The following is a 57,671-nucleotide window of genomic DNA, read 5'->3' on the forward strand; positions in this document are numbered from 1 at the left end:
ATCCCACTGGTTAACGCTGAACGAACACCGTAGCCATCACGGGTATGAAAAGCTTTGGTTTCTTCACCACTGTTATTCAAATAAATGCGGCCATCAGAAAATACCCCGTCAACATCACATATGAGCAGTTTGATTTTTTTGGCGCGCTGCCAAATATCATCACTAATTGGGCCGTAAAAACCTTGGTGGCTTGGCGTTTGAGTTGTCATACTTATATTACCCCTGCTTTAACCATATCGAGCATATTTAACGCCCCAATCGGTTGATGTTGTTCATTTACGACAATCAAACCATTGATGTTTTTTTCATCCATAATTTGCAGTGCTTGTGCAGCCAAGATGTTCGCAGGGCTTGTAACACAGTGTTTGGTCATAACATGTGAAATCGGTGTGGTACGTAGGTTTACTTCAGCGTCAATCACACGACGTAAATCACCATCGGTAAAAATACCGACTAGTACATTGTTATCGTCGACGACGGCTGTCATGCCCAAGCCTTTATTGGATATTTCATAAAGTGCTTCAGTAATGCAGATATTCTGTTTAACCAAGGGTAAGTCACCGCCTTGATGCATTACGTCATTCACTTTCAACAACAGTTTTCGACCTAAAGATCCACCAGGATGAGATAACGCAAAATCATCGCGGGTAAAACCTTTAGCTTGTAATAAGGCAACGGCTAGAGCGTCCCCCATGACTAACGTTGCAGTGGTACTTGATGTCGGGGCTAGCCCTAACGGACACGCTTCCTCTGGTACTTCAATACACAAATGTAATTTGGCTAATTTTGCCATGTTAGAATCTGGTTTTCCGGTCACTGCAATCACAGGCACTCCCATGCGTTGTATTACTGGCATCAGTGTGAGTATTTCGCTTGATTCACCGGAATTAGAAATGGCCAGAATAATGTCATTTTTGGCCAAGGCACCTAAATCACCATGACTGGCTTCACCTGGATGAACAAAAAATGCTGGTGTGCCAGTGCTGGCAAAGGTTGCCGATATCTTATTGCCAATATGACCTGATTTACCCATGCCCATGACAATGACTTTTCCTTTGCACTGCAGGATTAATTCACATGCTTGGCCAAATGCCTCTGAATCAACAAATTGATAAAGATGTTCCAATGCTGCTTTTTCAATATCAATGACCTTGCGGCCCCATTGACGAAATTGAGTTTGGTTTGCCATGTTTGTCTCTCTTGGTAAAGTCCTTTACGCCCCTTTAATGAGCGGTGAATACAACGTACTGGTACGCAATAAAGGTCAATAATAATAAAATGCCATGCCAACGAGTGAGTTGTTGCTTTGCGCCACTGGACAACACTAATACAGCCAATGCGATACTGGTGGCCAGTACCATATAAAAATCTCTGTCGATTGCTGACGCATCAACCGTACCAGGTGAGATTAGCCCCGGAATAGCAAGTACTGCAAGAATATTAAATAAATTTGAGCCAACTATGTTACCAATAGCTAAATCGTCTTCTTTCTTTAACACCCCGGCGATACATGCGGCGAGTTCAGGTAAACTGGTGCCAACAGCAATAATGGTTAATCCGATCACTAAATCCGATAACCCATAAATTTTTGCAATACCAACCGCGCCGTCTACCATCCAACCTGCTGATAACGGTAGTAAAACCATACCGATTACGATCCACATGATAGCACGAGTTGTGGGGACATCCTTAGGGATCTCTGCATCCATTTCTTCACCCATGATATCGGCTTCTTTATTGTTCATAGCTTGATAAATGAACCAACCCATGACGGATAAAAAGGCCATTAATAAAATAACGCCTTCATAGCGAGCCAATATGCCATCATGGATCAGATAACCAGCAAGCACAGTAGCTGCGAGCATTAATGGAATTTCCCGCTTCAGTGTTTTAGAGCTCACACTAATTGCCCCCAGCAAAGCGGTGAGGCCAAGAATAAGGGTAATATTTGCTATGTTAGAACCCAATACATTGCCGATAGCGGTATCATTCATACCGTCCATTGATGCCGTTGCCGCAACAAACATCTCAGGTGCAGAACTACCCATAGCTACAATGGTTAAACCAATCAGCATGGGGGGTAAACCTAGGTTTCTGGCAAAGGCTGATGCCCCATAAACAAATTTATCGGCACTAAAAACCAGTACAGCTAGCCCAGCACACAGCAACAAAATATTAACTAACATGTTATCCCTTTAATTATCTAAACCCGTGTATTTTCGCTGTAAATGAGTCAAATTGAAAGCCACAAAAGGATGGAAGTGACCTAATCATTATCAAGTTAATCATTTATTAAGATTAAATTCATTTTAGATTAGGGGTTTTTACTGCGAGTAGGTTGTTAGGTGAGCAACATTCACGTAAAATTTAGTTTACCTTTTCATGCCAGGATGGCAGCTATCTCTTCGAATATCATGTCAGATACATCAACTGTATTACAAAATCCGCTTGTTGAAGTTAACAATCTCGCGTTTAGTCGAGGCGAAAAAGTCATATATGATGACATTTCATTAACTATCCCCAAAGGTAAAGTTACTGCCATTATGGGGCCTAGCGGCATAGGTAAAACCACATTACTTAAGTTAATTGGCGCTCAGTTAACGCCTGACAAAGGTGAAGTTCTATTTGACGGCCAGAATATGCATACATTATCACGAACTGAGCTATATCAAGTTCGTAAACGTATGAGCATGTTGTTTCAAAGTGGGGCGTTATTTACCGACATGAACGTGTTCGACAATGTGGCATTTGCGTTACGTGAACACTCAGGTTTACCTGAAACGATTATCCGATCCATCGTGTTAATGAAATTACAAGCCGTTGGACTGCGGGGCGCGGCTTTTATGATGCCCAGTGAGTTATCTGGTGGCATGCAACGCCGAGCTGCATTAGCAAGAGCCATCGCACTAGAGCCCGAAATGGTGTTGTATGATGAGCCGTTTGCAGGACAAGACCCAATATCTATGGGGATGTTGGTTAAATTGATCCGTGAATTATCTGATTCGCTAAAGCTCACTTCCGTCGTTGTGTCTCACGATGTAAAAGAAGTGCTTGGCATTGCTGATTATGTTTATGTGATAGCGGATAAAAAAGTGATTGCGAAAGGGACGCCAGAACAATTGCGCGCATCCGATAACCCGCAATTACTTCAGTTTATTCAAGGTGCTCCCGATGGTCCTGTGCCTTTTCATTATCCCGCCGCTGATTATCAACAGGAGTTGTTGAGTGAATCCAATTAATTTAATTACTGCTATTGGCCGTTATGCCATTGAGTTAGTCGGTAGTTATGGTAAAGCCGGGCTAATGTTATGGCGTGCTATTGCCCACATTCCTAGACCTAAAAAAGGTTTACCTCTTGTCATTAAGCAAATGTACGTACTTGGCGTGCGTTCAATGGTGATTATTTTAGTATCGGGCTTGTTTATTGGCATGGTTCTGGCCCTACAAGGCTATAATATTTTAGTCGACTTTGGCACCGAAGACAGCCTTGGGCCTATGGTTGCGTTAAGCTTGCTGCGTGAGTTAGGACCCGTTGTCACCGCACTGTTATTTGCCGGGCGTGCTGGTTCTGCATTAACTGCAGAAATCGGTTTAATGAAATCAACCGAGCAGCTATCAAGTTTAGAGATGATGGCTATTGACCCTCTTAGGCAAATTATTGCGCCGCGTTTTTGGGCTGGAGTGATCAGTATGCCGTTACTGGCAATGATGTTCAGCTTAGTGGGTATTTTTGGTGGCCATCTTGTTGGTGTTGAATGGAAAGGGATAGATACCGGTGCTTTTTGGTCGATATTACAAGCGTCGATTGAATGGCGTGAGGATATCGTCAATTGCCTGATTAAAAGTACCGTTTTTGGTGTGGTCGTGACCTGGATAGCCTTATATCGAGGCTATGAAGTCCAACCTAATCCAGAAGGTATAAGTCGTGCAACGACATCGACGGTAGTGCAAGCCAGTTTAGCAGTGCTCGCTTTGGACTTTTTGCTAACCGCATTAATGTTCGGAAATTAAGATAAATTCATTAACTATTTAAGTGGTTTTAAGCGTATGTTGACACGGAAGATTGAGTTATTAGTAGGTCTGTTTTTGTTGTCAGGTGTATTGGCATTTTGTGTATTGGTTTTTAATGTTGCCAATGTAAAAGTGGATACCAAAGATAACAACTACACCTTAGTAGCCGAGTTTAATAATATCGGTGGATTGAAGGTGCGTGCCCCAGTCAAAGTGGGTGGTGTAGTCGTAGGACGAGTGGCCGATATCACCTTAGATGATCGCAAACTTGTGCCTATCGTAACCTTAACAATGGATAAACGGTACGACCATTTTCCTGAAACTAGCAGTCTTTCAATTTTAACTTCTGGTTTATTGGGAGAGCAGTTTATCGGTTTAACCCCAGGCTTTGTTGATGATGACATTGAAATGCTGGGTAACGGTGATCGAGTTGAAGATACCCGTGGTGCGCTAATTTTAGAAGACCTTATTGGTCAATTGTTATACAGCATGTCTTCAAAAGATAAATAGGAGCGGTTCTATGCAAGCATTTTTAGTTCGTATCGTTAGCGCTGTTATATTGCTGACCAGTGCACAAGTTTGGGCTGATGAAATTAATACCAAAGACCCTTATGAGTTAATTAAACAAGTTTCTAACCAAACGTTTGATCGCTTTAAACGCGATAAAGCCATAATTGATCAAGACTTAAGCCATTTAAAAGTGATCGTGGCTGAAGAGCTTATCCCTTATGTTGACTATAAATATGCTGCTTATAAAGTAATGGGGCAGTATCTGCGCGAAACCACTGACGATCAACGTGCACGTTTTGTTGAAGCATTCAAAGGTTATTTAATTGGGACTTATGCCCAAGCATTAACAGAATATACTGACCAAGCTGTAGAGTTTGATCCTGGACAAGATTTTAGCCAAGAAAAAATGGTGGATGTCAGTGTACAAATTATCGAGCAAGGTCGCCCACCGATTAAAATTCAATTTAAAGCTCGTCGCCTTAAAGATGATTCTTGGAAGGCCTTTGATTTAGTCGCTGAAGGCGTGAGTTTGTTAGCCTCGAAACAATCGGAAATATCAAACCTTATTCGCCAACAAGGTATTGAATCGGTTATTACTATGTTGAACGACAAAACCAAACAAAAAATTGATCGCAAGGTTGAGCAAGAGGCAAAAGCAGCGTGATTGAATTCGAACAACAGGGCGACATTTGTTTGATCAAAGGGCGGTTAACCCAAGATGAAGTTATTCAATTGTGGCCAAATCGACATCAACTGTTTACTGAATCCACCCAAGTGGTAGACTTGTCCGCTTTGACTTATGTCGATAGTGCTGGTGTCGCTATGTTACTTGCACTGAAAGGGTTGAATCTGTCTAAAAAGGATACTGCCTCAGAGGTGTATTCACGTACTTTAATTCACCCAGCGGCTCAATTACAAAAAATGATTGAGCTTTACGATTTAGACACTTTTTTTGCTGAGAATTGTCGTTAATTCTCTGTGCATTTTGTTTACTCTTCACGATATCCTTTTAGCTGTAGGGTATTGAAATAAAGGTATATATTCATGGATTGCAAGGTTATTGAGCAAATTCTATCTGACGCGTTAGCACTGACTGAAGTGCATGCAACATCGGATGGCAGTCACTACAAGGTAGTGGCAGTAGGCGAATGTTTTGAAGGAATGAGCCGAGTCAAACAACAACAAGCTATTTATGGTCCGTTAGCCGAAAATATTGCCAGTGGTGAGTTGCACGCCTTAACTATCAAGACATTCACGCCAACTCAGTGGAAGCGTGAAAAACTTTTCAATATGTAATTAGAGAGCCAAGTGGATAAATTAACCATAAAAGCGAGCCAGCCATTGTCTGGCAGCGTAGTTATTTCAGGTGCTAAAAATGCCGCCTTGCCTATTTTGATGGCTGGTGTATTGGCAGAAACCGATTTTGTGCTTTCTAATGTGCCTAATTTACGTGATGTCAGTACTAGCTGTAAGTTATTACGTTGTTTGGGTGCCGATGTTGAGGAACTGGGTCAGGGTAAAGTGCGAATATCTACCACTAACCTAAATGAGTTTTGTGCGCCATATGATTTGGTCAAAACCATGCGTGCATCCATATTGATTTTAGGCCCATTACTTGCTCGTTACGGAACCGCTGATGTGTCACTGCCTGGTGGTTGTGCTATTGGTGCGCGTCCTGTGAATCTTCACCTTCATGGCCTTGAGCTAATGGGTGCGAAGATTGAAGTGAAAGAAGGTTATATCAAGGCGCGTGTTGACGGTCGTTTAAAAGGTGCGCATATCTTTATGGATATGGTCAGCGTGGGTGCGACAGAAAACTTGCTTATGGCTGCGGCACTCGCAGACGGCACAACAGTTATCGAAAATGCGGCACGCGAACCTGAAGTCTCAGATCTTGCCCATTGTTTAGTGGCAATGGGGGCTAAAATTAGCGGTATTGGTTCAGCAACATTGACTATTGAAGGGGTTGAACGCCTACAAGGTTGTGAATATCGCGTTATGCCTGACCGTATTGAAACGGGGTCATTTTTAGTGGCAGCCGCGGTTACACGTGGCCATATTCGATGCGAATCAGCCGATCCCGCTTCTCTTGAGGCTGTACTGTTAAAGTTAGAAGATGCTGGCGCAACAGTGACAACCGGTCAAGATTGGATTGAACTTGATATGCAAGGTAAACGTCCTAAAGCTGTGAATATCAAAACGGCTCCATACCCTGCTTTTCCTACGGATATGCAAGCGCAATTCTGTGTGCTCAATGCACTTGCAGAAGGGACAGGACGTGTAACTGAAACCATTTTTGAAAATCGTTTTATGCATGTACCTGAGCTTATTCGTATGGGGGCAAATATGGCCCTTGAAGGTAATACCTGTATTATTGAAGGTATTGAATCGTTAAACGGTGCGCAAGTTATGGCAACCGATTTACGAGCTTCTGCCAGCTTAGTGATTGCAGGTTTAATGGCTGAGGGAACGACAACAGTAGACCGTATTTATCATCTAGATCGTGGTTACGAGCATATTGAAGCTAAGTTTAAAGGATTGGGCGGCGAAGTTATCCGTGTGTCTTAATCTATAGCCTAAGTCGTTCTAGTCGTAGATTGACTATTAGAAATAATCAGTCGCGATTAAAACTAAAAAAGCCATCAAGGTTAAATTGATGGCTTTTTTGTATCAGTCGATGGCTAATGGTTTATTGTTCGAAAGAATTTTTTTCAACCACGAATACAGGTATTTGTTGCTTTTGACCCTGACGAATAACCGTTAACAGTATTTTGGTTCCCGGTGGGGTTTCAGCTATTTTATCCATTAGCGTTTCAACACCAGGTATTTCGTCATCACCATAGGCAATAATCACATCTCTGGCTTGGATTTCTGCATTCGCGGCCGGCCCATCGGGGTCAATACCTGTTACAAACACACCTTTTAAATCAGGTAAATTGAGAATTTGTGCAGCAACCGGGGTTAATGGTTCTCCCGAAATCCCAATCGCGCCACGAATAACACGACCATCACTGATCAATTTATCCATAATGCTATGAGCCAATTTGATCGGAATAGCAAAACTGATGCCATTGCCACCATTATCGCCACCCACTTTAAATGCCGCGGTATTGATACCAATTAACTCTCCAAAAGTATCAATTAACGCACCGCCTGAGTTGCCTGCGTTGATGGCAGCATCGGTTTGTAAAAAGTCGAGATAACCAGAGCTTAAACCACTGCGACCAGTTGCACTGATAATCCCTTGGGTGATGGTTTGCCCTAGGTTATAAGGATTACCAATGGCCAATACCACATCACCCACCAAAGCTGGGTTAGTTAAATTAATGGGCACAACAGGTAAGTTATCACCTTCAATTTTCAACACCGCCAAATCGGTTTCAGGATCGCTACCAACGACTTCAGAAATAAATCGACGTCCGTCTTGAAGTGCGATAACAATTTCATCAGCGCGCTTGATAACATGGTAGTTGGTAAGAATATATCCCTGTGCGCTCATTATCACGCCAGATCCTAAGCCTTGTAGTGAACTAGAGTTAAGCGGAGAGCGTTGATCAATACTTAAACTGTAGATGTTGACTACCGCAGGAGCGGCACGACGCACGGCTTTGGCAAAAGATAACTCATTATGTGAGCGGGTATTTTTTGAGTAACCACTCTTGAACGGACTGCCTTCAAATGACGTTGCAATTAAAAAAACGGCAGCCATGATCAAACCAAACAAAATGGCCTTGCCTAAGTAAATGCATATGTCTTTAAAATTCATAGTCTGTTTGGTGTGGGGAAAGTAGGCTTGATAGTAGCATAGGATAAATAATTAAGCATCGAGGATGAGGGCTCGATGCTTAATTTACTGAATGCTAACATTAGGTTAGTTGCCTTATTCCACATAAGGCAGCAATTTTAACGCAGTACTAGGTAGCTTAAATTATTATCACGTAATATTTTTAAGGCTACAGAGCCTTGTTGTTTTTCCAATAATGCTTTGAAGGTTTTTAAATCTTTAATCGGTGTGCGATTAATACCAACAATAAAGTCGCCTTTTTGTAAGCCTGACATTGCCGCAGGAGAACCTTGCGCAACGTCTGTAATTTCAACACCCTTGTTGCCTGTTTGCAGTGTCGCCCCCTGAAGCATTGGATGTAACGCCCCTGCGGCTGCTTCAACAGAATCTGCCTTACCTAAGGTTGCTTTTACGGTTTTATTATCACCATCACGGATGATACCAAATTCGACTTTTACACCCGCGCCCATAGTGGCGACTTTTGCTCGCAGTTCTTGAAAGGATTTTATTTTACGGCCGTTGACACTAATAATTATGTCGCCCGCTTTAATCCCAGCGTTTGCTGCCGCGCTATCAGGCACGACTTCATTTACAAAAGCACCATGTTGGGTTTCTAATCCAAAGGCTTTCGCCAGCTCTTTATCTAAGTCACGACCAGCAACACCAAGCACACCACGCCTTACTTCGCCATGTTCAATAATCTGACTAACAAGACTATTGACCATATTGGCTGGAATGGCAAAGCCAATCCCTACATTGCCACCGTTAGGCGCCACAATAGCGGTATTGATCCCCATTAGTTCACCATTGAGGTTTACCAAAGCCCCCCCTGAGTTACCACTATTAATAGAAGCATCGGTTTGGATGAAGTTCTCTAACATTTCAATACCTAGACCGCTGCGGCCTAATGCACTGACAATACCAGATGTCACCGTTTGACCTAATCCAAATGGATTTCCAATCGCCACAGCAAAATCACCCACCCGAACTTCATCTGAATCTGTTTGCTTGATAGCCGTTAAGTTTTTTGCCTCAATTTGTAATAGGGCAATGTCTGACTCTTTATCTGCACCAATTAACTTGGCTTCGACTTCACGACCATCGCTTAAGCCAATTTGAATATCATCGGCACCATTGATGACATGATTATTGGTAACAATGTAGCCCTTTTCGGCATCAATAATTACCCCCGAACCTAGGCCTCTAAAGGGTCTCTCCCTTACTTGTTCCTGTGGTGCGTTTGGGCCAAAGAAGTAGCGAAATACATCAGGAACTTGCTGCTTAGACACCTGAGTGCCTGACACCGCCACCGATACCACAGCAGGTGTTGTGCGTTCTAACATGGGGGCTAAGCTAGGTAAAGCTTGCCCGTCAACCGACATGGGGATCGCTGCATTTGATACAACTGGCATCATGGTTAATGAGGCGGTTAATAAGGCTGCTGAAAGTAAGCTAAGTTTGGTTTTCATTAATTATGGCTCCTGAGTATTCAAGCTAGTGATAAAAATATGGTGCTTGAATTCACTAAATAAAAGTTAAATATCGTTAATCAAAATGTTTAGCAATACGGGCTTTATAAAGCCGTATTCCACTACAACCTAGATATATAAAGTCATCGATTAGTTACTCAGATGGATGCGAGTTTTATTAGTTCATTGACTATTAACAAAGGTTAATTTAATCGGTTTAAGCGGTTACTTGCTGGTTAACTTTAATGCTATTATGGCCGCCTATCTATTGGTGTAGTGAGTTTATAGTAGTGACACAGTTAACCCCTTGGCAGCATTACCAACAAGACCTCAGTCGTGAAGACTTTTCCCATGATCTCGCGCAAGAACAAGCCGTTAAGTCATTACAGCGTGTATATGATGAATTAATTGCCGCTGAACAGCCCGTTTCAGGTTTATCTAAAATGCTATCGGTATTTACTAAAAAACCTGCAAGCTTAGTCACTGGTTTGTATTTGTGGGGCGGAGTAGGGCGAGGTAAAACCTACTTAATGGATACCTTTTATGATGCATTGCCTGGAGATAAAAAGCTCAGAGCACATTTTCATCGTTTTATGCATCAGCTGCATCATGATTTAGGTGAGTTAAAAGGGGTACAAGATCCGTTGCTCACAATTGCCAACAGAATGGCAAAACAATACAAAGTAATCTGCTTTGACGAGTTTTTCGTTTCCGACATTACCGATGCAATGCTTTTAGGTACTTTGTTTCAGGCATTATTTAAAGAGGGCGTTGCGCTGGTTGCAACCTCAAATATCATCCCAGACGAGTTATACAAAAATGGCCTGCAGCGTGCTCGTTTTTTGCCTGCTATTGCATTGATCAATCAGCACTGTGAAATTTTGAATGTAGATTCAGGCATTGATTATCGCCTAAGAACGTTAGAGCAAGCAGAAATTTATCACTTCCCACTCGATGAACAAGCTGATCTCAATTTACAAACTTATTTCAAGCTGCTTGCACCAGAATCCGAAGTGTTTACCGATGCGATTGAAGTTGATGGCCGTGCCATTGTGATCCGTAAACAATCTCAAGGGGTGCTATTAGCTAACTTCAGAGATTTGTGTGATGGACCACGTTCTCAGCGAGATTATATGGAAATAGCCAGGCTTTACCATACGGTTCTTCTGAGTGGTCTGGAACAAATGGGCGATCAACTGACCGGTGATGATATTGCTAGGCGCTTCTTGGCGATGGTCGATGAATTTTATGAGCGTAATGTAAAATTGATTATCTCAGCACAAGTGCCATTGGAAGAAATATATACCCAAGGTTTATTGAGTTTTGAGTTTAGGCGTTGTCGCTCAAGATTAATCGAAATGCAATCGCACGATTATTTAGCCTTGGAACATTTGCCGTAAAGTTAGCTGACAGTAATGCTGCGAGTGTCGTGCACAAAAAATAATCATAAAGTTGCCGATAAAACGATCAAAATATTTGTCGTTTTTAATAAAAACCAGGTGATTTTTGAGTATTCTTTGCGTATAATCCGCCACCTGCCCTCGTTACTCCGCCAGTTTGGGCGGAAGTTTTAAGCCAATATTCATGCTCGAAGGGGCAAGAATCGGTTCATTTTGTGTTAATTGCGACCGCAATTGGCATGTGAGACAGAATTTTAAACATTGGGTTTTTGTAAAAAATGAAGACTACATTTACTGCTACACCAGAAACAGTCACACGTGACTGGTTCGTCGTTGATGCCGAAGGTAAGACTTTAGGTCGTATCGCTACTGAAATTGCTACTCGTTTACGCGGTAAGCATAAGCCAGAGTATACTCCTCATGTTGACACTGGTGATTACATCATCGTTATTAACGCTGAGAAAGTTACTGTTACTGGTAACAAGGCTGCGGGCAAGATTTATTACTCGCACACTGGTTTCATCGGTGGCATTAAGCAGATTTCTTTTGAGAAGCTGCAAGCTCATAAGCCTGAGATGATTATCGAGAAAGCTGTTAAGGGTATGTTGCCAAAAGGTCCTTTGGGCCGTGCTATGTTCCGTAAACTTAAAGTTTACGCTGGCACTGAGCATAACCATGCCGCACAACAACCACAAGTTCTTGATATCTAAAACGGGAGTAAGCTAATGTCTGCAACTCAGTACTACGGCACTGGCCGTCGTAAAACATCTACTGCTCGCGTATTCGCTAAAGCAGGTAGTGGTGCAATCGTTGTTAACCAACGTCCACTAGATGTATATTTTGGTCGTGAAACTGCTCGTATGGTTGTTCGTCAACCTTTAGAGTTAGTTGAAATGACTGATAAACTTGACATCTATGTAACTGTTAAAGGCGGTGGTATCACTGGCCAAGCAGGTGCAATTCGTCACGGTATTACTCGTGCGTTAATGCAACTTGATGAAACATTACGTCCTGCTCTACGTACCGCTGGTTTTGTTACCCGTGATGCTCGTAAAGTTGAGCGTAAGAAAGTTGGTCTACGTAAAGCACGTCGTAAGCCACAGTTCTCAAAACGTTAATTCGTTTTTGGAATTCAAAAAACCCAGCTTATGCTGGGTTTTTTATTGCTTAACGTTTTATGATTGTCATTAAACAGGATTGAATTAGGGGTAAAAAAACATGACACTGCAGCTATTTGTGACAGCAATTGCCTTAGTATTCATCCTTGAAGGTCTAGGACCGTTACTGTTTCCACATAAATGGAAAAAATATTTATTTGAACTTTCTGGGCAAAACCAAAATGTTCTCAGGCGCTTAGGTGGATCTTTAGTCACAGCAGGTGTAGTTTTATTGATTATTTTTCAATAAAAAACTTGCCTACAACCCCCATAAATCTGTTAAAATTCCACTTTATACCACAACCTTGCAGCAAATAATGGGCAAAAACGTAGTCGTACTCGGCACTCAATGGGGTGACGAAGGCAAAGGTAAGATTGTCGACCTTTTAACAGAACAGGCAAAATTCGTAGTTCGTTACCAAGGCGGCCATAATGCCGGTCATACCTTGGTTATCGATGGTGCAAAAACAGTTCTTCATCTTATTCCGTCTGGGATTTTACGTAACAACGTAAAATGCTTAATCGGTAACGGTGTTGTATTAGCTCCCGATGCGTTGATGAAAGAGATCAACATGCTGAAAGAGCGTGGCGTACCTGTAGAAGAACGTTTACTCATTTCAGAAGCATGTCCGCTTATCTTACCTTTCCATTGTGCACTTGATATTGCTCGCGAAAAAGCGCGCGGTAATAAAGCTATTGGCACAACGGGGCGTGGTATTGGCCCTGCATACGAAGACAAGATTTCTCGTCGTGGCCTTCGTGTTGGTGATTTATTCAATGCAGAACTTTTTGCAACTAAACTGCAAGAAGTGATGAAGTACCACAACTTCATGTTGACTGAATACTATCAAGCAGAAGCGGTTGATTACCAAAAGACACTAGACGATGCATTAGCAATTGCTGATTATCTGAAGAGCATGTGTGTTGACGTTACTGAGTTGTTAGATACTGCCCGTAAAGCAGGTGAGCCAATTCTATTTGAAGGTGCTCAAGGTACATTATTGGATATCGACCACGGTACATATCCATTTGTAACCTCTTCTAACACTACCGCCGGTGGTGTTGCTACAGGTTCAGGTTTTGGTCCTCGTCATATTGATTATGTATTAGGTATCATGAAAGCTTACACTACACGTGTAGGAGCGGGTCCTTTCCCAACTGAATTAGCCAATGAAATTGGTGATTACATTGGTGAAAAAGGTCAAGAGTTTGGTGCTACTACTGGTCGTAAACGTCGTCCTGGTTGGTTAGATGCTGTGGCAATGCGCCGTGCGGTTCAAATCAACAGCGTAAGCGGTTTTTGCTTAACTAAACTTGACGTATTAGATGGTTTAGAAGAAGTGAAAATCTGTGTGGGTTATAAATACCCAGACGGTACTGTTTCTAAAGTAACGCCATTAGCTGCAGAAGGTTATGAGTTAGTTACGCCTATCTATGAAAGTATGCCTGGTTGGAAAGAAACGACCTATGGTGCTACGTCAATTGAGCAACTACCTGTTGCTGCAATTAACTACATCAAGCGTATTGAAGAGCTATTAGAAACACCAATTGATATTATCTCAACCGGTCCAGACCGTAATGAGACCATGATTCTAGTTAATCCATTTAACTAAAATCGATATCAAAAAGGCCGCGTTAAGCGGCCTTTTTAATGAAACACGTTCGCAAAGTATGGTTGAACGCTTTAGAAATCCATACTTCGGCCGATGAATTAACTAATTCAACTGTCATCGAGAATTGTTATGTTACGGCTTTCATTACTGCTTATATTGACGCTACTACTCAGCGCATCTGCTCAAATTGCTAAGGCTGAATCTGGCGCCTTTGACATATACAGTGATGAGCAACTTATAAAGCTTATCCGCAGTAATCAGTATCTTCAACGGGTTAAAGTTGATGAATGCCAACTCGTACAAGATATCGAAGCGAGGGCAGAAGTATTACAACAGCCTCTGTATCAATTCTTATGGGGCGAAATGTTAAATCACGGCGTATGTGTTAAAGCACATCCTGCACGTGGTATAGCTATGTTACAAACCGCTGCAGAACAAGGCAGCGCAGAAGCGATGCTTAAATTAGCCAACTATTATTACCAAGGTAAATTAGTCGTTAAAGATCGTAATCGCTCAGTGCAATATACATTACCTGCAGCAGCACATGGTGATGTTGATGCACGTATGATGTTAGTTAAACTGTTTGCCGAAGGTTATGGTAGCCCACAAGATTATGAAATGGGTTATCATTGGTTGTATAACAGTATTTTTGATGATGAGATTCAGCAAAAAAAAGCGACATCATTACTACAACAACTTGCTGTGAAAATGCCCACAAGTATTGTTGAAAGGGCTCAGCAGCAACAACTTTATATGCAATAAGGCATTTTTATGCCGATGATTTGGAAATTGAATGATCAACGATCCTCATTTTGAGAGAGAACAAGACAAGTACGACAATCCCATTCCTAGCCGCGAGTATATTTTAGAGTACTTGCGCGCTCAAAAGTCACCTGTTACCCGTGACAAAATCGCAGAAGCATTAAACATTTCCGCAGAAGAGCCACTAGAAGCCCTGCGTCGTCGTTTACGTGCAATGGAACGTGATGGTCAATTAGTTTTTACCCGCGGTCAAAGCTACGGCTTACCGGAAAAAATGGATTTATTATCTGGCACGATTATTGGTCATCGTGATGGTTTCGGCTTTTTAAAGCTTGAAGAAGGTGGTGACGATTTATTCATTAGTAATCGTGACATGCTGATGTATTTTCATGGAGATAAAGTATTGGCCCAAAAAGCCGGTACCGATCGCCGTGGGCGACGTGAAGCACGGATTGTGCGTTTAGTACAAGAGCGCAGCGCTGCACTTGTGGGCCGTTACCATGTTGATGGCGGTATGGCATTTGTGATTGCCGATGACCGTCGTATCACCCAAGAAATCTTAATCGCCAATGAAGATAAAAATGGTGCTCGCGCCGGTGATGTGGTGGTGGTTGAATTAACTCGAAGACCAGGGCGTTTTGTAAAAGCTGCCGGTAAAGTGACAGAAGTTTTAGGTAAAACTATGGCGCCGGGCATGGAAATTGAAATTGCATTACGCAATTATGATCTTCCCCATACTTGGTCTGCCGTGATAGAGAAAAAACTAAAGCGCATTCCTGATGAAGTGCCAGACTCAGATAAGCAAGGTCGTGTAGACTTACGCCATTTGCCGTTAGTGACTATTGATGGTGAAGATGCGCGAGATTTTGACGACGCCGTGTATGCAGAGAAAAAGCCTGGTGGCGGTTGGCGTTTATGGGTAGCGATTGCTGATGTCAGCCATTACGTGCGTACCGATTCAGCATTAGATACCGAAGCGCGTGAACGCGGAAATTCTGTTTATTTTCCGTCACAAGTGATTCCTATGCTGCCAGAAAAAATCTCGAATGGCCTGTGTTCATTAAACCCCCATGTCGACAGATTGTGCATGGTGGCTGAAATGACCATTGCCGCCAGTGGCAAGCTATCTGGATATAAATTTTATCCAGCGGTCATGCACTCGCATGCGCGTTTTACTTATACCCAAGTTGCCGACATGCTTGAGGGGGGGGCGATTGCTCCAGAGCATGAAGCATTGTTCCCACATTTACAGTGTTTACAGTCTCTATATTTAACGTTAGATGAACGTAGAGCAGAGCGTGGGGCGATCGCTTTTGAAACATTAGAAACCCAGTTTATTTTCAATGAGCAGCGCAAGATTGATAAAATCGTGCCAAGAGGCCGTAATCAGGCACATAAAATTATTGAAGAATGTATGATTTTAGCAAACGTAGCCTCTGCTAAGTTTGTTAAAAAGCACAAAGGTGAAGTGTTATACCGTGTGCATGAAGCGCCTTCAGAGCAAAAACTGGCTAACTTTAAAGAGTTTTTGGCTGAGCGTGGATTATCTATGGAGGGCGGGTTAGAACCCACGCCGTCTGATTATCAAAATATCATGCTTAAAATTGCTGACAGACCGGATTCTGAACTGATTCAGGTAATGCTGTTGCGCTCAATGCGTCAGGCTATTTACAGCCCTGATAATGACGGTCACTTTGGCCTTGCATTAGAAGAATACTCGCATTTTACCTCGCCGATCCGTCGTTATCCCGATCTGGTACTTCATCGTGTCATTAAGTATTTATTAGCTAATGAGCAAGGTGAAGTTAAAGATAAGTGGACCCAAGATGGTGGCTTTAAATACAGTCTTGAAGAACTTGATGCCTTAGGTGAAGAGTGCTCTATGACTGAGCGCCGTGCCGATGAAGCGACTAGAGATGTGAGCGATTGGCTTAAATGTGAATACATGCAAGATCATGTCGGTGATGATTTTGATGCCGTGATTGCCTCTGTTACTAACTTTGGTTTGTTTGTGCGGTTAAACGATCTCTTTATCGACGGCTTGGTGCATATTTCTAGCTTAGCCAGTGATTATTATCAGTTTGATCAGATGCGTCAGCGTCTTGTCGGTGAAAACACTCGCCAAGTCTATCAAGTTGGTGACGAAGTGAGTGTTAAGGTGGCTGCGGTGAATTTAGATGATCGCCAAATTGATTTGATCATAATTGGGGATAACAGTAAAGGCAAAGGAAAGCGTCGCAGCAGTACTAAACCGTTAACCGCGCGCGAACGTGTGAATTTAGAAGGTGCCAAATTAGCTAGAGGCACGAAAGACGCTGAGACACAGTCAAAAGGGCGAGCGAAAAAGACCCTTTCAGATAAAAAGCGGGCACCTACAGCTAAAGGCGCAACCAAAAAGTCTGCGGTTAAAAAGCCCAGAGTAAAGAAAACTGGCCCGAAGAAAGCGGGTGCTAAGCCATCGAGTAATAGCGAGTCCGCCACCAAAGCGGGCAGTGCAAAACGCAGTAAGAGAAAAAGCTAAATGAAAAAACAAGATATAATGTTTGGTATTCACGCCGTTGAAGCCTTATTAAAAAATAGCCCTGAACGTGTTATTGAATTATGGCTATTGCAAGGGCGTGATGATGAACGTTTAGCCCCTATTGTTGAGGCGGCACAGGCTGCTGGTCTTAAATCGCAACGTGCGGCACGAAAAGTGTTAGATGAAAAAGCTGAAAGCACCCAGCATCAAGGTGTTGTTGCGCGCGTTACGGCGGCTAAAGTGCTCGCTGAAAATGAGCTAGACAGCTTACTGAATAAGCTCACTGCCGATGATAAAATTCCGTTCTTTTTAATCTTAGATGGTGTAACCGATCCACACAATTTAGGTGCCTGTTTACGTAATGCCGATGCGGCAGGTGTGCATGGGGTGATTGTGCCTAAGGATAACTCTGTTGGTCTCACATCCGTTGTCAGCAAGGTTGCCTGTGGCGCGGCTGAAATTGTGCCATTATTCCAGGTGACTAATTTGGCTCGTACTATGCGTCATATTCAAGAGAAAGGCGTATGGATTTTTGGTACAGCCGGTGAAGCCGATAGCAATGTTTATCAGGCAGACTTGAAAGGCGCATTGGCCATTGCTATGGGGGCTGAGGGTAAAGGTTTACGTCGTCTTACGCGTGAAAGTTGTGATTCTTTAATCTCAATTCCAATGGCTGGCAGTGTTTCAAGTTTGAACGTGTCGGTTGCTACTGGGGTGTGTTTGTTTGAAGCTGTGCGTCAGCGCTTAGCGAACTAAACATTGCTGTTGATATAAAGTAGTGGATAAAAAAAGCGAGCATTAGCTCGCTTTTTTGTGTCTATAAAATCAAGGTTTATGCTTGAGCCTTTTATACATCAGTAGATTTTTTTGATGGTTCTAAGGAGTCAGGCACAATGTCATCATCGTTTTCAATATCGGTGACTTGAGTGTAATCCGGCTCATCTTCGAGGGCATCATCTTCGTGGCCTACCATATCAAATGCATCATCTTCTGGGTTTATCATTTGATTTTGTACTGACTGTACATTCACTCGAGGATCAAAGGATGCAGCTAAAGGCGATGATACCAAGTCACCACCGGCCATAACATAGTCATTGCTTGAGCCTTGCTCTGCTTTTTGTTTGTTATTAATGAACAATAAACGGATCACTAATGTGAAGGCACAAATACTCATAAACCCATAAAGCATGTCATTACCAATTTGCTGCATCAATGCAGACGCGATAAGGGGGCCAATACTGGCACCTATACCGAAGGTCACTAAAATGGTCGCGGATAAGCCAACACGTTCATGTTGCTCCACGCGCGAGTTAGCCAATGCGGTAGCCAAAGGGTAAAGGGTAAAAGCCAGCACACCGAATATTGCGGTTAATACTAGAGAGATTTGTGCATCAAAGGGCACTAAAGCAATAATTAACACTAAGGTGCCCAGTAAACCGCAGTTGATACGAATAAGTCGGCTGCGAGGCATTAAGTCAGAGAGTTTGCCCATTGGCCATTGGGCAAGTAAACCTGCCAAAATGGTACAGGTCATATAAAGCGCTACAGATTGAGGCTCAATACCCTGTGCGGTTGCATAGGCGGGAGCAAGGCCATAGAAACATCCTACAATCATGCTACCTAAGGCAATGGTTGTAAGAGCTTGTGGCGCACGCTTCCAGTAATGCTTCATATTAAGCGGTGCAGGTGTTAAAGGCTCGGGATGAATACGTCGAGTAATTGCGATTGGCACAATACATAAAGCAAAACAAATCGCGATAAGAAGCAAAGGTTCTAAGCCAAGCTCTGGATATAGACTAATTGCACCTTGTCCCGCCATTAACGCTAGATAGGAGACTATCATGTAACTGGCAAATACAGTGCCGCGCTGACTTGGTTCAGATTGTTCGTTAAGCCAGCTTTCAAGCACCATGTATTGACACATCATGCCCATACCCACTAACACACGTAATACCAGCCAAATGGTGAGGTCCTCAATTAAGGCATGCCCTAACGCAGAGGCGGTGACAACCCCCGCACACGCGACAAATGCGCGAATATGACCCACTTGGGCAATCAGTTTATGGCCCACCTTTGATCCACACACTAGGCCAATGTAATAAGCGGACATCATGCCACCTACCCATATTTGCGGCACTTCCATTGTCGTGAGTTTTAGGCCTAAATAGGTTGTGAGTAGACCGGCGGCAAGCACCATCATGAAGGTGGTGCTGTATAACGAGGTGAAACTACGTAGTGGACTGGTCATCACACTGCCTCTATTTTATTCATTATCACTCAGCGGGAAGAGGGGGCATTATTGGAAAGTGTACAATAAATTAAACGTGGTAACAGTATCTGTTTTCTGGCTATCTTGAGGCACGTCTGCAGTATATTTGATGTTAACCCCAATTTTGAAAGCCCAATCTTGAATAAAGGTATTTCGGTAGTTCATGTCTAAGGTCAAGGTATTATTTTCACGGCCTGTTTCAGCGGTGACATCGGCATTTAAACTGGTATATTCTTGCAATTTGATTGAGTACTTCGCCGCAGAACGAACAATAATATCTTCGTTTGAAACTGGGTTTGGTTCAGCAACAGAATCGGTTGGTAGGTCATATCGATAACCGGGACCGAATTCTAAACTCAGCTTAGTTTTGTTATTTTTAATTAAATCAAAACCATAACCGCTAGATATGGTGTAAATCTTAGTGTAGGAGCCGTATTCATCCCAAGTGAATTCACCACGACCGAATACATAACCGCGTTCTAATTTGTAGTTAGACTGTAAATACACTTCATATTTTTCGGCTGTCGCCTCTGTACCGTCGGCAGCGTAGTAAGCTTTAAAGGTTCCTTCTTGCTTAGTTTTCAGCGTGTCATAGGTAAGGTAAGTGCGGCCATTAAAGTTCTTGGTTTCATTATTACCACTATTAAGCTGCAAACCTGCTTCGATTTCAGCATTAAAATCATTTTCTGGCTCTTGATAATCTGGCGGCACTAATGCCCATGCAGAAGGGGATAAAGCAAGTAAACAGCAGATAGGTAGCGCTTTTTTCATGGGGATCACTAATTCTTTTTATTTGACATAAGCTAAATTCAACTGGGCTTATGATACCTGTAATCAATTACGCAGGAAAGAACACTTTATTACTTGAGTTTACATAAGACTTTCGGTATTATCGCGCGCTCAAATCAGTCACTTTAATTCGTTCCTTGCCTCAAACTTGGTCTGACTGAGCCAAAACGAGGCTACTTAACCGTAAGGAGCAATAAATGCGTCATTATGAAATCGTATTTATGGTTCACCCAGATCAAAGTGAACAAGTCCCAGGTATGATTGAGCGTTACACCGGTGTTATCACCGCTGCAAACGGTTCAGTTACACGTTTAGAAGATTGGGGCCGCCGTCAATTGGCTTACCCAATTCAAGACCTACATAAAGCTCACTATGTTCTTATGAACGTAGAAGCAACTGCAGAGTCTATCGAAGAGTTAGAAACAGCTTTCCGTTTCAACGACGCTGTTCTGCGTAACATGGTAATGCGCACTAAAGTTGCCGTTACTGAAGCTTCTCCAATGGCGAAAGCAAGAGATGAGCGTGATTCACGTCGTTCATCTTCTGATGATCGTAACACTGAAGAAGAAAGCGCTGAAGAAAACGCTGAATAATTTTTTCTGTGAATAATCACTTAACTTTGTTTGGAACCATTACGCGTTCAAAGCAAATGAGTAGCCCCAGCGGGATAAATCATACGATTATTACGCTAGAGCATAAGTCACAGAGGTATGATGCAGATTTATTACGAAACGTATACTGCCTTATACAAGTGGTGTTGAGTGGTCCACGCTTTAATAGCGTAGCAGATAAATTAAAAGCAGGTGTGCACGTTGAAGTAGAAGGGTTTCTTTCACTCCAACAAGGACGAAATGGTCAAAACCGTTTAGTACTGCATGCTGAAAATGTCGAATTGAAAACTTAGGAGACTGTCAACATGGCACGTTATTTCCGTCGTCGCAAGTTCTGTCGCTTCACATCTGAAGGCGTAACAGAAATTGATTACAAAGATATTGTAACATTAAAGAACTACATCACTGAAAGCGGTAAGATTGTTCCTAGCCGTATCACTGGTACTAGTGCTAAATATCAACGCCAACTAGCTCGCGCTATCAAGCGTGCTCGTTATCTTTCTCTACTGCCATACACTGATTTACATCAGTAATTGCAGTATTAATTCTTAATCGAATATAGAGGATTAGATAATGAACGTTATTCTGCTAGATAAAATCGCAAACTTAGGTAGCTTAGGCGACCAAGTTTCAGTTAAAGCGGGTTATGCACGTAACTTCCTTTTACCATTTGGTAAGGCCGTTGTTGCTAACGCTGCAAACATTGAAGTATTTGAAGCTCGTCGTGCTGAATTAGAAGCTAAATTAGCTGCTGACTTAGCTACTGCGACTGCACGTGCTGAAAAATTAGCTGCATTAGAAGGTGTTGTAATTGCTTCTAAAGCAGGTGATGAAGGTAAATTGTTCGGTTCAGTTGGCAACCGTGACATCGCTGATGCAGTAACTGCAGCTGGCGTTGAACTTGCTAAAGCTGAAGTTCGTTTACCTTTAGGTGCTTTACGCACTACTGGTAACTTCGAAGTTGAAGTTCAAGTACACACTGAAGTTAAAGCTATCGTTAAGATTTCTGTTGTTGCAGAAGCTTAATTATTGCTAGCGCTTTAAAAGAACACCGCCATTAGGCGGTGTTTTTTTTACTGCTTTTAATCTCAACGTCATTCATTACTGCTACTCAAATTCATATTTATAAGATATGCCAATTTTCTTATTTTCACCGTAGTTACTATCTGAAATAAAACCATAAGTATTGATAGATTGGTTGTTGCCAATTTTGTAGCTAATGCCCGTTCCATACCAATGACTAGCATAATCTGAACTTCCTCTCGCCCCACCACCAAAAGCCATTAGAGTCCAATTGTCAGATAAAGATTTCAATCCAAAAGCACCAATGTAAGCACCATGTGAGGTGCTAGGCATGAGAATGATGTCACTATGATAAGGTGCACTTCCAGTGGTTACGACTTCACCGTTGGTATAGTGATAACCTGCCATCGGGAATATTTGCCAGCCCCCAGGGGTAAAGCCAAAATAACTCAACGGAATGAAAGTGCCAATGCTGTAACCGTTATTATGAGCTCCGTCATCATATTCATTACGGTTAACATTAAAGTTCACAATACCAAAGTCAAATAGCCATGAGCCGCCAAGTCGCCAATCACTGCCATCATCGTTGATGCTCATATTGATCATTCTAGTTTCGTCTAAACCAATCGAGCCTGAAAAAGTAAATTGTTCGTTATATCCAACCCCCAGTTTAGTCACAATTTTAGTTGGATCTTCGGGATTTTTCTCTGTGGCAAAGGCCTCTATATTCAAAGATATCACTGAGATAAAAAGGCATAAAAATTGATTATTTAATTGCATGTTGTTGTACGGCTCTGTACTGAAATTGTTAAATATTGTAATCGATATATTCAAGTCATTTGGAATACCCCATATTCCACATAACTAAATAATAAAGTGAACGGAAATAATTACTCTTGTGCGAGTTAACTGATGCTTTGTTAGTCGCAACATTGAAGATAATTGAAGTATCATTTGAGCCGTATTTATCGTTGCCATACTAAACGGTTTAATTTAACTTAAAGTTTTGCTGCGCTTTATGTATCGAGAATTAAATCGCTGGTTTTGTTTTATAAAGGACTCTCATGCCAAGTTTGATTAGAATCGTGTTAATTAATACTCACCTGCCTGGTGTTGTAGAATTAGCGTTAAACGGCCATACCAATATTTGTGGTACCAATGCCTCAGGTAAAACCACCTTGCAACGTCTTGTTCCGGTTTTTTATGGCGAATACCCAAGTCGGGTAGTGCCATCAACTCGTGACAGTTTTGAGCGTTGGTATTTGCCGCACGATTCAAGTTACATCATTTATGAATACCAAAAAGATGATGGGTTACTTTATCAAGCTGTATTAGCGTCGGCTGGCGATGGCAAAGGCGTGAATTATCGTTTTATTGCCCGTGGTTTTGCGCTTGAGGACTACGTTAAAAATCGCAATGGCGATACGATTATTTGTCATTCAATGGCTGAGCTTGGACGTGAAGTTAAACGCCAAGGTGTTGCCCATACTAACTTATTAAACACCCGTGAGTTTAGAGCGATTATCCAAAATGATCGCAGCTTATTAAACACAGGGGCGAATCGCAATGAGCTGCGCACTTACGCGCGGCAATTCTCTTTGTGTGACAGTGAACATTCTCTACGTCACATTGAAAAATTAGCCAAAGCTGTGCATTCCAAAGAAGGCAAGATGGAGACGGTGAAGTCAATGATCGCCGCTATTTTGGAAGAAGATGGGGTTAACCCTCCTAGCTCTCGGCTCAATCCACAAAGAGTGGAGTCTTGGATCCGTGAAAGCCAACTTGTGCAAGGTTTCGAGCAAATTCGCCCAGAATTTGAAAAACTAGAGCAAGAATTCAACCAATTACTCAGTGCAGAGTTACGATTATCAAGCTTATCCCGAGGTTATCGTCATGATGAAACCTTAGAAGCAGATCGCCAAGATGCCAATCAAACCTTAGCCAAAGAATTAAACCTTAAACTCAAAATGTTAGATGAAGAGTGGAAGGATATTCGTGACGAACTGCATGAAGAAATTTCATCAGCAAAAGGTGACTCGCAAAAGTTTGAACACGAATTAGATGTGATAGAAGAGCAGCATGGAGCATTTTTAGATGCTGATATCGATCAAGCAAAAGCAGATTTAGATAGCTTGCCAAGCTGGCGCCAGGATGTTGAAAACCTCAATGAACGCCATAAATTACAAACTGAGAAACATCAAGATATCGAAGCGGCATTTAATGCCCGACGTTCAAAAATCGCCGAGCAATTACATCGCGAACTTGAAAGTTTACATCAAGACCAAGATAGCCAGCGTGAAACCCGTGATGCGCAGCGTGAGCTTGCCAATGATGATTTAGCCAAGCTAGAAGCGTTTTGGCGCGATCAAAGTGATGCTGGCAAGGCTAAATTTAGCGAGCAAGAATATCAGCTGAAATTAACCGCCGCTCAATTAAAGCATCAGGTTGATAGTGTTTCATACACTGAAGATGAAAAGATGCGTTTAGCTATTTTTGATGAGCGCATTACGCTTGCCGATGAAGAGCAAGAAAGCTGTAATCAAAAAGTAGAGCGTCTTACCATAGATGAGCGCAAGCAAAGGGCGAAGCGCGATCAAGCGAATGAATCACTGCGCATTGCCAGCATTCGTGTGAATGAGCGTGAGCAAGCAAAAGGTGAAATTCATCATATGTTGTTCCCTCAATCACATACTTTACTTGAGTTCTTGCGAAAAGAAGCCCAGGGCTGGGAGCAATCATTTGGTAAAGTGATCGCCCCCGAGTTATTGCACCGTACCGATTTGCACCCCAGTTTAGCTAACCAGGAAACAGATGCACTGTTTGGGGTTCATATTGATTTAAAAGCGATTGATGTGCCTGAGTACGCCCAGTCGGAACAAGACCTACGTATTCGTTTGGCTAAAGCTGAAGAGGCACTGAAAAGTGCGCAGGAGCTACAGGCCGAGCATGAAGATCAGCTAGTTGCCATGAATGATGCGCTAGATAAACTTAATCGAGAGTTAACCTTTGCACGTACAGCTTATAAAAATAGTCGTGAAGATTTACGTCGTTTATTTGATGAAAAACGTAGCGAACAGCAACGTATCGATCAGGCTGTAACAGCGCGTAAATCTGAGTCAAGTAAGCGCTTGGTTCAGTTGGATAATGAGCTAAAACAGCTTAAAAACCAACATCTAGAGTGGCTAAGCGAGCAAAAGTCGCAAGCACTTGAAGCGCGCATGGAAAAAAATGCTTACTGGCAAGAAGTGGTGGGTGCCATTGATAATCAGCTAGGCCAAATAAAAGCCAACATTGAACAGCGTCGCAGCAATGCTAAATCCGAACAAAAAGCCTGTGAAACCTGGTACAAAAACGAACTTAAATCCCGTGGTGTTGATGAAGATGCCATTTTAGCGCTTAAGCGTGAAATTCGGGATTTAGAAACAAGAATCAGCACTGCCGAACAACGCCGCAGCGATGTATTACGCTATGACGATTGGTATCAACATACCTGGTTGACAAGAAAGCCTAAGTTGCAAACCCAGCTGGCCGATGTCAAACGTGCTGCATTAGCCCTTGAGCAGCAATTAAAAAATAAAACACAAGACATTAAAAATCGCCGAACCGAGTTAGAAACTCAGCGTAAAGCATCCGATGCGGCGCAGGTTGAGGCTTCTGAAAACCTCACAAAACTGCGTGCCGTGATGCGTAAACTTGCAGATTTAAAACTGCCAGCCAATAACGAAGAAGCCAGCGGCGGTATTGGTGAGCGTCTACGTCAGGGCGAAGATTTATTATTAAAAAGGGACTATTTACTTGGCTCAGTGAAACAATATATTGAGCACTTCGATAGCGTGATCGCCAGTAAATCTGGTTCGAGTCTTGCTGAATTTTGGGAGCGTGCGCGCGACGAATCAAGCTTTGTAAACGATAAAGGTATTCGCTTACTCGACTACCGTAAATTAGTACCACAGTTAGAGCAGCTATTGAACGTGATGGTGCCGCAATCGTTAATGGCTATTCGTGAACAGGGGCGTATTTTCGGTGTTGATTTAAGCGCATTTTATGATGTACTTGCCGATATCGATCGCCGCATTGCATCACAAAGTGCCCGTATCACCCGTGAAGTAGGCGAAGAGCTCTTTCTCGATGGCGTTTCAGAATCAGCGGTACGCATCCGTTCGCGCATCAGTGAATTAGAGTTCTGGCCAGAACTTGAAGTGTTTGTGAAAGCCTTTAAAGCCTGGAAAGCGGACAACTTCAGCACGCTACCTGATGAGCATTATACTAATAGCATGCGCCGAGCACTGGATATTATTGGCCGAGCGGCATTAACCGGAGGCGTTGCCAAATTATTGGAAATTGAGTTGCGCCTAAAAGAAGGTAACAGTGATTTAATTATTCGAACCGACCGCCAGTTAAATGAATCATCAAGTCACGGTATGGCTTACTTAATTTTATGTAAATTCTTACTGGCATTCACCCGTTTGTTACGCGGCAAAGCGGATGTCACCATTCATTGGCCGATTGACGAGCTAGGCACTTTACATCACACCAACGTCAAGAAGATATTTGATGCCTGCGAAAACAACAATATCAGCGTGTTAGGTGCATTTCCTAACCCTGAATCCGAAGTACTTAATTTGTTTGCTAACCGCTATATCATCAACAAACAAACTAAAAAATTACAAGTGGTTAAACCTAAAGCTAACCCTTTGGCTGAACGTTTAAACCTGCACAAGACTAAAACAGAGGAGTTAGCATAATGACTAGCGAAGTTTATGATAACGATACGGTATTAGTAGGCGCAGGAGCCATTATCGAGCAATTGCTTCGCGGTGAGTTTATTTGTCGTATCACCAATGAAGAAGGCTGGCGCGCGTTAAAAAATAACAGTACCCGTGAACGGGTTGAAAGCTACTTGAACCAAATTAATCGCACTATCGCCAGCGCGGGTGAAGGCGAAGTGTTTTTCTGTGGTTATCTGCAATTGGGCGAAACTGAGCGTAAGGTGGTTACGAGCCAATTTAAAGAAATTTGCTCGGCGCTTATCCCCTTAGTGGAATGGTTGGTATTGGTCCAAGAGGCCAGTGGTCAGGATGCGCCATTAAGTGAGGGGGCTCCTATTCGCTTAACCGAGTTACAGGCACGCATTGAAGATACGCCAGCCTTTAGTGAACAGCTGACAAAACTGAGTCATTACCGTTTATTTGGCTCAAGCAGTAATAATGTTGATGGCCAAATTAAATTAGTGTTTAAGCGCTTAGTTGAATTGGGTTATTTAACCAAACCCAATGCAGAAAAGCAGATTTACATTGCCACAGGTAAGCTAGATTATTTGTATGAAGTGATCCGTTTTATTGATGAAACAGAAGGTCTCAGCCTTGAGGCGCAAGCGGAAACAGCCACTCAGCGGGAGTTGATATGAGTAGCAACTTGCATCAAGCGGGGGTTAAGCTACTCAAGCAACTGGGTCGACATGCAGATGTGATCATGGACGCTTACCTTGCAGGCTCGGTCAGTGAGTCAAGTCACGATCCCGCAGTGATTGAAAAGCTTAAAAAAAGTGGTCTACTGTGGCGGCCAGAACCCGATCAAGAACTGCGCTTAAAACGATCCGTTCGGGCGTTACTAGAAGAAGGCTTAAGTGATGAGCGTAATCGTCAAATCGACTCTAACGTTGGCTCGGCGCTGGCCACCATTAAAACCTTAGCCGATCACTATAAAGAAGCTCGTTATAATGTCGATTATAGCGCGGCAGAAGCATACCTAGCCGATTTAAGCGAACATGTTTATAGCTTTACCGACAGTTTGCGTTATTCCATCCGGGTGTTATGGGGACGAATTAACAATGAATTTGGTTATGTGGGTACAGTGAATGCCAAAATTCGTGAAAACGAATTAGCCCAAAGCCAGGTCACAGAGTTATTGAACGGTTTGGAAATGTTCCAGTTTAGTGAGCTAGGCGAAATAGCGGGCGATATACGTGAACTGCGCCGTTTATTAATGACCAGTCTGCAAGATACGTTAAGCTACTGCACCCAAGAACTCAGTGTAGTGCAGGGCAGGCTGTTAGAGTTGCTAGGTCGCTTCAGGCAAATTCAAGGACGTACTCGCCTATTAAAAGGTTGGTTATTGCATACCGATTTACACCCTGATTATCAGCCAGATAATCATGTGGCTCACAATAAAATACCCGCATTATTTAATTATGCTGAGGCCATATTAAAGCCTGCTCATGTTGATATCAGCAATCCTCACCATGAGCTTGAGTTACTGCAAATGGTGGCGCAAATTAAGGCTATCAGCCGTGATGAACGTATTGTTGTTCAGCGAGATACCAATGTGACCTTTGAAATGAGTGACGTTGAGGATTTTGATATTCCAGACAACCCACTTAAAGTGGCTGTTGATGAATATTTTTGCGCCATTATTGATACCGGTTTACGTCAGTCTGCGCTTGAGTATTTGCAACAACAGCAACTTAATTGGGATAGCGAAAGTTGGCTTTATCAGGTTATTGGTGGCTACGAAGCGTTACCTATGGAGCACAAACAATTTTTTGAATTGGAACCTATAGGTAAGCCACATCCTATTTACACAGGTAATTTTATCGTCACCGATGTTGAACTGTGGTTGGCCTAGCTTATGGCTAAGCTAACCAAAACACAGTTTAACGCGATAAAAACCGTGGTGATTAATCGATCACCACGGACTAAGTTCAGTAATAATTGGCAAAAAGTATTTGAACAATTCGCCATAGGTGAGCCTGATGGGGCGGGTAAATATCTGTATTTTAGTGGCAGAGATCATGATTTATTGCGTGAAATGGCTCAGGTGGATACTGGTTTTGATGTGCAAAACATCAATTTTAATCAACCCAGAAATACATTGGCAGCCCAAGGAAAGAAAGAAAAGTACGCCAATATCCGCCCTGATGCTAATTATGTTTTAATCCATTTACCCCAAGATTGTTACCCTCCTTTAGCTGGACAATATAGTCTTCGAATGACGGTAGAACAGGCTGTTGCTATTGTCGCTGAACTTCAGTTACAGCATGTGATTGTGGTTGAAAATCTAGACAGTTTTGATGGTATTACGCATTTTTCATTTGATGACAATCTTAAGGCAATTTTTCAGCATGCTATGGTGGTTTATCGTGGCAGTGGTATGCACTCTCCTGCAGGCTGTAAACGTTTATTAGATGAAATCGCCCATGATGAAACCCTGCAAACCAGAGTGAAAGTCGGCGCGTTCACGGACTTAGACCCCGCAGGTATACAAATCGCCCATTTACTGCAAGATTGTGTTTTTGTCATTACGCCAGTATCGGCTAATGAAGCTATTCAACCGTTACTGAAATTCAATGATGCGGACGACTTTGATAAACAATGGCGCCAACAACATTATCTCAACAAGGTCGAGTTACATGGATGGCGAAACTTAGCAAACTGCTTGCAACAATATCGTATCAGTATCAAACAGCAACATATGTTGGCGCATGGTCTTTTGTTAACAGCGCTGCCCATAAAAACGCCTCAGCGGTAGTTTATTGCCCTTTAAATTGCATAAGGTCCAATAAAAACGCTGTAAAGTATGCGTTAAACATTTGTTTCTGCTGCTTACACAGTTTTAAATTAAAATTCGTTCCAATTCAATTCGTTATCTTATTAATTTTTTATTGTCGCCAATTTATTGTCTGTTTTATTGATTAAGCGATTGAAATCTCATATTTGATGGCTCAGTATCTTGGCACTAAAACAACAAGCCTGAGTGTATAAAGGCAATAACAGGATAAACAAGCAAATGATGAAGTCGTTATCAGCTCGTATTTTTACGGGACTTTTTTTGGGGGTTATTTTAGGCAGTATTGTACAGTTTGCCTTATCCGATGTGGCATTTTTCTCTGACACATTGGTCAATATAACTGGCGGTATCGGTACCATGTTTGTCAATATGATCATGATGCTCGTAGTGCCATTAGTGTTTGTTAGTATTGTTTGTGGTGTGTGTGAATTACAGGATTTAAAAAGTTTTGGCCGCTTAGGGGGTAAAACCTTTGGTTTTTACATTATCAACACACTTGTGGCTATCTTAGCTGCATTTGCCGTGGCGATGCTTATCGAACCTGGCAAAGGGGTGGATATGACCAGCAGTGATACCGCAGTTATCACTGCCACAGAATTACCTAATCTGGTTAGTCTTATTGTTAGCATTGTGCCTAATAATCCATTTTCAGCCTTTACCTCTGGCAACATGCTGCAAGTGATTTTTATGGCGTTGCTATTAGGCGGCGTGATGAAGTCGATGGGGGCAGTCGTTGATGGTGCTGTTAAGGGATTTCAAACAGCTAATAAAATCATGATGCGGTTAATTTCAGTGGTAATGAGCCTTGCTCCGATTGGTGTATTTGCGCTGATGTTTAAATTAGGTGCTACGTTAGCGCCTGAAACCTTCGTCAGTGTGGTTGAATATTTAGTATTAATATTAGGCTTACTGCTACTGTGGATTTTTGTGGTTTATCCTTATTCGGTCAGCTTATTTACCCAAGTGTCGGCTAAAACTTTCCGCGAAAAAACCCAAGAGCAAATTCTATTTTCACTGTCTACCGCATCATCAAATGCCACTATTCCCGTTACCATGCGTACCTTGACCGATAAGCTTGGGGTGAGCAAAGCCGTAGCGGGTTTTGGCGTGCCTTTAGGGGCAACGATGAACATGGGCGGGGTGTCAATTTACATCACCATCGCTATTTTCTTTGTGGCTAACGCATTTGGTGTACCGATCAGCGGCGATCAAATTCCTGCCTTATTATTCAGTGTGTTTTTATTGTCTGTTGGCGCGGGTGGCGTACCTGGTGGTGGGATGGTGATGATAGGTGTGTTAATTCACCAGATGGGCTTACCTGTTGAAGCTTTTGCCATTGTGGCGGCATTAGACCGTATTATCGACATGGTACTGACTTCATGTAATGTTGTCGGTGATACTGCAGTATTGACCATTGTAGACCAAACTGAAGCACCACACCGTGTTGAAAAAGAAGTGTAATAGCTAGCTTTATCTATCATCAAAAACGGCTTTATTTAAGGCCGTTTTTGTTTTATAGAGTGTTCGACATCTAAGGTGGTGTTAACTGCCTCTGCGTTTATCTTCGACTTTTGCCATTAAGGTTAATGTTGCCGCTTCCATTTCAGTTAACCCTAAGCCAGAGATTAGCGTGAATGATCGGGTAATATCTCGATAAGCTTGGGGGTAATTGTGTTCAACAATTTCGAGTTCAACAAGCAAATTAAGTGATTGCGATTGTCCAATAAGGTATCCCATCATTCGATGGTACTTAATCGCTTGTTTAAATTGAAGTCTAGCCTCTTCATTACGTCCAAGTCGCTGGTTTATGACGCCAGAAAGTTGTGAGATATAGCCTAAATATAACCATTCGTTCGCCTTAGCTGCATTAGTTTTGGCTATTGACAGTAAAGTGAGCGCGGGCTCAATGTCAGTCATTTCTAGATAAGTCTGGGCCAGTAATAATCTTAATTTAGCCAGTTCACGGTCATTGTTAACCTTTGTAGCATGTTCAATTGCTGAGGTTAACGTCGCTTTAGCTAAAATATATTGGGTGTTTTGATATTGCAGTCTGGCTAATAATCGTCTGGCCAGAAGGTTTTCAGGTTCTGCGGCAATACTCTGTGTCAACTGCTGTTGTGCAAGAACCAAGTCCCCTGACTGGATAAAGCCAAGACCTTTGATGAGTTGTAAGTTACCAAAGTTTGAAGAATATGCGGCCGGTTTCGCGGTTGTGTTAGGGTTGAAAAGTTGGTTAATATCGGCAGCGGTTAAAGTAACGAGTGAATCTAATGTTGTTGACTCAATTAGCTTTTGTTGCTGATGATTTTCTTGATATAAAACATAGGTTAATTGGTATTTTTTATTTACTTTGCTGATACTCGCTTCAATGATATAAGCCGCCCCTGAAATAGCCATTAATCTTTTTATATCAATTTGGTGTTCAAGATTATGTTTAGCGTTGTTTTCAGAGTTATTTAGAGTGCGGTTAATCGTATTGCTAGCATCAGCGAGTTGCATCATAGTGATCGCATCTTCAGTTTGCAGTATGGGGAACTTAGCACCTAGCGTTAACTGATGGTTTAGATTATCCATTGCAGCATAAACATTCCACCAAGGTTGAATATCTTTTGAGGTCAATGTTATCGGTAAAACCAGAATAGAGCCTGATGAGGGAGCATCGGTTGAATTTGAATTGATATAGGTATAAAAACCTAAGATAACCACTATAAATACAATAACCATCGCCAGGTATTTATTTTTATTGGGTTGGACACTGTGCGACATCATTGTCGTCCTTATGTAACGCTTTAAGTATAGTAATTTTAAATTAAGGCTAACTTAGAGGTTAACTAATTCATTGTAAAGCAAAGGTGCTAGGTTCAAACAAAAGTTTGATGACACTATTATTTTACAAACAAAAAAACCGCCTAAAGGCGGTTTGTTGTTATTGGCTATAACTTAATCAATTGATGGCTCTTCACTGTAATCAATACCATGAAAGCTCAAGCACATATCCACTTCATTACGGCTGCCTAAAATCACTGCCACACGCTGATGGATTTCAGTAGGCTGAATGTCCAAAATAGTTTCATAGCCGGTAGAGGCTTTTCCGCCTGCTTGTTCAACCAAAAATGCCATTGGATTAGCTTCGTACATTAAACGTAACTTGAATGGTTTAGCGGGGTTTTTGTTGTCTGTTGGGTAAGTAAATATGCCACCACGGCATAAAACACGATGCACATCGCCTACCATAGCGGCAATCCAGCGCATGTTGAATGACTGCTCACGTGGACCTATTTTACCTAATAATAAATCGGCAATGTAGGTTTGCATTGGCGCTTCCCAAAAACGCTGATTTGACATGTTAATGGCAAATTCTGCGGTATCAGGTGTGATTGCTACCTGGTCATTGGTTAATAAAAATTCACCGCTATCAGGATCTAAAGTGTAAAATTGCGTTCCTTTACCTGTGGTTAATGCCATCATGGTTGATGGACCATATAACACATAACCCGCAGCCACTTGCTGACGACCTGCTTGCAAAAAGCTTTGTTCGTTTAACTCGCCATTTGTTGCCGGTAATACTGAAAAAATCGTACCAACAAGTGAATTGATATCAATGTTTGATGAGCCATCTAGCGGGTCAAAACACACAAGGTATTCACCTTGCTTGCTTACTTCTACGACATAGTCTTCTTCTTCAGATGCTAAACCACGAACGTTACCGTCTGCTTTTAAAGCATCTTTAAGCATATCGTTGGTAATGACATCCAGTTTCTTTTGAGTTTCACCTTGTACGTTTTCTTGTTCGGTTGCACCTAGTACGCCAGCTAGCGCGCCATGACGTACCGCACCACTAATTGCTTTAGAGGTGTCAGCCAAGGTTAAGAGTAATGCTGTAAGTGAACTATTTACCGCTTGTGATGCAAGGGTTTGTGCCAAAGTCTGCATGGTTATTCCTATGACAAGTTTTGAGGTTAAGGTCGTTGATTTTTAGAATAATATAATTGCGGCAGATCATACCCTACAATGGCGCTAATTTCAGCGCCTGATGCGGCATTTTCGTTTTAAGATTAATTCAGGCAAAATGTCCGCATAAATAAATTCAGGAAAATAATAATGATCCCTACATGGAAGCAACACGCTTATGCCGCTTTTTATGCGCTGCCTCTGTTGTTCACTAGCCCTGCACTTATGGCCACACCAATGACTTCAGCTAATTCTGCATCAACTTTCGCCAATACTTCTACCTTTAATACCACTTTACCTCTTCAGGGGCTAGTCGGTGGAAATCAGCCATTAACTATTGAACGTATTCACGCTTCACCAGCATTGGCGGGGGCGAGCCCAAGAGGGTTAAGTTTATCACCAGATGGTAAAAGGGTGACTTATCTTGCTGGCAGAGACAGTGATCAGAGTTTTTATGATTTATGGCAAATGGATATCGCTAGCGGCAAACGAAGTCGCTTAATCGATGCCGATAAATTAGTGGTTGGTGAGTTGTCGGATGAGGAAAAAGCCCGCCGTGAACGGCAGCGTATTTATGGGCAGGGCATTATGGAGTATTTTTGGGCTGATGATAGCCAATCCATTTTAATTCCCGCTTCGGGTCAGTTGTACGTATTTGATGTTAACACCGCCGAGGTCAACTTACTCGACACCGGCGAAGGGTTTGTTACCGATGCCCGTTTATCGCCGAAAGCGAATTATGTGTCGTTTGTGCGCGATCAAAATTTGTTTATCTTAGCGTTAGCCACCAAGCAACTCACAGCACTAACCCAAGATGGCCAAGGACCGATTAAAAATGCCATGGCTGAGTTTGTTGCCCAAGAAGAAATGGATCGCATGACGGGCTATTGGTGGTCGCCAGATGAGTCTCATATTGCCTTTACCCGTATTGATGAGTCGGGTGTTGAGCTAGTGACTCGCAATGAAATCTATGCCGACGGCATTAAACTTACTGAGCAGCGTTACCCTTATGCAGGTAAGTCTAACGTAGTGATAGAGCTAGGCGTGGTGAACGTTTCTGATAAACAGACTCGCTGGATTGATTTAGGTGCGGATAAAGATATGTATTTACCACGCGTTAAATGGTTACCAGACAGTCAGCATTTGTCGTTTCAATGGCAAAGCCGCGATCAGCAAGCGTTAGATTTACGCGTAGTGGATATTAATCACCCCACTAAAATTGACACAATAGTAACAGAGCGCAGCCAAGCCTGGGTCAATTTACATAATGATTTGCACTTTTTGAAGCTGCAGCCAACAGTGGTTTGGGCCTCAGAACGTGATGGTTTTAATCACCTTTATTTGTTTGATTTAAATGGTAAATTAGTGCGCCAGCTGACGCAAGGTGATTGGGTTGTCGACAAGGTTGAATACATAGATGAGCAACAAGGTTGGTTATATTTTTCTGGCCGCAAAGACAGCGTGGTAGAGCGTCATTTATATCGAGTTAACTTAGCAACGGGCAGCGACAGCATTGAACGCATTAGCCAACGTTCAGGTATGCATGACAGTGTGTTTGCGGAAAACAAGCCAGTTTACCTAGATTATTTCAGTAGCTTACAACAGCCTCCACAAATCAGTTTGCATGATCAAAATGGTAAGCATCTTACTTGGGTTGACCAAAATGACGTTAATGAGTCACACCCCTTGTATGCATTAGCGGGTCAGTGGCAAATGCCTGATTTTGGTTATATCAAGGCTGATGACGGCCAAGCATTACAATATCGCTTATTTAAACCCGTACCCTTTGATAACAACAAAAAATATCCGGTGGTGGTGAGAGTTTACGGCGGCCCACATGCTCAATTGGTGGTTAATGCTTGGAGCGAGGCCGACTATTTTACTCAGTATTTATTGCAACAAGGTTATGCTGTATTTCAATTGGATAATCGCGGCAGTGCTCATCGAGGCACGCAGTTTGAACATGTGATTTATAAAAACATGGGTGATGCGGAAGTGCGCGATCAAAAGGCTGGAGTAGATTATCTACGAAGTTTGCCCTTCATTGATGGAGATAATGTGGCTATTTATGGCCACAGTTACGGCGGTTATATGGCATTGATGAGCCAATTTAAAGCCCCGGATTACTTTAAAGCCGCAATATCGGGCGCACCGGTTACTGATTGGCGTTTATATGATAGCCATTATACCGAGCGTTACATGGGCAATCCTGAAACCAATAAGCAAGGTTATGATGCTGGCAGCGTGTTACCTTATGTCAAAAACTACCAATCGGGTTTGTTGATGTACCACGGTATGGCGGATGACAATGTGTTGTTTGAAAACAGCACTCGTGTGTATAAAGCGCTGCAGGATGAAGGTAAATTGTTTCAAATGATCGATTATCCAGGGTCGAAACATTCTATGCGTGGCGAGAAAGTGCGTAATCATTTGTACAAATCGCTAGCGGCTTTTTTGGATAGCCAATTGAAGTAATGAGTAGTTGATTTGATGCTTATTGAAAGCGAATGGGGTTTAGCCCCGTTCGCTTTTTTGTTTTTAAGGCCACGGCAGCATTTGTATTGGGTAGTTTTTCAACGTGGAGCCTCTATTTAACGCATTGCCCGCTGTAGGATGGTTCAGGATAAATGGAATGTCGCGATCACATGGATTGGAAAGAGCGACCCTATGATTTATCTCTTCGATTTGGCTTCATTGGTGGTAACTCGGGTAGATCTTGGGTTGTTATTCATACTAATACTTGGGGGGCAAATCTAAGAGGCAAAAATTTAGATGCAGATGAACCAGCGTATTCAAAACATGCTGAAGTTTCACTGTGTGAAATGATTTGAGTAAGACAAATGGATGCTGAATTAATAGTATCACAAGGATTTTTTGTTTTAGTTAAACCAAAGAAGCGCATGTACCACCCTAATTGAGCTTCGGCATAAGGTTACTCTTTCAAATCCGCGACTTTCCTTTCTCCTGAATATCTCTGTGGCAGTAAATGGATAATAATGGATCATTGAGCTTCATTTATTTACCCGATATGATAATTTCGACTATTGGGGCTAATTTTATCTGTTAGATATTTAGGGCGGTATGGTGATTTCAGGGAAGAATAAATTTTTAATTTTGGGTGCAATTTCTAGCGCATCAGCGGCTTTGGCTCATTTAGGTTGCATTATTTTTGGTGGTGACTGGTATCGTTTTTTGGGTGCTGGTGAGCAAATGGCTAGTATGGCTGATAATGGTGATTGGTATCCCACGATAGTGACATCCGTAATTGTTTTAGTGTTCACGCTGTGGGCGCTATATGGTTTGTCAGGCGCTAAAGTGATTCCTCAACTGCCTTTTCTAAAGCTTGGATTGCTCGTTATTTCTTTCATTTATCTAATTCGTGGCGTCGCATTTGTTGTAATAATGCCGATGTTTCCCGAAAATAGTTCGACTTTCTGGATTGTTAGCTCAAGTATTTGTTTAGGTATCGGTACTCTCTATAGTGTGGGGACTTTTCAAAATTGGTCAACGCTAAGGGGCAAAGCAAATGTCTGAATCAAAATCGAACGCAGAGCGCTCTAATTTTGCTAGTGATGTGTCGACTTTATTTGCTAGTGGGTTATCTGCTTACATAATCAGTGGTATAGAATTACCGTATGTGTACTTGATTGATTCATTTGATATTGTAAAAGTTCTAGCAAGTGCAGGAGTGTTTGGTTTATTTTTCTATCCGTTTAGTCAGTTTTTTCGTTGGCTATATTCAGACTCAAAAAACAGATAGTGATTTTAATTCATAAGCTTAACATTTAGAACCGACAAGATGGTACCTCTAGACCCACTTAACTTCAATGGGGGTAAATGTCGTGTTAATGGGTAGGTAACGTTACTCTCAATCTAAAATATCGTTGGCTTTTTCTGATAAAAAAGCGACTTAATTAGCAAAAGTGGATGTTACACTTTTCTAATCAAGTCGCTAATTCAAGTTCAACTCCATCGTTCTGTGAGTTGTATTAAACCATTCGGTTTAATCTTCTAACGAATAAGGCAGCGCTTGGATTGCTAAACTAGATTGTTCATCATCAGCAATACGTAAAGTGGCATCCGCTTCAGTGTCATTGGCTAACACAGCGGTTAGCAGCACTTGATCACCTTGTTGGACAAACTCAATAATATTACCCACCTTACGAAACCCATCTTCAAGAGCAATCTCAATGGCCGAGTCAATCGTCAACGTTTGATTGGTGTTTCCAGACAAAATATACAAGGCGCGCTTGTTACCACCGCGATACTTCATACGGGCGATAGTTTCTTGCCCCATGTAGCAACCTTTGGTGAAGCTAATGCCATTAATAGCTTGAACATTACACATTTGCGGCACATATTGGCTGGAGTGTGCAGCTGGTATATTAGGGTAGCCCGCTTTTATTTCTTCAGCTTGCCATGCTGTTGCATCAAACACTTGTTGATTTTGGCAAAGCGCTTGTGCTTTATCTGCCGCTAACATCACGATATAGCGGTTATTATCTTTTAGTATCACCCCACCATCTACATGCGTGAGTTCAGCTTCAATGCTACCAAAATGCTGTTCTACAAACGTGCTAGCTTGACTGCCAGCAATACCCAGCAGTTGCCAGTGAGTTGATACATCAACTAATTCGGCTTTGCTAAAAACCGCATACTTTTTTAACTGCGGTAAGCCAACGGCTAAGGTATCGGTTGGCATCATCATATATAGAGAATCGTTGATGCTAAACGTACGGAAACTGGCAATCATTTTACCTTTAGGATCACAATGTGCACCCCAGCGCCATTGATCTGCGTTTAGTGAGACAATTTCTGTGGTCACTTGGCCATTAATGAAACTACGAGCTTGCTCACCAGTCACTTCAATTAACCCTAAGTGATCGAGGCTAGCTAACATGAGTGAGGGGGTTTCTTGGGTGAGGGCCCAATGGGGTTTACTTATTGAAAGGCTCATTTGATTTCCTGTGAAACAGCAACATAATGCCAGCAGTGTAGCCCAAACTCTGATCACTCAAAAGGGGATAACAATAAAAACGGCTACCTAAGTAGCCGTTTTATTCTCACTCTAAGCTAAAGTTTCGATTTTAAAATAATACGCGGGTACGGATAGTCCCTTCAATTTGCTTCAGTTCGACTAAGGCTTCTTCAGCTTGGTCAGAATCTACTTCCATTACAACATAACCAATCTCTGCTGTAGTTTGTAAGTATTGAGCGGCAATGTTGATGCCTTTCTCTGAGAAAGCTTGGTTAATTTTGATCAACACACCTGGACGATTATGGTGAATGTGCAGTAAGCGTGATGCGCCAGCGTGTTGTGCAAGCGATACTTCAGGGAAGTTAACAGCAGATACCGTTGAACCATTGTCCGAATATTTAGCCAGTTTACCTGCGACTTCAATACCGATGTTTTCTTGAGCTTCAGCAGTACTACCACCAATATGAGGTGTAAGTAATACATTGTCTAAACCACGTAATGGGCTAATAAACTCATCATCATTTGATTTAGGCTCTACTGGGAATACGTCGATGGCTGCGCCGGCAATATGTTCAGACTTAACGGCCTGTGCTAATGCCTCAATTTCGACAACTGTACCGCGCGATGCATTGATGAAAAAGCTACCTTGACGCATTTGGCTAAACTCTTTAGCACCAAACATATCTTTAGTTTGTGGTGTTTCAGGCACGTGCAAACTAACGACATCAGCACTAGCAAGTAAGCTCTCTAAGCTGTGAACTTGAGAGGCATTACCCAGTGGTAATTTATCTTCAATATCGAAGAAAATCACGCGCATGCCAAGGGTTTCAGCCAAAATGCCTAACTGAGTACCGATATGACCATAACCGATTACGCCGAGTGTTTTACCACGCACTTCGACACTGCCATTAGCACTTTTTAGCCAGCCACCACGATGACATTGAGCATTACGTTGCGGAATGCCACGCATTAGCATGATGATTTCACCAATAACTAGTTCAGCAACACTGCGAGTGTTAGAGAATGGCGCGTTGAAAACAGGTACACCGAGTTTTTCTGCCGCGGCTAAATCAACCTGATTTGTACCAATACAAAAACAGCCAATAGCAACCAGTTTTTCTGCATGGTTAAGTACTTCAGCAGTTAATTGAGTACGTGAGCGTAATCCCACAAAATGTGCATCTTTGATTGATTCGAGCAATTGGCTCTCATCTAATGAGGCCTTGTGATACTCAATGTTGGTATAACCTGCTCTTTCTAGTACATCTACCGCACTTTGGTGGACGCCCTCCAACAGCAGGATTTTTATCTTATCCTTGTCAAGCGAATGTTTCGCCATGATATGGGTACCCTCTAATGTGTAATTGCTGATTTAGTACCTAAAGTACTTATGCTTATGATATCAGTTAGTTTACTATTGATATCTGCTCCCAAGCGACGTCAAATCAGCTACTTTTTTTGAGGTAGGTGAGGTCTGTTCTACTTTGAGAAAATATGCGACTTCCAACGCATAGCCAAAGTAGCACTTTTTTTGCACATTGTGGAGGGCTAGATGGCTAAAGTTAATATTCTAATTTTAGAACAATATCGAATAAGAGGAATTTACATTGCATAATAAAATTATATGGATAGTCATTTATGCCGCGGTATTGCTTTGGTCGGTTAGTGATCCCAAGGATATGTTCACCTGGTGGCTTGAGGCGATCCCTGCGCTTATTGCTGTGGTGCTTTTGTGGGCAACACGTAATCGCTTTCAATTTACCTCATTGGCTTATTGGTTGATCCTTGTTCATTGCATTGTGTTATTTGTCGGGGCGAGATATACCTATGCTGAGGTGCCTTTGTTTGATTGGCTTGCCCAGATAATGGGTAGTGAGCGAAATAACTACGACAAAGTCGGTCATTTTGCCCAGGGTTTTGTGCCGGTAATCCTTGCTCGAGAAATTATGTTACGCAACGGTGTGCTAAAGATGGGGGCTTGGTGTCAGTTTTTATCTGTGTGTTTTGTGCTCGCATTTTCGGCTTTTTATGAGCTAATTGAGTGGTGGGTTGCGGCAGCAACAGGTGAAGATGCCGAAGCCTTTTTAGGTACCCAAGGTTACGTATGGGATACCCAGTCTGATATGTTTTTAGCATTAATTGGTGGTATTTGCGGATTACTGTTATTAACTCGTCTGCATAATCGCCAAATTAGCAGCAAAAAATAAATTGCAGCCAATGATTTAAAAATTTATATGTCAGTCAAAATGCTTATTCATACTTTTGGCTGACTAGTTTCACTCCCTATCTAATTAATTTCTACTATGCTTGTCACTCAATTTACAACCTTTACACCTTTTGTCGTAATCTAGGGCAATTGCCTGTAGCATCGGTACAATAATTGGGTATAAAATAAATTCAGGACGATGTTTGAGTACTCACGCTTTAGCCTATAAATTATTCATAAAGTTGAAACTAATGTCTGATAAATAGGGTGCTTGAACGTAATAACACTTTTCAGGGAGAAGAGTAATGAGCTCAAATAATTATGAACTGGTGTTTTTACATCAATTATCTGCCCCATGCCATCTTGCTATTCTTGCTGAATCGATTGGGTTGAAGACCCGTATTGTTAAACATGCTGGCGAATTAGAGTTAGATAAAAAATCCAATAGCTTTTATCTTATCGCCCAAAAAGGGGCGGCTTTAGATAATAAAGGCATCCCTTTGCTTGCCTCTCGTATTGTTAACCATGTACCCGTTGCTTTATACCAAGTAGAACGAGGTTCTTTAGACCAAGAATCAGCTTTGCTGTTGGGGGTTCGTGGATTATTGTATGCCGATCAACGCATGGACTTAATGTTAACGGGGTTACGTAAAATGGTATCAGATGAACTTTGGTACGATAGACCCTTAATCAGCAAGATGTTTAGGCGATTGGTTCAAAAACTCGATAATAACAACGAAATTCCTGAAGACACGGTCGCAATGCTACAAATGCTGACCAACAGAGAAAGAACCATTATTCAATTGGTTTCCAGTGGTGCACGTAACAAAGAAATTGCTCATAGTTTATGTATCAGTGAGCATACAGTTAAAGCCCATATTTCTTCAATTTTTCGTAAAACCCAATCCCGAAATAGAGTTGAGTTATTACGTTGGGCACAAACATATCAAACCCATTTTGAATTGGTGAATTAGTTATTTCTTTTTCTTAATTCGCAAAATAAGTTTGGGAAACTGACGCGCTTATTTTTAGTTGTTTATTCTCCTTTCATCTCACAGTACACTGGGAAAATAATTGTTAACTGGATGTATCCAATGAGTATTTGGTTTAGAGAAGTAACACTGGCAGATTGTGAGCGCTTAGATGCGGGTATGAACGGCAAAGGCACTCTAATGCGAACGCTGGGCATTAAGATCACCGAAATAGGTGATGATTATATGAAAGCGACAATGCCCGCCGATCCCAGTGTTCACAACCCATTAGGGATTGTCCATGGTGGTGCTAATGTGGCATTAGCTGAAACAGTAGCCAGTTATGCGGCTAATTTTGTTGTCGATTTCACTAAATTCTATTGTGTTGGCCAAGAGATTAACGCAAATCACTTAAAAGCCTCCCGTAATGGCACATTAACGGCAACGGCCAGACCTGTCCATATTGGTAAGCGAAGCTCAGTATGGGAGATTCTAGTGCATAACAGTGCTAATGATTTATGTTGTATTTCTAGGATGACTGCGGCAGTTGTTGAACGTTAACTTCATCTTATTGGGATAAGCTATACTCAACAAAAGAACGTTATTTTGGAGTTATTATGGATACAGCAACAATGTGGGAATGGGTGGGATATCTTGCCTCTGTCGTAGTCGCCATTTCTCTAATGATGGCAAATATCAAAAAACTTCGCTGGTGGAATTTAGTTGGCGCAGCTTTGTTTGTTGCTTATGGCCTAGCCATTGATGCTATTCCGGTCGCATTAGTGAATTTTTTCATTGTGTTAATTGATGCTTATTATTTAGTGAAATTGTATCGCGAGCCAATCGCTAAGCCACCTTCAGAGTAACTTGGTTATTTTACCAATCGCCGAAGCATGCTTCGGCTTTTTACTGCATTTTTAAATCGATTTTACTTAACCCTCCTCATTCTAATTACCTTTGTCGATTATAATCATCGCTTTTAATCGCTTTTTAAGTTTGCCGGCCTCATCTATTATCGCTTTATTCGATAACGACGGCCGAGGAAGCAACATGGCAACCGTTTATGACTTAATTGAACAATGGTTACTTGAAAGTAATTAGGAGAGAAAATATGAACAATTCACATTATTTAACAAGCCAGAATGGTGCCCCCATAGCAGATGATCAAAACTCACTTTCTGCTGGTGAAAGAGGCCCTTTGCTGCTTCAAGATTGGCATCTTATCGAAAAGCTAGCCCACTTTAACCGTGAGCGTATTCCTGAACGCGTTGTACATGCTAAAGGTACTGGCGTATATGGCACATTTACACTGACCAAAGATTTAAGTGAATTCACTATTGCAGATCATTTCAATGGTGTGGGTAAACAAACTGAAACGTTTGTTCGCTTCTCGACAGTAGGCGGAGAAATGGGCTCAGCCGATGCTGAACGTGATCCTCGTGGTTTTGGGCTACGTTTTTATACCACTCGAGGTAATCACGATATAGTGGGTAATAACACCCCAACTTTCTTTTTACGAGATGGTATTAAGTTTCCAGATTTTATTCATACTCAAAAACGTCACCCGCAAACTAATTTAAAAGATCCACAAGCCATGTGGGATTTTTGGGCACAAAACCCAGAAGCGATGCACCAAGTGACGATTTTAATGTCAGATCGGGGTATCCCAGCGAATTATCGTCAAATGCACGGTTATGGCTCACACACATTTTCACTTTGGAATGCCAAAGGCGAGCGTTTTTGGGTGAAGTTTCACTTCAAGTCGCAGCAAGGTGTGGTTAATTTAACCAATGCACAGGCTGATAAGTTGAAAGGAATCGATCCTGATTCTTCTCAGCGTGACATGGTGATTGCGATCACCGACAAAAACTTCCCAAAATGGACTGTGAAGGTACAAATCATGCCTGAAGCAGAGGCAAATACTTATCACATCAACCCGTTTGATTTAACTAAAGTGTGGCCACATGCTGATTATCCACTGATTGAAATTGGTGAGCTTGAGCTTAATCGTATGCCAAATAATTATTTTGCTGAAGTTGAGCAGGTTGCTCTAGCACCCAGTAATTTAGTGCCTGGCGTGGGAGCATCACCGGATAAAATGTTACAAGCAAGGCTATTTTCTTATGCTGATGCACAGCGTTACCGCATTGGTACAAATTACAATCAACTGCCGGTTAATTGCCCACATGCAGCTAAAGCAAATCACCACCAACGTGCTGGTGCAATGGCGGGAACTCAATGTCCTTTCCAAGGCAGTCAAACGGGCGGCGATACCAGTGCAAATTATGGTCCTAATACGACAAGCGCAGCATTACAAGACGCAGCTCAATTTGCAGAGCCGCCGTTGCGCTTAGATGGAGAAGCTGCTCGTTATAGCCGCTATAATCAAGATGATTTCAGCCAAGCTGGTAATTTGTACCGTATGTTTGCAGAAGATGAAAAGCAGCGTTTGGTAGAGACGATAAGTGGCTCTTTAAGCCAGGCAAGCTTAGATGTGCAACAAAAAATGCTAGCTCATTTTAGTCAGGCAGATGTTGATTATGGTCAGCGTATTGCTAAAGCATTAGGGCTATAAAAAGGTTTGTAATCTAAGTTAGCTGGACATAAATGATTGCCGTTTATCTTTATTAATTAACAATAGCGCTTTCATTTAGCGGATAAACAAAGGGACTGATGAAGTATCAGTCCCTTTTAATTTGATTATAAGTAATTGAATCTGGGTATGTTAAATCTCATTTATTCATCTCTTGACGCTAATTGAAGCTAAAGAGTCTGCTGTTTTAGCACGTCAGATAAGCCAATAAAGCGAGTTGAAATTTGCCGTAACCGGTATACCGCCAAAGTGACTCAATGCGCATTGGATTATCTAGAAGCGCTTTAATAAAAGCCGTTATCTGCTCATCGTCAGTTAACTGTGACTCTAACTTTTTATCCGTTAAAGCTAAGTCCTGTAACCTATCTATACAGTGAATTAACTGGTTAAAAAATCTAACATATTCAGCTTGCTTATCTTTTTGGATACTCGGTTCATTATCCTTTGTGTTGACGCTGTTGTTTACATGCTCCAAATAACGCTCGAGTTCAAGCCAATGGTTTAAACCTGTCTTTAACCGTGACTGTAAACTTGTGTTTGCTGATACCGTGGTGGCATCTAACAAATTAGGCCAGGCTGTTTTGAATTGATAAGGCATTTTTCCGGATAATAAATAACCCGTTACCGCTTTACTTTCCTCGGCTAATCTTATGGGGATATCGTTGGCAATCAGCTGTGCTAACAAGATTAAATCTTCGTTTTGGCCTTTAATTAATTCCAGTTCTAGCTCATGAATCAGTCTTGTTTTGTGGCCAGCAATCACTTCGCCTTTATCTAGTGCTACCTCAATTGTGCTGTGATTAATATTGATCAGCCACGTTTGGCGAGTAAAATTGGTTTCAAAAATAATGTTTAGATTGTTATTTAAGCACTGTAAATCAGTATTCAGGGGCCAAATGTGTTGAGGAAACAAGAATAGGTTGGGTGTTTTTTCAGCGGTTGTAACATTAAATTCTGGTCGACTATGTAGCCCTGAGCTAACACTTCCCGTCGTTTTAATTGTTTGCTCTTGATGATTTTTTGAGCCCCTTACTCTTAATCCCATATCCCATCGTGCTAACTGTAACGTGCAAGTGTCGAAATAATGATTAAATAAAAAATCGCTTTTACAGTAAGTTGAATTAGGTAAGTTATGGAGTGTTTTTACCAGTGAATCAAAATCTTGTAATGCAACAAATAGTTTTAGTTCGGTTTCAGTGTGCATTGACTTCTAGCTCGTCTTGTAATCAAATGTTCATAAATTCGTCATATTTGCTTCACAGTGTCACATTTCTGTAATAATAATCCCTTAGGATTGCGTTGCTCAGATGGATTATACTCTGAGCTGGAAGTGTAAATCGCGGTAGTGAGAAATTGAAACTACACTGTTTCTTTATGTGGACGCTTGAGGTAACATGCGCCCGCTTTTCCAAGTTGGAATTAATTAAATAGGTAACGGCAATGCCAGTAAACTCTATTTTAGGTGTGTTTGCAAAATCACCTTTAAAGCCTTTAGAACAGCATATAGATAAAGTTCATGAATGTGCTGTCCTCCTTGTTCCTTTCTTCGATGCCACAGTGGCAGGCGATTGGGATGAAGCTGTAAAAATTCGCAAACAAATTAGCATGCTAGAAAAAGAAGCTGATTCGTTAAAGCGCGAAATCCGCTTAACTTTGCCTGGTGGTTTGTTTATGCCAGTTGAGCGTACTGACTTACTTGAGTTACTAACTCAGCAAGACAAGATCGCTAACAAGGCAAAAGATATTTCTGGCCGCATGATCGGTCGTCAATTAGTTATCCCTCAACCAGTTCAAGAAGCATTCAATGCTTACCTTAAGCGTTGTCTTGATGCTGTAACTCTAGCCAAGCAAGCAATTAATGAGCTTGATGACCTACTCGAAACGGGTTTTCGTGGTCGTGAAGTAGACTTAGTCGCGAAAATGATTAACGAGTTGGATAGTATCGAAGAAGATTCTGATGATCTTCAAATCCAAGTTCGCCGTCAACTGTATGCTGTGGAATCTGAATTGAATCCAGTTGATGTCATGTTCTTATATAAAGTTATCGAGTGGGTGGGTGGTTTAGCAGATCTTGCTGAGCGTGTAGGTTCCCGTCTAGAGCTAATGTTAGCTCGTAACTAATCACAAGGTTATCAAGGAAACGACATGGTTGATGTATTAGTCACCAACGGTCCGGTACTTATCGGTATTGCGGCTGCATTTGGATTTTTGATGGCATGGGGTATTGGCGCAAATGACGTAGCCAATGCAATGGGAACCTCAGTAGGTTCTAATGCTATTACGATTAAACAAGCGATCATCATTGCGATGATATTTGAGTTTGCTGGTGCTTTCTTAGCAGGTGGAGAAGTAACCAGTACAATTCGAAACGGTATTATTGATGCTGCTTATTTTACTGATGTGCCTGAATATTTAGTGTACGGCATGATTGGTTCGCTCCTCGCAGCAGGTATTTGGTTGGTTGTTGCTTCGGCATTAGGCTGGCCAGTATCTACAACTCATTCAATTATTGGTGCAATTATTGGTTTTGCGGCAGTTGGCGTCAGTGTTGATTCCGTTGAGTGGGGCAAGGTAGTTGGTATTGTTGGTTCTTGGGTTGTAACGCCAGCTATTTCGGGCTTTATCGCTTATACCATTTTCCAAAGTGTGCAAAAACTGATTTTCAACACTGATGATCCATTAGCCAATGCTAAACGTTATGTGCCTTTCTATATGGCATTAGCGGGCTTTGTTATGTCATTAGTGACAATCACTAAAGGCTTAAAGCATGTTGGCTTACACTTCTCGACGTTAGAAGCTTATCTGCTTGCTGGTGCTGTAGCCCTTGCTGTTGGCATATTCGGTAAAGTAGCTATCTCTCGTTTAAAAATGAGTAACAAGGCAGATCGTCAAACGCAATTTGGTAACGTTGAAAAAGTATTTGCCATATTGATGGTTGTTACCGCATGTTGTATGGCTTTCGCACATGGTTCAAACGATGTCGCAAACGCAATTGGTCCTTTAGCTGCTGTAGTATCAGTTGTTGAAAGCGGTGGTGTGATTGGCTCAAAATCTGTGCTTGCATGGTGGATTTTACCACTAGGTGCTGTGGGTATCGTTTTAGGTTTAGCCTTGTTCGGTAAACGCGTAATGCAGACAATTGGTAAAAACATTACTCATTTAACACCTAGCCGTGGTTTTGCTGCCGAACTTGCTGCAGCATCGACCGTTGTTATCGCTTCAGGTACGGGTTTACCCATCTCTACTACACAAACATTAGTGGGTGCAGTATTGGGTGTGGGTATGGCGCGTGGTATCGCAGCAATTAATATCGGTGTGGTACGTAATATTGTTGTGTCATGGGTAGTGACATTACCAGCCGGTGCAGGCTTGTCGATTATTTTCTTCTACATTATTAAAGATATTTTTAGTTAATAGTTGAAGTTATTTTTGATGTTAGAAGGAAGTCTTATGACTTCCTTCTTGCATTCATGGGATTAAATAAATAGCATGGCTGCTAGTCGATAGCGTTAGGGAAAAGATTGTGTTGAGAGTCATTCATTTTTTTGCATTATTATTGTTGTCTATGGGCGCCCAAGCTCAAGTGTCGACGCATTATGTTTCAGATGATGTTTTTACCTATATTCATGGTGGTCCAGGTACTGAGTTTCGTATTATTGGTAGTATCGAAGCGGGTCAGCCAATTACCTTCAACGGTAAAACCGAAGGTGAATATTCGCAAATCGTTGACAACAAAAACCGTGAAGGTTGGATCCGCAGTGATTTTGTTACCGATAAACCGAGTTTAAGAGAACGTTTTCCGCAGATGGAAAAAGAGCTCATTAAGGTTAATGAGCAATTAAATAATATCTCTTTGAATACCGATAACGCGGCACAAGATCTGCAACTGGCAAATAAAAAAATTGTTGAATTACAAACGGCACTAAAATCTGCGCTAACTGAACGTGATTTAGCTAGAGAGAAAGTCAGCATCAATCAAGATGAACAGCAATTTAAAATGTGGCAACAAGGCGGCATGATTGCGGGGTTCGGTGCATTAATAGGTATTATTTTAGTTTATATACCTCGTCCACAGCGTCGTAAAAATAGCCGTTGGATGTAATTTATAGACTCTTATATGTGACATTATTCAAACAAATAAGCCAACATAAATATGTTGGCTTATTTGTTTTGAAGTTCGATGTAAGCTTATGCTTTTAAAGCAATTAACTTTAATTTTACAATCAAGATTCTCGCCATCAACATAAACAAGTACACCTTCTGCTACACTTTATGCGATTTAAAGCCAATTAATCGATTAACAGACGGTGTTTTTGATCACATTTTGATTGTATACTCCGCCGCGAAGAATCGTACATTGTATACAAAATAAAACATTTCAATGTACAGCACACACATTGGTTTTTACCCTCCTTCAACTGACCATGATGGAAGCGATTATGATGTTCAAAGCGAGTGAAGTACTGGGCGGTCGCTATGACAATGCCACTCTCGACGAGTTGTTTAAAGCCGTCACCGATAATTATATTGTTGATGAAGAGCAATATTTAGCGGAGTTAATTACGCTAGTGCCTTCATCAGATGAAGAAATTCAAAAGGTGACTAATAGAGCCCATCAATTGGTAGGTAAAGTACGCCAATTTGAGAAAAAGGGCTTGATGGTAGGCATTGATGCTTTTTTGCAGCAGTACAGCTTAGAAACTCAAGAAGGCATTATTTTAATGTGCCTTGCAGAGGCGCTATTACGTATTCCTGATGCCGATACTGCTGATGCTCTTATCGATGATAAATTGTCGGGGGCAAAGTGGGATGCTCATCTTAGCAAAAGCGATTCTGTATTAGTTAACGCCTCTACTTGGGGACTGATGTTAACGGGTAAGATTGTAAAGCTTGATCGTAAAATAGATGGCACACCTAGCAATTTATTAAATCGTTTAGTCAATAGACTCGGCGAACCTGTTATTCGTCAAGCCATGCTAGCCGCTATGAAGATTATGGGTAAACAATTTGTGTTGGGGCGTAATGTCAAAGAAGCCCTTAAAAACAGCGAAGCAAAGCGCCAAATGGGCTATACCCATAGCTATGACATGTTGGGTGAAGCGGCACTAACATCAAAAGATGCACAAAAATACTTTACTGACTATAGCAACGCCATTCGTGATTTAGGTGCTCAGCAATATGACGAAGTTGAAGCGCCAAGACCGACGATTTCTATCAAGCTTTCTGCGCTGCATCCACGTTATGAAGTTGCCAACGAAGATCGTGTATTAACTGAACTCTATGACACAGTGATTAAGTTGATTGTGCAAGCGCGTGAGTTGAACATTGGTATTTCTATTGATGCAGAAGAAGTGGATCGCCTAGAGTTATCATTAAAATTATTCAAAAAACTGTACCAATCAGATGCCGCCAAAGGCTGGGGACTGTTAGGTATTGTGGTTCAGGCTTATTCTAAGCGTTGTTTACCTGCGTTATGTTGGTTTAACCGTCTAGCTAAAGAGCAAGGCGATGAAATTCCATTACGTTTAGTGAAAGGGGCTTATTGGGACAGTGAATTAAAATGGGCTCAGCAAGCCGGTGAAGGCGGATATCCACTTTATACGCGTAAAGCGGGCACCGATGTCTCTTATTTAGCCTGTGCACGCTTTTTACTGTCAGAAGCCACTCGCGGTAATATTTACCCACAATTTGCAACTCACAATGCGCAAACCGTTGCCAGCATAGGTGCGATGGCGGGTGATCGCCTTTATGAATTCCAACGCTTACATGGCATGGGCCAAGAGCTTTATGACACCATGCTAGCGGAAAGTGGGGCTAAAGCCGTACGTATTTATGCGCCAATCGGTGCCCATAAAGACCTACTGCCGTACTTAGTTCGCCGTTTATTAGAAAATGGTGCTAACACCTCTTTTGTACACAAATTAGTAGACCCGAAAACCCCAATTGAATCATTAGTGGTTCATCCGCTAGTGACATTAAAAGGTTATAAGAGCTTCGCAAATCATAAGATTGTTAAGCCAATTGATATTTTCGGTGCAGAACGTAAAAATTCCAAAGGATTAAATATGAACATTATTTCAGAGTCTGAGCCATTTTTTGCGGCATTAGAGAAATATGCTCAAACCCAGTGGCAAGCTGGACCATTAGTTAACGGTAAAACTTTAGCTGGCGATCTAGTTGATGTTGTTAGCCCATTTGACACCACTAAACTGGTGGGGAAAGTGGCATTTGCAGATAAGCAAGCTATTGAAACGGCCATAGCTTCTGCCGAGGGTGCGTTTGGTCGTTGGACCCGTACACCGGTTGAAACTCGTGCTAATGCCCTACAAAAATTAGCGGATTTATTAGAAGAGAACCGTGAAGAGTTAATCGCACTGTGTACCCGAGAAGCAGGTAAGAGTATTCAGGACGGTATTGACGAAGTTCGTGAAGCGGTTGATTTCTGTCGCTATTACGCTGTTCAAGCCAAGAAGATGATGGGTAAACCTGAACTGCTTCCAGGCCCAACAGGTGAGCTTAATGAGTTGTTCTTACAAGGCCGAGGCATTTTTGTATGTATTAGCCCTTGGAACTTCCCATTAGCTATCTTCTTAGGTCAAGTTAGTGCGGCTTTAGCTGCGGGTAACACAGTGATAGCTAAACCTGCTGAACAAACCTGTGTAGTTGGTTACCGTGCGGTTCAATTAGCACATGAAGCGGGTATTCCTACCGATGTGTTGCAATTCTTACCGGGAACGGGCGCCGTTGTTGGTTCAGCGTTAACCGCTGATGAACGTATTGGCGGAGTGTGTTTCACCGGCTCTACAGGTACGGCTAAATTAATTAACCGTACATTGGCAAACCGTGACGGTGCAATTATTCCATTAATCGCTGAAACCGGTGGTCAAAATGCCATGGTAGTGGATTCGACTTCACAACCTGAGCAAGTGGTTAATGATGTTGTTTCTTCTTCGTTTACCAGTGCTGGCCAACGCTGTTCAGCGTTAAGAGTATTGTTTTTGCAAGAAGATATCGCTGATCGCGTTTTAGATGTGATGAAAGGTGCGATGGAACAATTAACCATTGGCAACCCAAGCTCTGTAAAAACAGATGTTGGCCCAGTTATCGACGCAACAGCTAAAGCGAACTTAAACGCGCATATCGATCATATTAAACAAGTGGGTAAGTTAATTAATCAACTTGAGCTACCAGCAGGCACCGAAAATGGTCATTTTGTGGCGCCAACGGCAGTTGAGATAGATTCAATTAAAGTGTTAGAAAAAGAACACTTTGGTCCTATATTGCACGTTATTCGCTATAAAGCGGCTGACTTAGCTAAAGTGATTGATGAAATCAACAGCACTGGTTTCGGATTAACCTTAGGCATTCATAGCCGTAATGAAGGCCACGCTTTAAGTTTGGCTGATAAAGTGAATGTGGGTAACGTTTATATTAACCGTAACCAAATTGGTGCAGTCGTTGGCGTGCAACCATTTGGTGGCCAAGGGCTATCAGGTACTGGCCCTAAAGCTGGTGGTCCACACTATTTAACGCGTTTTGTGACCGAAAAAACCCGTACAAATAACATCACTGCCATTGGTGGTAATGCAACGTTATTATCTCTCGGTGATGCTGACGAGTAAGCATTCGTTATTTAACACGACTAAAATGATGCCCACGCTTGAGTGGGCATTTTTTTAGCTGAAAAAGACTAAATTTGTCATATTAACACCATTAATTAACCTCATCTCGAGTTAAGAAATGAATAAACGATATTTAAAATAATCATATTCAACCACTTATAGTCAAATCTGTACTTTGCACTGAGCACATGGTCAATTTGCGGGGCAATAGTAAGTTAATTTAACGCAGTTAACGGTGTAAAGAGCTGTTTGATATGCATTTATGATCCTGAGTTGAGGTTAAATTAGTTGTTCAAGCAGCGTTATTCATGTTTGTTATTGCCTTAGGGCGATCGGATTTCATACTGCTTTTTACCATGTTTCAAAGCGAGTAATGCCGTAGCAAGAGGGAAAGTAAGATCAAAATATTGCTGCAATCTTCAACAAACGTTATGTTTTTGTGGCAGTGTTTGTTGTTTTTTGCGACTAAGTGGTTTTTTTTGTGTAAAAATACCAATGGAGGTTAAGAAGTCTAGACGTCTAGATTGCAATTTGATTCAAGTTCTCTTATTCTTGGCGCAAATGATTTGTATGTGTAGGATGTGAGATGAATATTCATGCTAACGAATATATACCCGCTCACGTCAACCAGAAAATATAAATAACAAGAGAGCCAACTTTGACTAAACCAGCAGCAAGTACCCCCCCGCAGACAGCTTCATTTATCGCGCTGTTGCCTCTATTTGTCTTTTTAACATTATTTATTGGTGCTGGCGTTTATTTTCAAAACCAAGGTGTGGATTACGCGTTTTATCAATTGCCTAGTGTTATCGCTATTTTACCTGCCATTATCTTGGCTTTATTGCTGTCAAAACAAAAGCTAAATAGCGCGATTGAAACTTTTATCGCGGGCATTGGCCACAGCAATATTATTGCGATGTGTTTAATTTATTTATTAGCCGGCGCCTTTGCTTCAGTGGCCAAAGCTACCGGTGGCGTTGATGCTACCGTGGCCTTAGGTCTATCACTTATTCCAGCAGATTTATTACTTCCGGGCTTTTTTGTGATAGCAGCATTTATTGCAACGGCAATGGGTACATCGATGGGCACTATAGCGGCGGTTGCTCCCGTGGCACTTGGGGTCGCAGATCAAGCCCACATAGATTACGCCTTAATGGCGGGAGCTGTGATGTCTGGGGCATTATTTGGTGACAACTTATCAATTATTTCAGATACCACCATTGCTGCTACTCGAACTCAAGGTTGTGAAATGAAAGATAAGTTTCGTGAAAACCTTGTGTTTGCTATTCCTGCGTCGCTGATTACCTTAGTGGTATTTGGGTTAGCTGGTGAAGGACAAGCGGCCATCGCACCGCAGCAAATTGAATTTATTAAGGTTATCCCCTATTTAACAATTTTATTCTTAGCTGTTGCAGGACTTAACGTTTTTGTGGTGTTGACCTTAGGGATTATTCTTGCCGGTGTCACAGGGATTACCGCCGCCGACTACAATACCATTCAGTTTGGTAATGATATTTACACGGGTTTTACTAATATGCAGGAGATTTTTATTCTGTCGATGTTGGTAGGAGGCTTGGCGGCGCTAATGCAACAGCAAGGTGGTCTAGCGTTTGTTAACCATCAAGTAGAAAGCTTAATTAGCCGTTTCTCTAAATCAAAGGGTGACGCCTCACCTCGCGCCGCTGAGTTAGGTATGGCGGGAATAGTAGCTATAACTAACACCTGTGTGGCGAATAATACTGTATCGATAGTTGTGACGGGAGAAATTGCCAAGGATTTAGCTCAAAAACATGGTGTTAGCCCTAAACGTGCGGCCAGTGTGTTAGATATTTTTGCCTGTATTGTGCAAGGGCTAATTCCCCATGGGGCACAAGCCTTATTAATCGCGTCAGTTTTTACCATTAGCCCAATTACTGCGGTATTAAATGCTTGGTATTGTATGATTTTGGCGGTTGTCGCCATAAGTATTGTTATTTGGCGCAAACGTAGCGTTAACTAAGTAGGTATCACGATTTTATTATCTCAGGCCCTAAACTCAGTTTGGGGCTTTTTCTTTTATGCAGATAACGGTAAGCTAATTTAACAACTTGTATAGTATGAATTCCCTTGGCCAAACAGTATAGAAATTACGATTTACACTTGGTGATAGTGTTTATGTCATTAGCGGCCGCGGCGATCGCTAGCCTTGGCGTGGCTTCAGCTTTATTTGTGGAAGCTAACAGCATGCAAGTGAATATGTTCAATATCCGCCCGGATATGTTGGGAGATTACATGAACTCTCGATTGGCAGTTGTCTTTAATCTGTCTCTATTAGCTGCTGGTGCGTGTTTGTTTTTGGGCACTGTGGCGATTTATTTTACTTTTCCAGATCCATTAAGCCGTGCCATAGCTGTGGTTGGCTCGTTAGTCGGCTTAAGCATAGCGTTAATGGGTGTTTTTCCGATTAACTTTTTAGAATGGCACCGTAAGGTATCGACGTTTTATTTGCTCGGTTCACTGGTGTTGCATTTGTTGTGCTTTGCAGATTTTTTTAGGACCCAAAGCACTATGACTCGAGTGGTGTTCGGATTGTCAGTTTTAGCGATAATGACGTCATTTAATTTGATATTCATGTTGGACTGGACGTTACTGGATTTTCCACCCTGTGAGGATATAGCAAACCATTTTTGCTGGGTATCTTCTAGTATGTGGGTACTGACTCAAGCCAATATTTTATGGTGTGTTTGTTTAGGGTTAAGCATGAGGCAACATATCGTCAGTCAGCAATCATTATCCAGTCGTTTTGCCGCCGCATAATTTGCCATGACTAAATATCGTTTGGCGCATTATTTAGCCCTGTGCGGCGTAGCTTCAAGGCGCCAAGCCGCAAGATTTATCGAAGCGAATAGGGTAACAATTAACGGCCAAATTGTGGGTCACAGTGAGATAGTCTGTTTTGAATCCCAAGTCGCAATTGTTGATGATATTCGACTCGATGGTGTTGTGATTAGCCCTCCTGAAAGCAAAGTCTATTGGTTGTACCATAAACCAGTGGGGATAGATTGTCGGTTGTTGGCAGCTGACCCCTCGAGCTTATTGCACTATTTACCCGATAGCCCGAGAGTTTTTCCTGCTGGGCGATTGGATAAAGATTCGCGTGGATTACTGCTGCTAACAAATGACGGCTACCTTAGCCAACGTTTAATGCACCCTGATTTTCACCACACTAAGACCTACCAAGTAGAAGTGAATAAGCCCTTTGATGATAGCTTTTTAAATATGATGAGCAGCGGGGTCAGTTATCATCAGGCAAAGCAGCAAGTGATGACGCAAGCCTGTAGTGTTATGCGGTTGGGGGAAACTCAATTTGAGATTGTATTAACTCAGGGGCTTAACCGTCAAATACGCAGAATGTGTTGGGCGTTAGGTTACCGTGTTATCGATTTAAAACGCACGGCGATAGGGCGGGTAACATTAGGCAATCTTGCTGAGGCAAAACGGCGACCATTAATGGTCGCCGAATTAACTGATTTAACTAGTTTGATGGTTTGAACTAATCTACTTAACCTGAGTAAATTAACTCAATACGGTTAGGTCTGTTGACGTTTGAAGCAAAAATCACCTTGAAAATTCAACAAGACCTAAACCAAGTTGCTTCATGTTAGTTACTTCACAATTTCCATTTCTGCTAACAGATTATCAGCATTATCTAAATGCTCCATAACCCACAACATATAACGGCTATCTACTTGAATTGAACGGTTAGATTGATCGTCGTAACCCCAGTCACCAATAATACTTTCGTACACGCCATCAAATAATAAGCCGACTAATTCAGCACGGCCATTTAAGGTCGGTGAGCCTGAGTTACCACCTGTGGTATCAAGCGTTGATAAGAAGTTAACTGGTACAGAATCAATGGATTTTACATAATAATCACCATATTGTTTCTGTTTGATTAGCTCTAATTGCTTAGCGGGTGCATCAAATGGATCTACACCTGTGTCTTTGGCGACTATGCCCTCTAAACGGGTGAATGGCACCGCCACTAAGCCATCTTGTGGTGAATAGCCTTTCACATTACCAATGCTTACACGTAAACTTGAGTTCGCATCGGCGTATACAGGCTTACCTAACTCACGGTTGTAAGCGATGATGGCATCCATATATTGTGGACGCACTTTCATTAAATCACCCGCAAGTTGTTTTCTGGCTTTTTCCCGCGCCATTCTTTCTTCATACGTACTCACAGCATATTGAATAAATGGATCGTTCGACTTTTTAAAGTCGGCAACGGATTTATTTATCCACGCCATGCGGGTTTCTTTATCAGAAAGTGTTGTGTTGGCGTACATGGTATCAAGTGTTTTAATTAGCTTAGCTTGATCAAAATTGTTATCAATGCCGAAAGCTTTATCGAATGCGGTTAGGCGTTGGTCACTTGGTAGTGCAGCATATTTAATAATTAAGTCGGTTAACATTGCTTTATCAACGCTGGCAGCATATCGGCGTTCTATACGCTCCATACCTGAAATAAATTGCGTCATATCACGCTCTTGATAACCAGGCTCACGCTCCATATCCGGCAATGTTTTCTCATTAGCAAGACGGTATAAGCTATCAGATGCGTTGATCATTGTGCTATAGCCCATATAGCTCATCAGCAAATCACGCTCTTGACCTTGTTCACCTTTAGCGATTAATTTGTCTAATTGAACTAAGACTTCGCCATACTTAGACTGACGTTTTTTGTCGGCTTTAATCCATTTAGCAAGTTTTTGCTCAAGACTTTTACGATCATCAAGCATGGTTGATTTACCATAAAACTCGATCATTGATGTGAAGTTTTTAGCGTAATTAGCTAGACCCGCAATGGCACTTTCATATTTAATGCGTTCATCACTGCCTTCTGGTGCAGTGTCTTTGATGATTTCAATTAAACGCTCACGTAACACTTTACCTTCTGGATAAGCCCACTCAAACTGGTTTTCGACTTCGTTTGCTGTACGGTAACGATTAGTGCGGCCAGGGTATCCAGCAACCATGACAAAATCACCATCACTTACGCCTTTAGCTGAAACTTTAAGAAAGCTTTTTGGCTCGTAAGGTACGTTATCTTTATGAAAATCTGCAGGCTTGCCATCTTTACCCACGTAAGCGCGGTAGAAAGAAAAATCGCCGGTGTGACGAGGCCACATCCAGTTGTCAATATCGCCACCATATTTGCCGACACTGCCTGCTGGGTTGTAGGTTAAACGAACATCACGGATCTCAAGTTGTTTAACCAGATAATATTCTAAACCACCGTGGAAACTATATACCTGACAACGATATCCCGCTTCTTGTTCACACTCAGCAACTAAAGCTTTTTCTTGTTGTTCAATACCAGCATAAAAATCATTACCGACTTTGGCCATTTGGCCATTTTTCACTTTGCTGGTGACATCGGTAACCGCTTCGGTAACATAAACACGAGAACCAGGTGTTGCAGGTAATTCTTCTTGGTAGGTTTTCGCTAAAAACCCTTCTTTGAGAAGGTTTTTCTCAGGGGTAGAGTTGTATTGAATTGACCCGTAAGCACAATGATGATTCGTAACAACTAGACCCTTTGGTGATACAAAAGACGCGGTACAACCGCCTAAGCTGATCACGGCATTCATTGGGAATTCAGTGAGCTTAGAAATTGATTTAGCATCTATTTCTAAGCCTTTTTCTTTCAGCATATCAGCCATAGCGGGTAATTGATGTGGCTGCCACATGCCTTCATCGGCTTGTGCAGTAAAGCTGGCAGCAATAGCAGCCGTTAGTAACCATTTTTTCATTGAGATAAGTCCATTTTTTTAAGTCATTATTCGAGGTCGTTTTACCCAAATAAGTAAGTTATCA

General features: G+C 41.9%; 54 protein-coding genes (1 of these 54 cut by a window edge). 40 read left to right on the forward strand and 14 right to left on the reverse strand.

Annotated features, from left to right (window positions below; translation table 11 throughout):
- The 3 genes in view from kdsC to IEY03_RS04375 are tightly spaced (at most 34 nt apart) and all read right to left on the reverse strand, a layout consistent with a single transcriptional unit that may run on beyond the window.
- Positions 1-209: the start of a 3-deoxy-manno-octulosonate-8-phosphatase KdsC gene (kdsC, locus tag IEY03_RS04365; protein WP_188840137.1), read on the reverse strand. 358 nt of this gene lie to the left of the window's left edge; 209 of the gene's 567 nt are visible here — the first part of the coding sequence; its start codon is at positions 207-209; the stop codon falls past the left edge of the window.
- Positions 210-211: 2 nt separating this feature from the next.
- Entirely contained in the window at positions 212-1,189 is a 978-nt protein-coding gene (locus IEY03_RS04370) for a KpsF/GutQ family sugar-phosphate isomerase (protein WP_188840138.1), read from the reverse strand.
- Between the two features lie 34 nt (positions 1,190-1,223).
- Positions 1,224-2,186 carry a calcium/sodium antiporter gene (locus tag IEY03_RS04375; protein WP_188840139.1) on the reverse strand — a complete coding sequence of 321 codons (963 nt, stop codon included), beginning with the start codon at positions 2,184-2,186 and terminating at the stop codon, positions 1,224-1,226.
- Between the two features lie 228 nt (positions 2,187-2,414).
- Here IEY03_RS04375 and mlaF point away from each other — a divergent pair, with 228 nt between their 5' ends.
- The 7 genes from mlaF to murA all read left to right on the forward strand — a co-directional run bounded on the left by mlaF (position 2,415) and on the right by murA (position 7,089).
- Positions 2,415-3,239, forward strand: coding sequence for a phospholipid ABC transporter ATP-binding protein MlaF (gene mlaF, locus IEY03_RS04380; RefSeq protein ID WP_188840434.1), 825 nt, complete (start codon positions 2,415-2,417; stop codon positions 3,237-3,239).
- Positions 3,226-4,011 (forward strand): lipid asymmetry maintenance ABC transporter permease subunit MlaE, encoded by a 786-nt coding sequence (mlaE, locus tag IEY03_RS04385; protein ID WP_188840140.1) that lies wholly within the window; start codon positions 3,226-3,228, stop codon positions 4,009-4,011. The genes mlaF and mlaE overlap by 14 nt, the downstream gene beginning before the upstream one ends.
- Positions 4,012-4,047: 36 nt before the next feature.
- On the forward strand, positions 4,048-4,521 hold the full coding sequence (gene mlaD, locus IEY03_RS04390) for an outer membrane lipid asymmetry maintenance protein MlaD (protein ID WP_188840141.1): 474 nt from the start codon (positions 4,048-4,050) through the stop codon (positions 4,519-4,521).
- 10 nt (positions 4,522-4,531) lie between these two features.
- Entirely contained in the window at positions 4,532-5,185 is a 654-nt protein-coding gene (locus IEY03_RS04395; RefSeq protein ID WP_188840142.1) for an MlaC/ttg2D family ABC transporter substrate-binding protein, read from the forward strand.
- On the forward strand, positions 5,182-5,493 hold the full coding sequence (locus tag IEY03_RS04400; RefSeq protein ID WP_188840143.1) for an STAS domain-containing protein: 312 nt from the start codon (positions 5,182-5,184) through the stop codon (positions 5,491-5,493). The genes IEY03_RS04395 and IEY03_RS04400 overlap by 4 nt, the downstream gene beginning before the upstream one ends.
- 72 nt (positions 5,494-5,565) lie before the next feature.
- The gene (locus tag IEY03_RS04405; RefSeq protein WP_188840144.1) at positions 5,566-5,817 is read left to right on the forward strand and encodes a BolA family protein; all 252 of its coding nucleotides are present in this window, start codon (positions 5,566-5,568) and stop codon (positions 5,815-5,817) included.
- Between the two features lie 12 nt (positions 5,818-5,829).
- Positions 5,830-7,089: a UDP-N-acetylglucosamine 1-carboxyvinyltransferase gene (gene murA, locus IEY03_RS04410; RefSeq protein WP_188840145.1), complete on the forward strand. Its 1,260-nt coding sequence runs from the start codon at positions 5,830-5,832 to the stop codon at positions 7,087-7,089.
- Positions 7,090-7,210: 121 nt separating this feature from the next.
- On the opposite strand, the gene degS is transcribed toward murA, so the two are convergent.
- Positions 7,211-8,287, reverse strand: coding sequence for an outer membrane-stress sensor serine endopeptidase DegS (gene degS, locus IEY03_RS04415; RefSeq protein ID WP_188840146.1), 1,077 nt, complete (start codon positions 8,285-8,287; stop codon positions 7,211-7,213).
- Positions 8,288-8,424: 137 nt separating this feature from the next.
- The gene (gene degQ, locus IEY03_RS04420) at positions 8,425-9,774 is read right to left on the reverse strand and encodes a Do family serine endopeptidase DegQ (RefSeq protein WP_188840147.1); all 1,350 of its coding nucleotides are present in this window, start codon (positions 9,772-9,774) and stop codon (positions 8,425-8,427) included.
- A gap of 290 nt (positions 9,775-10,064) precedes the next feature.
- Here degQ and zapE point away from each other — a divergent pair, with 290 nt between their 5' ends.
- The 8 genes from zapE to rlmB all read left to right on the forward strand — a co-directional run bounded on the left by zapE (position 10,065) and on the right by rlmB (position 17,983).
- On the forward strand, positions 10,065-11,174 hold the full coding sequence (gene zapE / locus IEY03_RS04425) for a cell division protein ZapE (RefSeq protein WP_188840148.1): 1,110 nt from the start codon (positions 10,065-10,067) through the stop codon (positions 11,172-11,174).
- A gap of 278 nt (positions 11,175-11,452) precedes the next feature.
- Positions 11,453-11,884, forward strand: coding sequence for a 50S ribosomal protein L13 (gene rplM / locus IEY03_RS04430; RefSeq protein ID WP_188840149.1), 432 nt, complete (start codon positions 11,453-11,455; stop codon positions 11,882-11,884).
- Between the two features lie 15 nt (positions 11,885-11,899).
- Positions 11,900-12,292 carry a 30S ribosomal protein S9 gene (gene rpsI, locus IEY03_RS04435; protein WP_188840150.1) on the forward strand — a complete coding sequence of 131 codons (393 nt, stop codon included), beginning with the start codon at positions 11,900-11,902 and terminating at the stop codon, positions 12,290-12,292.
- Positions 12,293-12,392: 100 nt separating this feature from the next.
- A complete protein-coding gene (locus IEY03_RS04440) occupies positions 12,393-12,581 on the forward strand; it encodes a DUF2065 domain-containing protein (protein WP_188840151.1) in 189 nt (62 codons plus the stop codon).
- 67 nt (positions 12,582-12,648) lie between these two features.
- Positions 12,649-13,944: an adenylosuccinate synthase gene (locus IEY03_RS04445; protein WP_188840152.1), complete on the forward strand. Its 1,296-nt coding sequence runs from the start codon at positions 12,649-12,651 to the stop codon at positions 13,942-13,944.
- 129 nt (positions 13,945-14,073) lie between these two features.
- Positions 14,074-14,706: a tetratricopeptide repeat protein gene (locus IEY03_RS04450; protein ID WP_188840153.1), complete on the forward strand. Its 633-nt coding sequence runs from the start codon at positions 14,074-14,076 to the stop codon at positions 14,704-14,706.
- 31 nt (positions 14,707-14,737) lie between these two features.
- The gene (gene rnr / locus IEY03_RS04455; RefSeq protein ID WP_188840154.1) at positions 14,738-17,227 is read left to right on the forward strand and encodes a ribonuclease R; all 2,490 of its coding nucleotides are present in this window, start codon (positions 14,738-14,740) and stop codon (positions 17,225-17,227) included.
- Positions 17,228-17,983: a 23S rRNA (guanosine(2251)-2'-O)-methyltransferase RlmB gene (gene rlmB / locus IEY03_RS04460; RefSeq protein ID WP_188840155.1), complete on the forward strand. Its 756-nt coding sequence runs from the start codon at positions 17,228-17,230 to the stop codon at positions 17,981-17,983.
- Positions 17,984-18,074: 91 nt separating this feature from the next.
- Here the strand turns inward: rlmB and IEY03_RS04465 are convergent, their stop codons facing one another.
- Both IEY03_RS04465 and IEY03_RS04470 read right to left on the reverse strand, forming a co-directional pair.
- Positions 18,075-19,475, reverse strand: a complete 1,401-nt coding sequence (locus tag IEY03_RS04465) for an MFS transporter (protein WP_188840156.1) — start codon at positions 19,473-19,475, stop codon at positions 18,075-18,077.
- 48 nt (positions 19,476-19,523) lie between these two features.
- On the reverse strand, positions 19,524-20,267 hold the full coding sequence (locus IEY03_RS04470) for a DUF481 domain-containing protein (RefSeq protein WP_188840157.1): 744 nt from the start codon (positions 20,265-20,267) through the stop codon (positions 19,524-19,526).
- Positions 20,268-20,482: 215 nt separating this feature from the next.
- Between IEY03_RS04470 and rpsF the strand changes: the two genes are divergently transcribed.
- Genes rpsF through rplI form a run of 4 tightly spaced genes read left to right on the forward strand, consistent with a single transcriptional unit; the run spans position 20,483 to position 21,922 of the window.
- Positions 20,483-20,878, forward strand: coding sequence for a 30S ribosomal protein S6 (rpsF, locus tag IEY03_RS04475; RefSeq protein ID WP_188840158.1), 396 nt, complete (start codon positions 20,483-20,485; stop codon positions 20,876-20,878).
- An 8-nt stretch (positions 20,879-20,886) separates the two neighbouring features.
- Positions 20,887-21,189 (forward strand): primosomal replication protein N, encoded by a 303-nt coding sequence (gene priB / locus IEY03_RS04480; RefSeq protein WP_188840159.1) that lies wholly within the window; start codon positions 20,887-20,889, stop codon positions 21,187-21,189.
- A gap of 12 nt (positions 21,190-21,201) precedes the next feature.
- Entirely contained in the window at positions 21,202-21,429 is a 228-nt protein-coding gene (rpsR, locus tag IEY03_RS04485) for a 30S ribosomal protein S18 (RefSeq protein ID WP_130598554.1), read from the forward strand.
- A 40-nt stretch (positions 21,430-21,469) separates the two neighbouring features.
- Positions 21,470-21,922, forward strand: a complete 453-nt coding sequence (gene rplI / locus IEY03_RS04490) for a 50S ribosomal protein L9 (RefSeq protein ID WP_188840160.1) — start codon at positions 21,470-21,472, stop codon at positions 21,920-21,922.
- A gap of 81 nt (positions 21,923-22,003) precedes the next feature.
- On the opposite strand, the gene IEY03_RS04495 is transcribed toward rplI, so the two are convergent.
- Complete coding sequence (locus IEY03_RS04495; RefSeq protein ID WP_188840161.1) at positions 22,004-22,699, reverse strand: hypothetical protein; 696 nt, start codon at positions 22,697-22,699, stop codon at positions 22,004-22,006.
- A gap of 284 nt (positions 22,700-22,983) precedes the next feature.
- On the opposite strand from IEY03_RS04495, the gene IEY03_RS04500 reads away from it, so the two are divergent.
- The 5 genes from IEY03_RS04500 to IEY03_RS04520 all read left to right on the forward strand — a co-directional run bounded on the left by IEY03_RS04500 (position 22,984) and on the right by IEY03_RS04520 (position 30,946).
- Positions 22,984-26,664, forward strand: coding sequence for an ATP-binding protein (locus tag IEY03_RS04500; RefSeq protein WP_188840162.1), 3,681 nt, complete (start codon positions 22,984-22,986; stop codon positions 26,662-26,664).
- On the forward strand, positions 26,664-27,326 hold the full coding sequence (locus IEY03_RS04505) for a condensin complex protein MksE (protein WP_188840163.1): 663 nt from the start codon (positions 26,664-26,666) through the stop codon (positions 27,324-27,326). The genes IEY03_RS04500 and IEY03_RS04505 overlap by 1 nt, the downstream gene beginning before the upstream one ends.
- On the forward strand, positions 27,323-28,543 hold the full coding sequence (locus tag IEY03_RS04510; RefSeq protein ID WP_188840164.1) for a phosphoenolpyruvate carboxylase: 1,221 nt from the start codon (positions 27,323-27,325) through the stop codon (positions 28,541-28,543). The genes IEY03_RS04505 and IEY03_RS04510 overlap by 4 nt, the downstream gene beginning before the upstream one ends.
- Before the next feature lie 3 nt (positions 28,544-28,546).
- Complete coding sequence (locus IEY03_RS04515; protein WP_188840165.1) at positions 28,547-29,446, forward strand: DUF7281 domain-containing protein; 900 nt, start codon at positions 28,547-28,549, stop codon at positions 29,444-29,446.
- Positions 29,447-29,704: 258 nt separating this feature from the next.
- Complete coding sequence (locus IEY03_RS04520) at positions 29,705-30,946, forward strand: dicarboxylate/amino acid:cation symporter (protein WP_188840166.1); 1,242 nt, start codon at positions 29,705-29,707, stop codon at positions 30,944-30,946.
- An 81-nt stretch (positions 30,947-31,027) separates the two neighbouring features.
- Here IEY03_RS04520 and IEY03_RS04525 read toward each other — a convergent pair whose 3' ends face one another.
- Positions 31,028-32,254: a YfgM family protein gene (locus IEY03_RS04525; RefSeq protein ID WP_188840167.1), complete on the reverse strand. Its 1,227-nt coding sequence runs from the start codon at positions 32,252-32,254 to the stop codon at positions 31,028-31,030.
- Positions 32,255-32,425: 171 nt separating this feature from the next.
- Positions 32,426-33,418 (reverse strand): class 1 fructose-bisphosphatase, encoded by a 993-nt coding sequence (locus tag IEY03_RS04530; protein ID WP_188840168.1) that lies wholly within the window; start codon positions 33,416-33,418, stop codon positions 32,426-32,428.
- A gap of 255 nt (positions 33,419-33,673) precedes the next feature.
- Here IEY03_RS04530 and IEY03_RS04535 point away from each other — a divergent pair, with 255 nt between their 5' ends.
- The 4 genes from IEY03_RS04535 (at position 33,674) to IEY03_RS04550 (ending at position 37,196) form a co-directional block, all read left to right on the forward strand.
- Positions 33,674-35,911 (forward strand): S9 family peptidase, encoded by a 2,238-nt coding sequence (locus tag IEY03_RS04535; protein ID WP_373290834.1) that lies wholly within the window; start codon positions 33,674-33,676, stop codon positions 35,909-35,911.
- Positions 35,912-36,063: 152 nt separating this feature from the next.
- Positions 36,064-36,267: a hypothetical protein gene (locus IEY03_RS04540; protein WP_188840170.1), complete on the forward strand. Its 204-nt coding sequence runs from the start codon at positions 36,064-36,066 to the stop codon at positions 36,265-36,267.
- Positions 36,268-36,517: 250 nt separating this feature from the next.
- Positions 36,518-36,970 carry a hypothetical protein gene (locus IEY03_RS04545; RefSeq protein ID WP_188840171.1) on the forward strand — a complete coding sequence of 151 codons (453 nt, stop codon included), beginning with the start codon at positions 36,518-36,520 and terminating at the stop codon, positions 36,968-36,970.
- The gene (locus IEY03_RS04550) at positions 36,963-37,196 is read left to right on the forward strand and encodes a hypothetical protein (RefSeq protein ID WP_188840172.1); all 234 of its coding nucleotides are present in this window, start codon (positions 36,963-36,965) and stop codon (positions 37,194-37,196) included. Before IEY03_RS04545 ends, IEY03_RS04550 begins: the two co-directional genes overlap by 8 nt.
- Before the next feature lie 243 nt (positions 37,197-37,439).
- On the opposite strand, the gene ygfZ is transcribed toward IEY03_RS04550, so the two are convergent.
- Positions 37,440-38,393, reverse strand: coding sequence for a tRNA-modifying protein YgfZ (gene ygfZ / locus IEY03_RS04555; RefSeq protein ID WP_188840173.1), 954 nt, complete (start codon positions 38,391-38,393; stop codon positions 37,440-37,442).
- Positions 38,394-38,523: 130 nt separating this feature from the next.
- Entirely contained in the window at positions 38,524-39,753 is a 1,230-nt protein-coding gene (serA, locus tag IEY03_RS04560; RefSeq protein ID WP_188840174.1) for a phosphoglycerate dehydrogenase, read from the reverse strand.
- 268 nt (positions 39,754-40,021) lie between these two features.
- Between serA and IEY03_RS04565 the strand changes: the two genes are divergently transcribed.
- From IEY03_RS04565 to katB, 5 genes are all read left to right on the forward strand, one after another.
- Positions 40,022-40,621 (forward strand): DUF2238 domain-containing protein, encoded by a 600-nt coding sequence (locus IEY03_RS04565; protein WP_188840175.1) that lies wholly within the window; start codon positions 40,022-40,024, stop codon positions 40,619-40,621.
- Positions 40,622-40,925: 304 nt separating this feature from the next.
- Complete coding sequence (locus IEY03_RS04570; RefSeq protein ID WP_188840176.1) at positions 40,926-41,594, forward strand: helix-turn-helix transcriptional regulator; 669 nt, start codon at positions 40,926-40,928, stop codon at positions 41,592-41,594.
- Positions 41,595-41,714: 120 nt separating this feature from the next.
- Positions 41,715-42,152, forward strand: a complete 438-nt coding sequence (locus IEY03_RS04575) for a PaaI family thioesterase (RefSeq protein ID WP_188840177.1) — start codon at positions 41,715-41,717, stop codon at positions 42,150-42,152.
- A gap of 56 nt (positions 42,153-42,208) precedes the next feature.
- Complete coding sequence (locus IEY03_RS04580) at positions 42,209-42,457, forward strand: YgjV family protein (RefSeq protein ID WP_188840178.1); 249 nt, start codon at positions 42,209-42,211, stop codon at positions 42,455-42,457.
- A gap of 245 nt (positions 42,458-42,702) precedes the next feature.
- Complete coding sequence (gene katB / locus IEY03_RS04585) at positions 42,703-44,166, forward strand: catalase KatB (protein WP_188840179.1); 1,464 nt, start codon at positions 42,703-42,705, stop codon at positions 44,164-44,166.
- Positions 44,167-44,371: 205 nt separating this feature from the next.
- Here katB and IEY03_RS04590 read toward each other — a convergent pair whose 3' ends face one another.
- On the reverse strand, positions 44,372-45,388 hold the full coding sequence (locus tag IEY03_RS04590) for a CYTH domain-containing protein (protein ID WP_188840180.1): 1,017 nt from the start codon (positions 45,386-45,388) through the stop codon (positions 44,372-44,374).
- Between the two features lie 236 nt (positions 45,389-45,624).
- Between IEY03_RS04590 and IEY03_RS04595 the strand changes: the two genes are divergently transcribed.
- The 7 genes from IEY03_RS04595 to IEY03_RS04625 all read left to right on the forward strand — a co-directional run bounded on the left by IEY03_RS04595 (position 45,625) and on the right by IEY03_RS04625 (position 55,337).
- Positions 45,625-46,305, forward strand: coding sequence for a TIGR00153 family protein (locus IEY03_RS04595; RefSeq protein WP_188840181.1), 681 nt, complete (start codon positions 45,625-45,627; stop codon positions 46,303-46,305).
- Positions 46,306-46,329: 24 nt separating this feature from the next.
- Complete coding sequence (locus IEY03_RS04600; RefSeq protein ID WP_188840182.1) at positions 46,330-47,598, forward strand: inorganic phosphate transporter; 1,269 nt, start codon at positions 46,330-46,332, stop codon at positions 47,596-47,598.
- A gap of 109 nt (positions 47,599-47,707) precedes the next feature.
- The gene (locus IEY03_RS04605) at positions 47,708-48,286 is read left to right on the forward strand and encodes a TIGR04211 family SH3 domain-containing protein (protein WP_229778190.1); all 579 of its coding nucleotides are present in this window, start codon (positions 47,708-47,710) and stop codon (positions 48,284-48,286) included.
- A gap of 325 nt (positions 48,287-48,611) precedes the next feature.
- Entirely contained in the window at positions 48,612-51,806 is a 3,195-nt protein-coding gene (gene putA, locus IEY03_RS04610) for a bifunctional proline dehydrogenase/L-glutamate gamma-semialdehyde dehydrogenase PutA (protein WP_188840436.1), read from the forward strand.
- 658 nt (positions 51,807-52,464) lie between these two features.
- Entirely contained in the window at positions 52,465-53,805 is a 1,341-nt protein-coding gene (locus IEY03_RS04615) for a Na+/H+ antiporter NhaC family protein (RefSeq protein WP_188840183.1), read from the forward strand.
- Positions 53,806-53,960: 155 nt separating this feature from the next.
- Positions 53,961-54,602 carry a hypothetical protein gene (locus tag IEY03_RS04620; protein WP_188840184.1) on the forward strand — a complete coding sequence of 214 codons (642 nt, stop codon included), beginning with the start codon at positions 53,961-53,963 and terminating at the stop codon, positions 54,600-54,602.
- Between the two features lie 6 nt (positions 54,603-54,608).
- Positions 54,609-55,337: a pseudouridine synthase gene (locus tag IEY03_RS04625; RefSeq protein WP_188840185.1), complete on the forward strand. Its 729-nt coding sequence runs from the start codon at positions 54,609-54,611 to the stop codon at positions 55,335-55,337.
- Positions 55,338-55,450: 113 nt separating this feature from the next.
- Here the strand turns inward: IEY03_RS04625 and IEY03_RS04630 are convergent, their stop codons facing one another.
- Positions 55,451-57,607 (reverse strand): S46 family peptidase, encoded by a 2,157-nt coding sequence (locus IEY03_RS04630; protein ID WP_188840186.1) that lies wholly within the window; start codon positions 57,605-57,607, stop codon positions 55,451-55,453.
- Positions 57,608-57,671 lie beyond the last annotated feature (64 nt).

The organism is Shewanella aestuarii, assembly GCF_014647215.1.
GTDB lineage: Bacteria > Pseudomonadota > Gammaproteobacteria > Enterobacterales > Shewanellaceae > Shewanella > Shewanella aestuarii.

What these genes read in the sequence shown, in the direction of transcription:
- IEY03_RS04600 (WP_188840182.1), top strand. Translation starts at nt 46,330, where the DNA reads ATGGTTGATGTATTAGTCACCAACGGTCCGGTACTTATCGGTATTGCG.
- IEY03_RS04625 (WP_188840185.1), top strand. Translation starts at nt 54,609, where the DNA reads ATGACTAAATATCGTTTGGCGCATTATTTAGCCCTGTGCGGCGTAGCT.
- IEY03_RS04470 (WP_188840157.1), bottom strand. Translation starts at nt 20,267, where the DNA reads ATGAAAAAAGCGCTACCTATCTGCTGTTTACTTGCTTTATCCCCTTCT.
- rplI (WP_188840160.1), top strand. Translation starts at nt 21,470, where the DNA reads ATGAACGTTATTCTGCTAGATAAAATCGCAAACTTAGGTAGCTTAGGC.
- IEY03_RS04450 (WP_188840153.1), top strand. Translation starts at nt 14,074, where the DNA reads ATGTTACGGCTTTCATTACTGCTTATATTGACGCTACTACTCAGCGCA.
- mlaF (WP_188840434.1), top strand. Translation starts at nt 2,415, where the DNA reads ATGTCAGATACATCAACTGTATTACAAAATCCGCTTGTTGAAGTTAAC.
- rlmB (WP_188840155.1), top strand. Translation starts at nt 17,228, where the DNA reads ATGAAAAAACAAGATATAATGTTTGGTATTCACGCCGTTGAAGCCTTA.
- IEY03_RS04445 (WP_188840152.1), top strand. Translation starts at nt 12,649, where the DNA reads ATGGGCAAAAACGTAGTCGTACTCGGCACTCAATGGGGTGACGAAGGC.
- ygfZ (WP_188840173.1), bottom strand. Translation starts at nt 38,393, where the DNA reads ATGAGCCTTTCAATAAGTAAACCCCATTGGGCCCTCACCCAAGAAACC.
- IEY03_RS04465 (WP_188840156.1), bottom strand. Translation starts at nt 19,475, where the DNA reads ATGACCAGTCCACTACGTAGTTTCACCTCGTTATACAGCACCACCTTC.
- IEY03_RS04405 (WP_188840144.1), top strand. Translation starts at nt 5,566, where the DNA reads ATGGATTGCAAGGTTATTGAGCAAATTCTATCTGACGCGTTAGCACTG.
- IEY03_RS04570 (WP_188840176.1), top strand. Translation starts at nt 40,926, where the DNA reads ATGAGCTCAAATAATTATGAACTGGTGTTTTTACATCAATTATCTGCC.
- IEY03_RS04440 (WP_188840151.1), top strand. Translation starts at nt 12,393, where the DNA reads ATGACACTGCAGCTATTTGTGACAGCAATTGCCTTAGTATTCATCCTT.
- IEY03_RS04630 (WP_188840186.1), bottom strand. Translation starts at nt 57,607, where the DNA reads ATGAAAAAATGGTTACTAACGGCTGCTATTGCTGCCAGCTTTACTGCA.
- IEY03_RS04545 (WP_188840171.1), top strand. Translation starts at nt 36,518, where the DNA reads ATGGTGATTTCAGGGAAGAATAAATTTTTAATTTTGGGTGCAATTTCT.
- IEY03_RS04540 (WP_188840170.1), top strand. Translation starts at nt 36,064, where the DNA reads ATGGAATGTCGCGATCACATGGATTGGAAAGAGCGACCCTATGATTTA.
- IEY03_RS04530 (WP_188840168.1), bottom strand. Translation starts at nt 33,418, where the DNA reads ATGCAGACTTTGGCACAAACCCTTGCATCACAAGCGGTAAATAGTTCA.
- IEY03_RS04395 (WP_188840142.1), top strand. Translation starts at nt 4,532, where the DNA reads ATGCAAGCATTTTTAGTTCGTATCGTTAGCGCTGTTATATTGCTGACC.
- IEY03_RS04580 (WP_188840178.1), top strand. Translation starts at nt 42,209, where the DNA reads ATGGATACAGCAACAATGTGGGAATGGGTGGGATATCTTGCCTCTGTC.
- IEY03_RS04495 (WP_188840161.1), bottom strand. Translation starts at nt 22,699, where the DNA reads ATGCAATTAAATAATCAATTTTTATGCCTTTTTATCTCAGTGATATCT.
- IEY03_RS04370 (WP_188840138.1), bottom strand. Translation starts at nt 1,189, where the DNA reads ATGGCAAACCAAACTCAATTTCGTCAATGGGGCCGCAAGGTCATTGAT.
- IEY03_RS04535 (WP_373290834.1), top strand. Translation starts at nt 33,674, where the DNA reads ATGACTTCAGCTAATTCTGCATCAACTTTCGCCAATACTTCTACCTTT.
- IEY03_RS04620 (WP_188840184.1), top strand. Translation starts at nt 53,961, where the DNA reads ATGTCATTAGCGGCCGCGGCGATCGCTAGCCTTGGCGTGGCTTCAGCT.
- serA (WP_188840174.1), bottom strand. Translation starts at nt 39,753, where the DNA reads ATGGCGAAACATTCGCTTGACAAGGATAAGATAAAAATCCTGCTGTTG.
- rpsF (WP_188840158.1), top strand. Translation starts at nt 20,483, where the DNA reads ATGCGTCATTATGAAATCGTATTTATGGTTCACCCAGATCAAAGTGAA.
- IEY03_RS04510 (WP_188840164.1), top strand. Translation starts at nt 27,323, where the DNA reads ATGAGTAGCAACTTGCATCAAGCGGGGGTTAAGCTACTCAAGCAACTG.
- IEY03_RS04595 (WP_188840181.1), top strand. Translation starts at nt 45,625, where the DNA reads ATGCCAGTAAACTCTATTTTAGGTGTGTTTGCAAAATCACCTTTAAAG.
- IEY03_RS04505 (WP_188840163.1), top strand. Translation starts at nt 26,664, where the DNA reads ATGACTAGCGAAGTTTATGATAACGATACGGTATTAGTAGGCGCAGGA.
- IEY03_RS04575 (WP_188840177.1), top strand. Translation starts at nt 41,715, where the DNA reads ATGAGTATTTGGTTTAGAGAAGTAACACTGGCAGATTGTGAGCGCTTA.
- rpsI (WP_188840150.1), top strand. Translation starts at nt 11,900, where the DNA reads ATGTCTGCAACTCAGTACTACGGCACTGGCCGTCGTAAAACATCTACT.
- IEY03_RS04375 (WP_188840139.1), bottom strand. Translation starts at nt 2,186, where the DNA reads ATGTTAGTTAATATTTTGTTGCTGTGTGCTGGGCTAGCTGTACTGGTT.
- IEY03_RS04525 (WP_188840167.1), bottom strand. Translation starts at nt 32,254, where the DNA reads ATGATGTCGCACAGTGTCCAACCCAATAAAAATAAATACCTGGCGATG.
- putA (WP_188840436.1), top strand. Translation starts at nt 48,612, where the DNA reads ATGGAAGCGATTATGATGTTCAAAGCGAGTGAAGTACTGGGCGGTCGC.
- degS (WP_188840146.1), bottom strand. Translation starts at nt 8,287, where the DNA reads ATGAATTTTAAAGACATATGCATTTACTTAGGCAAGGCCATTTTGTTT.
- IEY03_RS04515 (WP_188840165.1), top strand. Translation starts at nt 28,547, where the DNA reads ATGGCTAAGCTAACCAAAACACAGTTTAACGCGATAAAAACCGTGGTG.
- degQ (WP_188840147.1), bottom strand. Translation starts at nt 9,774, where the DNA reads ATGAAAACCAAACTTAGCTTACTTTCAGCAGCCTTATTAACCGCCTCA.
- rplM (WP_188840149.1), top strand. Translation starts at nt 11,453, where the DNA reads ATGAAGACTACATTTACTGCTACACCAGAAACAGTCACACGTGACTGG.
- IEY03_RS04520 (WP_188840166.1), top strand. Translation starts at nt 29,705, where the DNA reads ATGATGAAGTCGTTATCAGCTCGTATTTTTACGGGACTTTTTTTGGGG.
- rpsR (WP_130598554.1), top strand. Translation starts at nt 21,202, where the DNA reads ATGGCACGTTATTTCCGTCGTCGCAAGTTCTGTCGCTTCACATCTGAA.
- rnr (WP_188840154.1), top strand. Translation starts at nt 14,738, where the DNA reads ATGATCAACGATCCTCATTTTGAGAGAGAACAAGACAAGTACGACAAT.
- katB (WP_188840179.1), top strand. Translation starts at nt 42,703, where the DNA reads ATGAACAATTCACATTATTTAACAAGCCAGAATGGTGCCCCCATAGCA.
- IEY03_RS04550 (WP_188840172.1), top strand. Translation starts at nt 36,963, where the DNA reads ATGTCTGAATCAAAATCGAACGCAGAGCGCTCTAATTTTGCTAGTGAT.
- IEY03_RS04590 (WP_188840180.1), bottom strand. Translation starts at nt 45,388, where the DNA reads ATGCACACTGAAACCGAACTAAAACTATTTGTTGCATTACAAGATTTT.
- IEY03_RS04500 (WP_188840162.1), top strand. Translation starts at nt 22,984, where the DNA reads ATGCCAAGTTTGATTAGAATCGTGTTAATTAATACTCACCTGCCTGGT.
- mlaD (WP_188840141.1), top strand. Translation starts at nt 4,048, where the DNA reads ATGTTGACACGGAAGATTGAGTTATTAGTAGGTCTGTTTTTGTTGTCA.